Annotated in this window: 56 protein-coding genes, 3 tRNA genes and 1 pseudogene (2 of these 60 running past the window's edge); 42 read left to right on the forward strand and 18 right to left on the reverse strand. The window is 70.0% G+C overall.

The features are described 5' to 3' along the window. On the forward strand, positions 1-258 hold the end of the coding sequence (locus O2L52_RS13640) for an ABC transporter ATP-binding protein (protein ID WP_270116322.1). Its footprint begins 777 nt before the window's first position; the window shows 258 of its 1,035 coding nt (coding positions 778-1,035); the start codon falls outside the window, past its left edge; it ends in the stop codon at positions 256-258. A 103-nt stretch (positions 259-361) separates the two neighbouring features. Beyond that, a complete protein-coding gene (locus O2L52_RS13645; protein WP_270116120.1) occupies positions 362-874 on the forward strand; it encodes a hypothetical protein in 513 nt (170 codons plus the stop codon). Between the two features lie 304 nt (positions 875-1,178). On the opposite strand, the gene O2L52_RS13650 is transcribed toward O2L52_RS13645, so the two are convergent. Then, on the reverse strand, positions 1,179-1,592 hold the full coding sequence (locus tag O2L52_RS13650; RefSeq protein WP_270116121.1) for a hypothetical protein: 414 nt from the start codon (positions 1,590-1,592) through the stop codon (positions 1,179-1,181). Positions 1,593-2,094: 502 nt separating this feature from the next. Continuing rightward, entirely contained in the window at positions 2,095-3,756 is a 1,662-nt protein-coding gene (locus tag O2L52_RS13655) for an HNH endonuclease signature motif containing protein (RefSeq protein ID WP_270116123.1), read from the reverse strand. Between the two features lie 393 nt (positions 3,757-4,149). On the opposite strand from O2L52_RS13655, the gene O2L52_RS13660 reads away from it, so the two are divergent. From O2L52_RS13660 to O2L52_RS13700, 9 genes are all read left to right on the forward strand, one after another. Next, positions 4,150-4,232 (forward strand) — tRNA-Leu (locus O2L52_RS13660). 237 nt (positions 4,233-4,469) lie between these two features. Further along, positions 4,470-6,125: a sensor histidine kinase gene (locus O2L52_RS13665; RefSeq protein ID WP_270116124.1), complete on the forward strand. Its 1,656-nt coding sequence runs from the start codon at positions 4,470-4,472 to the stop codon at positions 6,123-6,125. After that, positions 6,125-6,556 (forward strand): roadblock/LC7 domain-containing protein, encoded by a 432-nt coding sequence (locus O2L52_RS13670; RefSeq protein WP_270116126.1) that lies wholly within the window; start codon positions 6,125-6,127, stop codon positions 6,554-6,556. The genes O2L52_RS13665 and O2L52_RS13670 overlap by 1 nt, the downstream gene beginning before the upstream one ends. Next, positions 6,556-6,927 carry a DUF742 domain-containing protein gene (locus O2L52_RS13675; RefSeq protein WP_270116127.1) on the forward strand — a complete coding sequence of 124 codons (372 nt, stop codon included), beginning with the start codon at positions 6,556-6,558 and terminating at the stop codon, positions 6,925-6,927. Before O2L52_RS13670 ends, O2L52_RS13675 begins: the two co-directional genes overlap by 1 nt. Continuing rightward, entirely contained in the window at positions 6,905-7,498 is a 594-nt protein-coding gene (locus O2L52_RS13680; RefSeq protein WP_270116128.1) for a GTP-binding protein, read from the forward strand. Before O2L52_RS13675 ends, O2L52_RS13680 begins: the two co-directional genes overlap by 23 nt. 10 nt (positions 7,499-7,508) lie before the next feature. After that, a complete protein-coding gene (locus tag O2L52_RS13685) occupies positions 7,509-8,060 on the forward strand; it encodes a GAF domain-containing protein (RefSeq protein ID WP_270116130.1) in 552 nt (183 codons plus the stop codon). Between the two features lie 129 nt (positions 8,061-8,189). Then, positions 8,190-9,929: a bifunctional metallophosphatase/5'-nucleotidase gene (locus O2L52_RS13690; RefSeq protein WP_270116132.1), complete on the forward strand. Its 1,740-nt coding sequence runs from the start codon at positions 8,190-8,192 to the stop codon at positions 9,927-9,929. Between the two features lie 155 nt (positions 9,930-10,084). Next, positions 10,085-10,870, forward strand: a complete 786-nt coding sequence (locus tag O2L52_RS13695) for a Bax inhibitor-1/YccA family protein (protein WP_270116134.1) — start codon at positions 10,085-10,087, stop codon at positions 10,868-10,870. 95 nt (positions 10,871-10,965) lie between these two features. Next, the gene (locus O2L52_RS13700) at positions 10,966-11,178 is read left to right on the forward strand and encodes a hypothetical protein (RefSeq protein WP_270116135.1); all 213 of its coding nucleotides are present in this window, start codon (positions 10,966-10,968) and stop codon (positions 11,176-11,178) included. A gap of 159 nt (positions 11,179-11,337) precedes the next feature. On the opposite strand, the gene O2L52_RS13705 is transcribed toward O2L52_RS13700, so the two are convergent. Continuing rightward, on the reverse strand, positions 11,338-13,491 hold the full coding sequence (locus O2L52_RS13705) for an FUSC family protein (protein ID WP_270116138.1): 2,154 nt from the start codon (positions 13,489-13,491) through the stop codon (positions 11,338-11,340). A gap of 57 nt (positions 13,492-13,548) precedes the next feature. Here O2L52_RS13705 and guaA point away from each other — a divergent pair, with 57 nt between their 5' ends. Together guaA and O2L52_RS13715 are read left to right on the forward strand one after the other, a co-directional pair. Further along, on the forward strand, positions 13,549-15,093 hold the full coding sequence (gene guaA / locus O2L52_RS13710) for a glutamine-hydrolyzing GMP synthase (RefSeq protein WP_270116139.1): 1,545 nt from the start codon (positions 13,549-13,551) through the stop codon (positions 15,091-15,093). Between the two features lie 192 nt (positions 15,094-15,285). Beyond that, on the forward strand, positions 15,286-16,203 hold the full coding sequence (locus O2L52_RS13715) for an NUDIX hydrolase (RefSeq protein ID WP_270116141.1): 918 nt from the start codon (positions 15,286-15,288) through the stop codon (positions 16,201-16,203). Positions 16,204-16,391: 188 nt separating this feature from the next. Here O2L52_RS13715 and O2L52_RS13720 read toward each other — a convergent pair whose 3' ends face one another. Then, positions 16,392-17,642, reverse strand: coding sequence for a phosphatidylserine decarboxylase (locus tag O2L52_RS13720; protein ID WP_270116142.1), 1,251 nt, complete (start codon positions 17,640-17,642; stop codon positions 16,392-16,394). A gap of 237 nt (positions 17,643-17,879) precedes the next feature. Here O2L52_RS13720 and O2L52_RS13725 point away from each other — a divergent pair, with 237 nt between their 5' ends. The 4 genes from O2L52_RS13725 to pcrA all read left to right on the forward strand — a co-directional run bounded on the left by O2L52_RS13725 (position 17,880) and on the right by pcrA (position 23,383). Next, the gene (locus O2L52_RS13725) at positions 17,880-19,007 is read left to right on the forward strand and encodes a Cys-Gln thioester bond-forming surface protein (protein ID WP_270116143.1); all 1,128 of its coding nucleotides are present in this window, start codon (positions 17,880-17,882) and stop codon (positions 19,005-19,007) included. A 428-nt stretch (positions 19,008-19,435) separates the two neighbouring features. Next, a complete protein-coding gene (locus tag O2L52_RS13730) occupies positions 19,436-20,557 on the forward strand; it encodes a Cys-Gln thioester bond-forming surface protein (protein ID WP_270116144.1) in 1,122 nt (373 codons plus the stop codon). 279 nt (positions 20,558-20,836) lie between these two features. Then, complete coding sequence (locus tag O2L52_RS13735) at positions 20,837-21,100, forward strand: chorismate mutase (protein ID WP_270116146.1); 264 nt, start codon at positions 20,837-20,839, stop codon at positions 21,098-21,100. Positions 21,101-21,154: 54 nt separating this feature from the next. Continuing rightward, positions 21,155-23,383: a DNA helicase PcrA gene (gene pcrA / locus O2L52_RS13740; protein WP_270116147.1), complete on the forward strand. Its 2,229-nt coding sequence runs from the start codon at positions 21,155-21,157 to the stop codon at positions 23,381-23,383. Between the two features lie 125 nt (positions 23,384-23,508). Here the strand turns inward: pcrA and O2L52_RS13745 are convergent, their stop codons facing one another. Together O2L52_RS13745 and O2L52_RS13750 are read right to left on the reverse strand one after the other, a co-directional pair. After that, positions 23,509-24,288 carry a M23 family metallopeptidase gene (locus O2L52_RS13745; protein WP_270116148.1) on the reverse strand — a complete coding sequence of 260 codons (780 nt, stop codon included), beginning with the start codon at positions 24,286-24,288 and terminating at the stop codon, positions 23,509-23,511. A 175-nt stretch (positions 24,289-24,463) separates the two neighbouring features. Further along, on the reverse strand, positions 24,464-25,453 hold the full coding sequence (locus tag O2L52_RS13750; protein ID WP_270116149.1) for a biliverdin-producing heme oxygenase: 990 nt from the start codon (positions 25,451-25,453) through the stop codon (positions 24,464-24,466). 273 nt (positions 25,454-25,726) lie between these two features. Between O2L52_RS13750 and O2L52_RS13755 the strand changes: the two genes are divergently transcribed. The 7 genes from O2L52_RS13755 to O2L52_RS13785 all read left to right on the forward strand — a co-directional run bounded on the left by O2L52_RS13755 (position 25,727) and on the right by O2L52_RS13785 (position 29,942). Continuing rightward, entirely contained in the window at positions 25,727-25,960 is a 234-nt protein-coding gene (locus tag O2L52_RS13755) for a hypothetical protein (RefSeq protein ID WP_270116150.1), read from the forward strand. A 35-nt stretch (positions 25,961-25,995) separates the two neighbouring features. Beyond that, a complete protein-coding gene (locus tag O2L52_RS13760) occupies positions 25,996-28,521 on the forward strand; it encodes an EAL domain-containing protein (RefSeq protein ID WP_270116152.1) in 2,526 nt (841 codons plus the stop codon). A 98-nt stretch (positions 28,522-28,619) separates the two neighbouring features. Continuing rightward, a tRNA-Thr gene (locus tag O2L52_RS13765) sits at positions 28,620-28,692 on the forward strand. Positions 28,693-28,767: 75 nt separating this feature from the next. Beyond that, positions 28,768-28,839 (forward strand) — tRNA-Met (locus O2L52_RS13770). Positions 28,840-28,941: 102 nt separating this feature from the next. Next, the gene (gene rpmG, locus O2L52_RS13775) at positions 28,942-29,109 is read left to right on the forward strand and encodes a 50S ribosomal protein L33 (protein WP_270116154.1); all 168 of its coding nucleotides are present in this window, start codon (positions 28,942-28,944) and stop codon (positions 29,107-29,109) included. 87 nt (positions 29,110-29,196) lie between these two features. Beyond that, positions 29,197-29,526 carry an FAS1-like dehydratase domain-containing protein gene (locus O2L52_RS13780; protein ID WP_270116155.1) on the forward strand — a complete coding sequence of 110 codons (330 nt, stop codon included), beginning with the start codon at positions 29,197-29,199 and terminating at the stop codon, positions 29,524-29,526. After that, the gene (locus O2L52_RS13785) at positions 29,523-29,942 is read left to right on the forward strand and encodes a MaoC/PaaZ C-terminal domain-containing protein (protein ID WP_270116157.1); all 420 of its coding nucleotides are present in this window, start codon (positions 29,523-29,525) and stop codon (positions 29,940-29,942) included. The genes O2L52_RS13780 and O2L52_RS13785 overlap by 4 nt, the downstream gene beginning before the upstream one ends. An 83-nt stretch (positions 29,943-30,025) precedes the next feature. Here the strand turns inward: O2L52_RS13785 and O2L52_RS13790 are convergent, their stop codons facing one another. Next, positions 30,026-30,877, reverse strand: coding sequence for a 3-hydroxyacyl-CoA dehydrogenase family protein (locus O2L52_RS13790; RefSeq protein ID WP_270116158.1), 852 nt, complete (start codon positions 30,875-30,877; stop codon positions 30,026-30,028). A 24-nt stretch (positions 30,878-30,901) separates the two neighbouring features. Here O2L52_RS13790 and O2L52_RS13795 point away from each other — a divergent pair, with 24 nt between their 5' ends. The 10 genes from O2L52_RS13795 (at position 30,902) to O2L52_RS13840 (ending at position 39,177) form a co-directional block, all read left to right on the forward strand. Continuing rightward, entirely contained in the window at positions 30,902-31,543 is a 642-nt protein-coding gene (locus O2L52_RS13795) for a cob(I)yrinic acid a,c-diamide adenosyltransferase (RefSeq protein WP_270116159.1), read from the forward strand. Between the two features lie 132 nt (positions 31,544-31,675). Further along, positions 31,676-32,665: an ABC transporter substrate-binding protein gene (locus tag O2L52_RS13800; RefSeq protein ID WP_270116160.1), complete on the forward strand. Its 990-nt coding sequence runs from the start codon at positions 31,676-31,678 to the stop codon at positions 32,663-32,665. Positions 32,666-32,773: 108 nt separating this feature from the next. After that, positions 32,774-34,294, forward strand: coding sequence for a sugar ABC transporter ATP-binding protein (locus O2L52_RS13805; RefSeq protein WP_270116161.1), 1,521 nt, complete (start codon positions 32,774-32,776; stop codon positions 34,292-34,294). After that, entirely contained in the window at positions 34,291-35,340 is a 1,050-nt protein-coding gene (locus O2L52_RS13810) for an ABC transporter permease (protein ID WP_270116163.1), read from the forward strand. Before O2L52_RS13805 ends, O2L52_RS13810 begins: the two co-directional genes overlap by 4 nt. Then, on the forward strand, positions 35,337-36,365 hold the full coding sequence (locus O2L52_RS13815; protein WP_270116164.1) for an ABC transporter permease subunit: 1,029 nt from the start codon (positions 35,337-35,339) through the stop codon (positions 36,363-36,365). Before O2L52_RS13810 ends, O2L52_RS13815 begins: the two co-directional genes overlap by 4 nt. A 134-nt stretch (positions 36,366-36,499) precedes the next feature. Beyond that, complete coding sequence (locus O2L52_RS13820; protein ID WP_270116165.1) at positions 36,500-37,429, forward strand: ABC transporter ATP-binding protein; 930 nt, start codon at positions 36,500-36,502, stop codon at positions 37,427-37,429. Beyond that, positions 37,426-38,277 carry an ABC transporter permease gene (locus O2L52_RS13825; RefSeq protein ID WP_270116166.1) on the forward strand — a complete coding sequence of 284 codons (852 nt, stop codon included), beginning with the start codon at positions 37,426-37,428 and terminating at the stop codon, positions 38,275-38,277. The genes O2L52_RS13820 and O2L52_RS13825 overlap by 4 nt, the downstream gene beginning before the upstream one ends. Positions 38,278-38,317: 40 nt before the next feature. Further along, a complete protein-coding gene (locus O2L52_RS13830) occupies positions 38,318-38,512 on the forward strand; it encodes a helix-turn-helix transcriptional regulator (protein ID WP_344473608.1) in 195 nt (64 codons plus the stop codon). A 120-nt stretch (positions 38,513-38,632) separates the two neighbouring features. After that, positions 38,633-38,857: a ribbon-helix-helix domain-containing protein gene (locus O2L52_RS13835; protein ID WP_270116168.1), complete on the forward strand. Its 225-nt coding sequence runs from the start codon at positions 38,633-38,635 to the stop codon at positions 38,855-38,857. Next, positions 38,854-39,177, forward strand: a complete 324-nt coding sequence (locus O2L52_RS13840; protein WP_270116169.1) for a type II toxin-antitoxin system VapC family toxin — start codon at positions 38,854-38,856, stop codon at positions 39,175-39,177. Before O2L52_RS13835 ends, O2L52_RS13840 begins: the two co-directional genes overlap by 4 nt. Here the strand turns inward: O2L52_RS13840 and O2L52_RS13845 are convergent. From O2L52_RS13845 to O2L52_RS13880, 8 genes are all read right to left on the reverse strand, one after another. Next, positions 39,159-39,596 (reverse strand): DUF2550 domain-containing protein, encoded by a 438-nt coding sequence (locus O2L52_RS13845; RefSeq protein ID WP_270116170.1) that lies wholly within the window; start codon positions 39,594-39,596, stop codon positions 39,159-39,161. The two genes, O2L52_RS13840 and O2L52_RS13845, sit on opposite strands and share 19 nt — an antisense overlap. A 2-nt stretch (positions 39,597-39,598) precedes the next feature. Then, positions 39,599-39,880: a F0F1 ATP synthase subunit epsilon gene (locus tag O2L52_RS13850; protein WP_270116171.1), complete on the reverse strand. Its 282-nt coding sequence runs from the start codon at positions 39,878-39,880 to the stop codon at positions 39,599-39,601. Positions 39,881-40,044: 164 nt separating this feature from the next. After that, positions 40,045-40,722: a Crp/Fnr family transcriptional regulator gene (locus O2L52_RS13855; RefSeq protein WP_030144656.1), complete on the reverse strand. Its 678-nt coding sequence runs from the start codon at positions 40,720-40,722 to the stop codon at positions 40,045-40,047. A 304-nt stretch (positions 40,723-41,026) separates the two neighbouring features. Then, the gene (locus O2L52_RS13860; protein ID WP_270116172.1) at positions 41,027-42,223 is read right to left on the reverse strand and encodes a MarP family serine protease; all 1,197 of its coding nucleotides are present in this window, start codon (positions 42,221-42,223) and stop codon (positions 41,027-41,029) included. A gap of 11 nt (positions 42,224-42,234) precedes the next feature. Next, positions 42,235-42,888: an NUDIX hydrolase gene (locus O2L52_RS13865; RefSeq protein WP_270116173.1), complete on the reverse strand. Its 654-nt coding sequence runs from the start codon at positions 42,886-42,888 to the stop codon at positions 42,235-42,237. Beyond that, positions 42,885-43,445: a TlpA family protein disulfide reductase gene (locus O2L52_RS13870; protein ID WP_270116174.1), complete on the reverse strand. Its 561-nt coding sequence runs from the start codon at positions 43,443-43,445 to the stop codon at positions 42,885-42,887. Before O2L52_RS13870 ends, O2L52_RS13865 begins: the two co-directional genes overlap by 4 nt. After that, positions 43,442-44,206, reverse strand: coding sequence for an endonuclease III (nth, locus tag O2L52_RS13875; protein WP_270116175.1), 765 nt, complete (start codon positions 44,204-44,206; stop codon positions 43,442-43,444). Before nth ends, O2L52_RS13870 begins: the two co-directional genes overlap by 4 nt. Then, positions 44,203-45,300, reverse strand: a complete 1,098-nt coding sequence (locus tag O2L52_RS13880) for a S8 family serine peptidase (RefSeq protein ID WP_270116176.1) — start codon at positions 45,298-45,300, stop codon at positions 44,203-44,205. The genes nth and O2L52_RS13880 overlap by 4 nt, the downstream gene beginning before the upstream one ends. A gap of 282 nt (positions 45,301-45,582) precedes the next feature. Between O2L52_RS13880 and O2L52_RS13885 the strand changes: the two genes are divergently transcribed. Beyond that, positions 45,583-48,057, forward strand: coding sequence for an SseB family protein (locus O2L52_RS13885; protein ID WP_270116178.1), 2,475 nt, complete (start codon positions 45,583-45,585; stop codon positions 48,055-48,057). Next, complete coding sequence (locus O2L52_RS13890) at positions 48,054-48,419, forward strand: hypothetical protein (RefSeq protein WP_344473611.1); 366 nt, start codon at positions 48,054-48,056, stop codon at positions 48,417-48,419. Before O2L52_RS13885 ends, O2L52_RS13890 begins: the two co-directional genes overlap by 4 nt. 95 nt (positions 48,420-48,514) lie before the next feature. Here the strand turns inward: O2L52_RS13890 and O2L52_RS13895 are convergent, their stop codons facing one another. Continuing rightward, on the reverse strand, positions 48,515-48,691 hold the full coding sequence (locus O2L52_RS13895; RefSeq protein ID WP_270116181.1) for a hypothetical protein: 177 nt from the start codon (positions 48,689-48,691) through the stop codon (positions 48,515-48,517). Between the two features lie 13 nt (positions 48,692-48,704). Here O2L52_RS13895 and O2L52_RS13900 point away from each other — a divergent pair, with 13 nt between their 5' ends. The 3 genes from O2L52_RS13900 to O2L52_RS13910 are packed head-to-tail and all read left to right on the forward strand — an operon-like array spanning position 48,705 to position 51,756. Continuing rightward, positions 48,705-49,859 (forward strand): Gfo/Idh/MocA family protein, encoded by a 1,155-nt coding sequence (locus O2L52_RS13900; protein ID WP_270116182.1) that lies wholly within the window; start codon positions 48,705-48,707, stop codon positions 49,857-49,859. Further along, a complete protein-coding gene (locus O2L52_RS13905; protein ID WP_270116183.1) occupies positions 49,856-50,947 on the forward strand; it encodes a dihydrodipicolinate synthase family protein in 1,092 nt (363 codons plus the stop codon). Before O2L52_RS13900 ends, O2L52_RS13905 begins: the two co-directional genes overlap by 4 nt. Further along, positions 50,944-51,756, forward strand: a complete 813-nt coding sequence (locus O2L52_RS13910; RefSeq protein ID WP_270116184.1) for a sugar phosphate isomerase/epimerase family protein — start codon at positions 50,944-50,946, stop codon at positions 51,754-51,756. Before O2L52_RS13905 ends, O2L52_RS13910 begins: the two co-directional genes overlap by 4 nt. A gap of 146 nt (positions 51,757-51,902) precedes the next feature. Here O2L52_RS13910 and O2L52_RS13915 read toward each other — a convergent pair whose 3' ends face one another. Then, a complete protein-coding gene (locus O2L52_RS13915) occupies positions 51,903-52,577 on the reverse strand; it encodes a class F sortase (protein ID WP_270116185.1) in 675 nt (224 codons plus the stop codon). A gap of 64 nt (positions 52,578-52,641) precedes the next feature. Beyond that, the gene (locus O2L52_RS13920; RefSeq protein WP_270116186.1) at positions 52,642-53,118 is read right to left on the reverse strand and encodes a hypothetical protein; all 477 of its coding nucleotides are present in this window, start codon (positions 53,116-53,118) and stop codon (positions 52,642-52,644) included. Positions 53,119-53,375: 257 nt separating this feature from the next. Between O2L52_RS13920 and O2L52_RS13925 the strand changes: the two are divergent. The 3 genes and pseudogenes from O2L52_RS13925 to O2L52_RS13935 form a co-directional block, all read left to right on the forward strand. Beyond that, positions 53,376-53,807 (forward strand): annotated as a pseudogene (locus O2L52_RS13925) (4Fe-4S binding protein); the annotation flags it as partial. Positions 53,808-53,833: 26 nt separating this feature from the next. After that, positions 53,834-54,367, forward strand: a complete 534-nt coding sequence (locus O2L52_RS13930; RefSeq protein ID WP_270116188.1) for an NADH-quinone oxidoreductase subunit J family protein — start codon at positions 53,834-53,836, stop codon at positions 54,365-54,367. 21 nt (positions 54,368-54,388) lie between these two features. After that, positions 54,389-55,993, forward strand: the 5' portion of a protein-coding gene (locus O2L52_RS13935; protein WP_270116189.1) for a DUF885 domain-containing protein. It continues 39 nt past the right edge of the window; the window shows 1,605 of its 1,644 coding nt (coding positions 1-1,605); its start codon is at positions 54,389-54,391; its stop codon lies beyond the right edge, outside the window.

The raw sequence follows: 55,993 nt of genomic DNA on the forward strand, positions 1-55,993 counted from the left end.
CAGGCCCTCATGTCGGCGATCCCGCTGCCGGACCCGCGCAAGGAGCGGACCCGGGAGCGCATCGTCCTCCAGGGCGACGTGCCGAGCCCGTCCAACCCGCCCTCGGGCTGCCGCTTCCGCACCCGCTGCCCGCTGTTCAAGGAGCTCGATGAGTCGCAGCAGGCCAAGTGCATCGACGTCGAGCCGCTCCTGCGGTCCGACCACGCGGGCCTGACCCGCGCGGCCTGCCACTACGCGGAGCCGAAGCAGCTCGTCTAGCGGACGCTGCACGGGGCCGTCCCACCTTCGCGGTGGGGCGGCCCCGTCTCTTTCTCCGTCATCGGTTCACACGCCGCCGCGCGCCAGTGCGAGACTTCTGGCCATGACCGCCGCCAAAGCCACCGTCACCGCCCTGCTCGCCGAACTCGGCGACCGGTGGGAGACCCGCGAGAAGATCACCGCCGCCCGGGAGCGCCTCACCGCGGACCTCCCCGGCTGGAAGGTCCCGGCCGCCTACGGGCTCGGGATCTACGACGTCTCGGGCGAGCTCGTCTTCGGCCACAAGAACGCCGGCGACCACGCGCTCCCGGCGGCCGTCATGGCCACGGTGCTCGGGCATTCGGGGGGTTCGGAGTCGTACGACATCGACGCCGCGACCCTGCAGCAGGCGATCCGCCTCCTCGAACCGGCCGGGGCCTGCCGGGACTACGACCACCCGAACCTGGCGGACTGGAAGCGGGTCCTCAAGATGCTCAGGAGCGACCGGCAGATCGACGTGAAGATGGTGTTCGTCGCCGACTTCGACGACTGGCGCGACAACGACGACGTCGACGACCTCTGCGAGGCCGTCTACTACGCCAAGGCCGCCGGGAACGCGAAACCGGACCGCGGCTGAGACACCCGCGGTCCGGCGTCCGCATTCAGGGTCTGGTCGCCGGCTCCTCGGACCCGACCGGCCCCGCCGCGGCGGGAGCAGCCCAGACCGCCCCGATCGCCGGAGCTGCGGCCGCATCGGCCAGAACTCGTCGCATTCGACCACCTCGTTGCAGGACGACAATGCCGCTTCATCCTTGCCCCCGAACGAGGTCCGCATCGGCCGATCGCCCGCCCTGCCGGAAGCCCGATACCCACGCGAAAGCGGCCCCGCACCCGGCGGGGCCGCCCTTCCTCAACCGCCTGGAGGCGGCCCTTGCTCCGGGTCAGACCCGGGTCGTCCACCAGTCGGAGTAGTCCCAGCCGGAGGCGGAGTCCCACCCGAGGGACCACTTGATGTCGTGACCTTCAGGGAGGTCCTTGTTGCAGACGGCCCACGCCTTGGCCTGGCCGAGCGTGTTGATGCACTCTCCCGAGCGGTCGCCGTCGAGGTCGTACCAGCGGAGTTTGACACCGTAGCCGTTGGCCGCGTTGTCCTTGATCCAGAAGATGTCCCCATCGGGCTCCACGCAGCCGTCGACCTGAGGGAGGTAGCGGCGGTCGGTACAGTCGCCGTTCCAGTCGGCGTCGACGGCGTAGTTCTTCTCGGTCGCGGCCGCGGCAGGGGAGGCGGTCCCCAGCACGGCGAGGAGTGAAACGGCGAGCGCTGCCAGGACAGCGGCGATCCGCTTTCGCATCATTGCGTTTCCTTTCTGACTAAGGCTCCCACTCCACGCTTCTACGGAGCGGGTTGTCGTAGTCACGCTGCGCTGCAGAGGGATCCGTGCCAAACGACGATGCCGCACTGTGGACGTGCCGAGGCGTGGGTGTGGTTGCGTTCGTCACTGAGATTTTTGGGAACGATCCCAAGGGGATGAGGAGGGCGGCGCGTGGGGTCCGGATGCGCCTGCCTGGTTTGACCGGGATCCGGGTTCAAGCGGGCAGCGACGGAGTGGTGGGGGACCCGCTCTGACTGCGGCCCTCGGCCTCCGATGGCCCGGCCTCAAAGCGGCGGCGACAAAGGGTGGGGGAGGGGTGGGACGCGCTTCGGGCCTTCGGCTCGGACCCGGGTCCGAGCGGCGAGGGGGTGGGGGAGGGGCGGGCTGCACTCCTCCGGCCCGGCCGGGCGCGGGCTCAGGCCGGCAGCGACGAACGGGTGGGGAAGGGGCGGGCTGCGCTCCTCCGGTCCGACCGGGCGCGGGTTCAAGCGGGCAACGACGAAGGGGTGAGTGGAGGGGCGGGGGCGGACCGTGGCGGCCGGGTCCGATCGGGCTCGCGTTGCCGAAGCGAGGCGGTGCGGTCCCTCCCGGGCGACCTAGACGAACCCCGGACATGCTGAGGGGCCCGGTCCCCCTTGGGAATCGGGCTGCGCTGGCTTCGACCTGCGCTCCCCTCAGCAGTCGCCCGCTGAGGGCAGGTTAAGAACGGGGAATCGCCCGGGTCTTCCCGCATCACCACGGGTGCCACGTGGGCCATCTCCTTGGCGGGCACCGTCTCCCGGAGACGCTCCCTGGTCTTGACGATCGTGGCTTCCATGCTCTTCTGGGCATACCAGGCGGCATAGTCGGTCAGCTCACGTCGATACGTAGGCGACCATTCCGAGGAGTCATGTCCGTTCGGCAAATCCTTGAAGAGGTCCGCTTCCCATTCCTCATCAGTGCAGCCAGTGCGCTTGTGCCGGATGGAGACTTGACCAGGACCGGTTTTCGCTATGTCCCATTTATTCGTATGAATCCGACCGTGATGGAACCTGCAGAGGAGCACGAGGTTCTCGGCGGTCGTCGAACCTCCGTCTGCCCAGTGCTCCAGGTGATGTGCCTCGGTCCAGGAGATGGGGGCGCGGCAACCGGACCAGGCGCACCCTCCGGGCTGCTCGAGTTCGAGCTTGTGGCGGAGGGCCGTGTTGGGGAGGCGCTTGGCTCGGCCCAGTTCGATCGCTTCGCCGGTGCTGTAGTCGAAGACCGAGGGGATGATCCCGGCTTCGCAGGCGAGGAGGCGGGCCTTGGCGACGGAGATGGGCTTGCCGTCGAGCATGGGGAGCCGACCGGTCTTCTCACCGCGCAGGGTTGCGAGGTCGCAGGTGAGGTTCAGGGTGGCGGTGTGGCCGTGGCGCTTGGGGGCCGAGGGGTCGGTGCCGTAGGCCGCTGCCATCTGGTGCAGTGCTTCGGCATTGCGGCCCGAGACTCGGGGGAGCAGGCCATCGGAGTCCCTGTCCTCTTGGCGAGGCGGAGGAACGGCGGTCTTCAGCACGTTGCTGATGAGCTTCCCGGTGTCATCGGTGAGCAGGCCTTCGATGTCCCACATGCCATCAGGGCGCTGGTTGACCTCCAGCCAGGCGAGGGACTGCTGGCTCAGCTCGTCGAGGAGCGACTGCTGGTCGAAGAGTTCGGCGCAGATGCGGTCGAGGTGCTCGGCGAGCTCGGCCCGGGTGGAGTGGATGCAGTACTCCCGGATCAGCTCCTCAGGAGTCCGGCAGAGCGTTGCGCCGTAGGGGGACTCGACCGGGGCGGGGTAGGGGACCCGGGAAAACACGGTCAGGCCTTCTCGTTCGATGCGCCGCATGGCGTAGGCGATCGCGTCGATGCGGGCAGTCCCCGCGAGGGCGGCCTCGGTGAGGTGCTTGAACTTCGGAGAGAGGCGGGCAATGGAGGCGATCTGGCCCGCGCAGGCCTCGTTGAGACTGAAGGATTCCTTGATCCAGTCGCGAATGCCGGAGAAGCCGTCGCATTCCTTGTGGAGCCCCTGAGAGGTGTAGGCGATCACTGCTCGCAGGAGATTGGCCTCGACTGCGCAGAGCTGGGTGGTGAGGGAATCGATCTGGGGGCGCAGGGCTGCTGCCTGTGAGTTTCGATCGGTGCCATTCATCCTGCTCACCCCCTTAGGAGTTATCCGATTGTCGTTGTGGCGGTTATAGATCAATGATGACAGGTATTGGTGGTGATGTCATCACTCGGACGGGTGAATTATAAGTCCATAATGGATCGAAAGGTCCCACAATCATTGTTGGGGGCCGAAGTTGGACCCGCCCCGCATACTGCCTCTTTGTCGCCGCCGCTTGAACCTTGTGTACAACGAACCGAATGTCGAAGTGGGACAATGGAAGCACTCCCACTTGTCGCTGCCGCCTGAACCGCAAGGGAAGTGGACCGGGAACTGTCGGGATCACGACACTTCAGTGTTCCCTCAGGTGAACGCATGGGGCGGGCAAGTTGGGGGGTCCATCACGGTCCGATTCCCGCTAGCGTGTCAGGCATACGGGCCCGAGTGGTGGAATCTGGTAGACACAGTCGGCTTAAAACCGGCCGTCGTGAGACTTGCGGGTTCAAATCCCGTCTCGGGCACGGGCGACGCGGGGTCGGGCGGATGGTGGGGCGCCCGGACCGTACGGCCGGTGCCGGGAGGCCCGTTCGGGTTGAGGCTGTTGACTGTTCTTGGGAAGCCGTGCTATCCAATACCTGAGCATTGGTACCCTTCTGTTCGAACCAGTCGGCATGGTTCCACAGATTCCCCTTGTGCTGCAATAGTTCTGAATCTTTCCGATTGCACGGTGTCGTCAGGCCTGTGTCGTAAGGATGGCGATGCCCGAAACATCTCGGACCACAACCCAGACTTATCAGCCCGAAGCGCCGCACGCTCCGGACTCCGGCGGGCCCGATCTCAAGGCCCGTCTGCTGCGCCTGGGTCTCCTGCCCTTCTGCGCCGCCGTGGTCGCCAGCGCGGGCGTCGCCGTCTTTCTCTCCCAAGGAGAGTCCAGCCTCGCCCCGCTGGTCTACGCCTCGGCCGCGGTCCTGCTCCTCGTCGTCGGGTACTTGACCCTCATGTCGGCCACCAAGATCGACGCCGACCTCGGACGCCGCATCGGATCCGTGCGCAGGTCCACTGTGGAGACGCATTACAAGGTCTGGCAGGCCCTCGACGACCTGCAGCGCCTCCGCCCGGTCGAGCAGCGCTGGTCCGTGCCGCTGCCTTCTGGGGGCGAGATCGCCGCGACCACCGATGAGGCGATCAGCCAGCTCGCGGAAGAGACCCGCCACCTGCGTGCCGCTGCGGAAGCGATCGTGGCGCGGGGCATTCCTGCTGCGCCGCCGCGCGTGATCGCGCCGCCGCCGCAGCGGCCGGCGGTCGCCCCGCCGCCTCCTCCGGCGCCCGCCGCCATCGCCGCGCACGCCCGGATCGGGATCTTCGTCAGCCTCGCCCGGCGCATCCAGCCGCTGGTGCACAAGGAGATCATCGAACTCGACCACCTGGAGAAGCAGGTCGAGGACCCCGATCTTTTGAAGGGGCTCTTCCTGGTCGACCACCTGGCCACCCGCATCCGCCGCCACGCCGAGAACCTCGCCGTCCTCGGCGGCGCGACCCCGCACCGGCAGTGGAGCCGCCCGATCAACGTCTACGAGATCCTGCGCTCCGCAGTGTCCGAAGTGGACCAGTATGCCCGCGTCAAGCTGGTGCTCCCCATCAAGGGCACCGTGCAGGGCCATGCGGTGGCCGACCTCATCCACCTTGTGGCCGAGCTGGTCGAGAACGCCACGGTCTTCTCCGACCCCAACACCACCGTGCTCATGCGCGTCTCGCGGGTCCGCACCGGCCTCGCGGTCGAGGTCGAGGACCGCGGCCTGGGCGTCGAGCAGTCCCAGCGCGACAAGTACAACCGGATGCTCGCCGACCCCGAGGGCACCGACCTCGCGGCGCTCCTGGACGACGGCCGCATCGGCCTCTATGTGGTCGCCTCCCTCGCGCACCAGCACCGCCTCACGGTCCAGTTGCAGGGCAACATCTACGGCGGCACCCAGGCGGTCCTCATCATCCCCGAGGAGCTCCTCGGCGACGTCCCGAAGCTCGAGCCCGCGGCGATCGCCGCGCCGCCCGAGCCGAAGCCCCCGGTCGTCCAGATGCGCGCCCTCCCCACCGCGGGCACCGGCCACCACTCCGGCGCGATCCCGGTCCCCCGCATGGTCCCGGTCAAGCACGACACCGACGCCCTGCCGGTCACCGCGGAGATGCCCGCCGTCGACGGTCCCCGCAACGGCGACCGACCCGACCTCCCCAAGCGCCGCAAGCAGTCCCACCTCGCACCTGAGCTCCGCGACACCCCCCGCACGGGCCACCGCCTCGAGGCCGGCCACGACCCGGGCCTGATGAAGGCCTTCCAGCAGGGCCAATTGCGGGCGGGCGGATACGACGAAGCCCCGATCCCCACATCGGATCACCAAGCGACGAATGAGGAGTCCTAATGGCAGGCGACGAGGTTGCGGCGACATCGGATCTGAGCTGGCTGCTGGCGAGCCTGGTCAAGAAGGTCCCGCACGCCCGCAGCGCCCTCCTGCTGTCCTCGGACGGCATGAAGAAGGCCCACCACGGCCTCAGCGTGGACCAGGCGGACCAGCTCTCGGCGATCGCCTCGGGGATGTTCTCGCTGGCGCGCAGCGCGGGGTCGCAGCTCGGCTCGAACGGCATGGTGCGCCAGGTGATCGCGGAACTCGACGACACGCTGCTGTTCGTCTCCACCGCCGGCTTCGGCGCGGTGCTGGCGGTGACGGCGGGCCGGGAGGCCGACGCGGGCACTGTCGGCTACGAGATGTCGGTGCTGGTGAAGAGCGTTCGGCCGCACCTGGAGACGCCGATGCGCCGGGCCTACTCGGCCAACGGTGAAATGGTGGGCTGATGCCCCGTTTCGAAGAGGAGCGCCTGCTGGACGAGGACGCCGGGCCGCTGGTCCGCCCTTACACGGTGAGCGGCGGCCGCACCACTCCGACCGCGGCGTTCGACCTCCTGTCGCTGGTCCGCTCGACGGGCCGGATGCGCCCCTCGCAGCTGGAGGCCGAGCAGGCCGCCGTGCTCCTGCTCTGCCACGAGCCGGTGTCGGTCGCGGAGATCGCGGCGCACCTGCGCCTCCCGGCGATGGTCGTCAAAGTGCTGCTCTCCGACCTCGTGGAGGACGGCGCGGTCACCGCGCACGCGCCCGAGGCCGCCCTCGACCCTACGGACCTGAACCTTTTGGAGGCACTCCTCAATGGCCTACAGCGGCGACTCTGAGTCGCCCGCACGACCCGTCCCCACCGCGATCAAACTCCTCGTCGCCGGCGGGTTCGGGGTCGGGAAGACCACCTTCGTCGGCGCGGTCTCGGAGATCGAGCCGCTGAGCACCGAGGAGACGATCACCACCGCCTCGATCGGCGTCGACGACCTCACCGGGGTGGGCGCCAAGACCACCACGACGGTGGCGCTCGACTTCGGCCGCGTCACCCTCGACGCCGGCCACACCCTGTACCTGTTCGGCACCCCCGGCCAGGACCGGTTCTGGTTCATGTGGGACGAGCTCTCCGACGGGGCGTTCGGCGCGGTCGTCATGGCGGACACCCGCCGCCTCGCGGACTGCTTCAACGCGCTCGACTTCTTCGAGCGGCGAAAGACCCCGTTCATCGTGGCGGTCAACGTGTTCGACGACGCGTTCCACTACGACCCCGAGGAGGTGCGCGTGGCCCTGGACCTGGGCCCGCACGTCCCGATCGTCTCCTGCGACGCCCGCGACCCCCGTTCCGCCACCCTGGTGCTGGTCACCCTGACCAAGCACCTGATCTCGACCGCCACCACGGTCGCCCGATAAGGAGAACACCATGACCGACCTCGAGCACGAGTTCCGCCTCACCATCACCCCGAGCGACCCCGACGGCTCGAAGCGGGCCGCGAAGCTGCAATACTGGGGCGCGCTTCCCGAGGCCGACCCCGAGTACGACGACGTGGCGAAGGAGCTGCTGGAGCTGACCGGCGCGACCTGGTCCGGGGTCAACTTCGTCGGCGAGGGCCAGAACCAGTTCTTCCCCGGCATCGCCGGCCCGGGCACCGAGTCGGTGGACGGCAAGGAGCCCGAGATCGGGCGCGAGATGCCGGCCGAGGCCGGGTACTGCGTGCACGTGGTCGCGCGCGAGAAGGCCATGGCGCTCAACAACGTCCTGGACTACTCGCGGTTCGCGACGAACCCGGTCGTCGACGCCCTCGGGATCCGCGCGTACATGGGCGCGCCGCTGGTCGACAGCGACGGGCACACCATCGGCACCGTGTGGGTCATCGACAACAAGACCCACGAGTGGACGCAGGACGACGTCGACGCGATGAAGGCCGTCGCGGCGCGGGTCATGAAGCGCATCGAAGAGCGCAGGCCCCACTAGGGTCTCGGGGCCTTGACCTCGGCTTTGTGAAGCCGTTATGTTCAGTTGACCCGGGCGCAATCGTCCCATGATTGGATCACGATCGGGTGATTGCGCCCGCCGTCCCCCGAGCCCAGTCCCTGGAGAGCAATGAAGCCCAAACACAAGCGCCTCGCGGCGGCGGGTGCCGCCGCGGCGCTCGCCGCGACCACGCTCGTTGTCGGCGCCTGGTCCGCGAACGCCGGCCAGGCGAACCACGGCCGCGAGATCGACATGCAGCTGCTGGCGATCAACGACTTCCACGGCCACGTCGAGGCCTCCTCCGGCGACACGTACCCGGTGGACGGCGTGAACGTCCCCGCAGGCGGCGCCGAGTACCTCGCGGCCCACCTCGAGCAGGCCCGCGAGGGCGAGCGCTACTCGACCACTGTGGCCGCCGGCGACCTCATCGGCGCGAGCCCGTTCATGTCGGCGATCTTCGACGACGAGCCGACGATCGAGTCCCTGAACGCCATGGGCGTCGAGGTCTCCTCGGTCGGCAACCACGAGTTCGACGCCGGATTCGACGAGCTGAATCGCATCATCGAGGGCGACGAGGACTTCGAGGGCGCGGACTTCCCGTACCTCGGCGCGAACGTCGTCGACGAGGCCACCGGCAAGACGGTCCTCGACCCGTACTGGGTCAAGGACTTCGGCCGCGGCGTCAAGGTCGGCTTCATCGGCATGACCCTCGAAGGCACCGGCGACATCGTCTCCAAGTCCGGCATCGAGGGCCTGGAGTTCCGCGACGAGGTCGAGACCGCGAACAAGTACGCGAAGGAGCTCAAGCGCAAGGGCGTCAACTCGATCGTGGTCCTGCTCCACGAGGGCGGCGTCCCGGTCGCCGAGGACACCGGCCACGACTGCGAGTCCCTGGACGGCTCCGGCGTCGGCATGTCCGGCCCCATCGTGGACATCGCCGAGACCATGACCCCGCTCGTGGACATCCTCGTCACCGGCCACACGCACCAGGAGTACGTGTGCTCGGTGCCCGACCCGGCCGGGAACCCGCGCATGGTCACCTCCGCGTCGTCCTACGGCCGCGTGTTCACCCAGATCGACGCCACGTACGACCGCCGCACCAAGGACATCGTGCGCTCCTCGGTCACCGGCTCGAACACCGTCGTCACCCGCGACGTCGACCTCGACGCCTTCGAGTCCGACGACGCCCAGTCCGACATCATCGCCGAATACGGCCCCGCCGCCGAAGAAGCCGGCGGCCGCCTGGTCGGCTACATCGCCGAGGACATCACGCGCGGCAAGACCCGCGCCGAGGAGTTCCCGCTCGGCAGCCTCATCGCCGACGCGCAGCTGTGGAACACCGCCGGTGCCGACACCGGCGGCGCCGAGATCGCCCTCCTGAACCCCGGCGGCGTCCGCGACGACCTCCTCGTCGACGAGGGCGTCAAGGGCGAGGTCTCCTACCGCGAGGTCTTCGACGTGCAGCCGTTCAACAACTACGTGGTCACCCTCGACATGACCGGCGCGCAGCTCCTCAAGGCGCTCCAGCAGCAGCTCCCGATCCCGGGCGGCCGCTCCACGACGCTGCAGCTCCAGGTCTCCGAGGGCTTCACGTACACATGGGACAAGACGAAGACCGGCCCCGACCAGATCGTGGCCGGCTCGCTGACCCTCAACGGCGAGCCGATCGTCGCCGACCAGACCTACCGGGTCACGACGAACTCGTTCCTCGCCGAAGGCGGCGACTCGTTCACCGCGTTCACCGAAGGCGCGAACACGCTCTTCGGCGAGCTCGATGTGGACGCCTTCGAGGACTACATCGCCGAGTTCGGCACCGCCGGGGCGCCGCTGCAGGCGCCCGAGCTCGGACGGGTCACAGTGATCTCCTAGCAACCTGAGCGGATTCACAGCGGCGGAGCAGCGGAATGCTCCGCCGCTGTGTCGTGTTTGAGGCGGTGACCGGATAAGCTCGGAATCACCCTTGAAATTCCAACGGAGGACCGCAGGTCATGGCAATGCAGAGCAGGAACTCATCCCTTCGAAATATGGTGAAGACCCAGTACAACGAGCAGCACATGGGTGCCGCGTACGGGCCTTACGGGCAGATGACCCAGGCTCCGCAGGCTGAGACCATGCGGATCGACGACGTCATCGTCCGCACTGTGGCCCTCGTTGCCGCGACCTTCGTCGCGGCGATCTTCACGTACTCGATGGTCGCCGACGGCATCGCGAACAACGACTCGGACGCCATCGGCACCGCCATGATGCTCGGGACGATCGGCATGGTCGTGGGCCTCGGCATCATGATCTTCTCGATGTTCAAGCCGGTCACGAACCCGTTCGTGGCCTTCGCCTACGCGATCGGCCAGGGCCTCCTCCTCGGCGGCGTCTCCGCCGTGTTCGAGCAGCAGTGGCCCGGCATCGTCGTGAACGCCCTCCTCGCGACCATCCTCGTGTTCGGCGCGATGCTGGCCCTGTTCAAGTTCCGCATCCTCAAGAACTCGCCGATGTTCACCAAGGTGATCGTCGGCGCGGGCATCGGCATCTTCGCCCTCTCGATGGTCAACCTCATCGCCAGCGCGCTCGGCGTGGACCTCGGCCTGTTCGCCGCTCCCGGCGAGTCGGTCTCGGCGCTCCAGTGGATCATCGCGATCGGCATCACCCTGTGGGCCGCGTTCTCGTTTATTCTCGACTTCGACATGATCGAGTACTCCGCCGCGCACGGCGCCCCGAAGAAATACGCCTGGGCGGGGGCCTTCGGCCTCACCGCGGGCCTCATCTTCCTGTACTGGAACCTGCTTCGCCTCATGTCTTACTTCCAGGGCGACTAATCACATTGAGCACTGCACTCGAGCGGGCGATCGGGCGTGTCGTAGAAGGCACGCGCCACTGGTCGCCCGCTCGTTGGTCTGCTAAGGCCGTACCGATGCACCGCCTGGTCCAGACCCTCGCGGACCTCGCGGCCGACGCCGAGGGGCAGCCGCGGCGCACAGTGCCGCGCCTGTCCAACGACACGCACCTGCCCGACCAGCTCCAGGTGGTCGGGCTCGACCTCCTCGAGTACGAGTCGAAGCTCACCGAGGAGCAGCGTGCAGCCGCTGAAGCGGCGATCCAGCGGGCCCGGTCCGCGCTGTTCTAGGGCCTGTCCTGTGCATCAGACCGGTCGTTATCCGGCCCGTTTGCCCGCTCGCTGCGTTGTCGGCCCTCCAGATACAACACCGGTATCTGGAGGGCCTTCCGCCTTGCGGGCGAACAAACGGACTCGGATACCGCCGCTCCCTGATACACAGGACAGGCCCTAGCCCGCCCCGTTCCACCCGGCCATGAGCAGGGCCGCGTCGTCGAGGGCTTCCACCACGTTGTCGGACTCCCAGCGCAGCACGCTGCGCCGCGTCCGCGTGTCGCGGTCCTCGATGGCCGCGAGGCGGTAGTCGAGGCGCTGCACGGCCTCGCTGAGGTCGATGCCGCGCGGCGGCGCGTCGCCGCGGGCCAGCGCGGCGAGCCGCAGGTAGGCCGTGTCGAGGGAGTCCGCGAACGCGTCGACCCCCGCGAGGCCGTTCGCCTGCTCGTCCCGGCCCAGTGTCGCGTTCACGGCGACCAGTGCCCTTGCGGCCCTTGACAATGCCGCTTCAGCACCGAGTGCGTCCGCCGAGAGCGGGCCCGGTCCGGCGACGGGTTCGGCCTTGGCCTGGTCGGCCGCGCTGGTGAGGGCGGACCGGCGGGCCCTGATCCGGTCGATGGCGGCGTGCATGACCTTGCGGTCGTAGTCCGCCGGGTGGGCCTGGCGGTCGAGGGAGAGCCGGGCGTAGTCGCGGTAGGCGTCGACGAGGTCGCCGAGGAGGTCGCCGAGGCGGCGGGTCTGCCAGGTGGGGGCGAGCGCGTAGAAGCCGATCGCGAGCCCTGCGCCGACGAGGGTGCAGGCGCCCCGGTCGAAGGCGGCGGCGATGGGGCTTTCGCCGGAGAGGTCGATCTGGAACACGGTGAATCCGGAGACGGCGGCGGCGAACACGAGCATCGAGACGGGCCGCGTCAGGTAGGCGATGAGGGCGTAGGCGAGCACGATGAGGCTCAGCCACAGCTGGTCCTGGGGGAGCAGGAGTCCGAGGAGCGAGGCGAGGACGACGCCGCCGGTGGTGCCGACGGCGCGGGTGACGCCGCGGGTGAGGGTCCCGGCGAAGTCGGCTTGCAGGACGAGCCAGGCGGTGAGCGGGATCCAGTAGCCGTGGTCGGTGGGCCAGGCGAGGCCGATGGTCATGGCGAGTGCGATGACGCCGGCGCGGCGCAGGGCGTGGTGGATCACGGGGTCGCGGCGGTGGAGGCGGGCCCGGAGCTGGCCGAGGGCCTGGCGGGCGGTGCTGGTGGCGTGCGCGAGGGCGGGGTCGGGGGGGGCGGGGGCGGCCGCGGCGGGGGGGGGGGGGGGGGCGGCGCCGGGGGGGGGGGGGGGGGGGGGGGCCCCGCCGCCCCCGCCGCCGGCGGTGATGCGTTCGGCGAATCCGCCGGTCTCGTGGAGGGTGCGCAGGAGCCCGCCGATCTCGGTGGGCATGGTGCCGGTGGCGGTGGCCATGGGGTTTTGGGAGAGGCCGTCGAGGAGCGCGTCCCAGTCGAGTTCGGTCGGTTTGCGGGCGGTGATCTGCTCGCCGAAGTGGCCGAGGAGCCGCGCGGCGAGTTCCAAAGCCTCCGAGTAGAACTCGACGGTGTCGCGGTCCTGCGCGTCGGCGCGGGCGCGTGCGGAGGCGACCCGGCCGATCGCGGTGGAGACGGCGTAGATCTGGCGGCGGGCCTCCAGTATCGCCGCGGGCAGGGCCCGGCGGCGGTCGAGTTCCCGGGCGGCCTCGAAGAGCGGTTCGGTGCGGAACGGCGCGTCGGGGTCGGCGGCGAGGCCGTCCGCTTCGGCGGCGAGGGCGAGCCAGGCGTCGGCGAGGGTGCGCCGGTCCTCGGCCCACCGGTAGTACGGGGGCAGGAGCGCCGTCAGCGCCTGCACCGCGCCGCCCGCCGCGCAGGCGACGGCCGCGAGGAGCACTCCGGCGTGGGCGGTGAGGTGGTCGGCGAGGAAGAACATGATGCCGGAGACGGTGAAGGTGACGCCCGCGACGTGTGTGACCGAGCCGATGAACGTGAGCGTGAACGCATAGGCGGCGGCCGCGGCGATGAGGATGAGCGGGTCGCCGATGGAGCCGAGGACGACCCCGAGGGATCCGGCCGCGCCGACCAGCAGCGGCAGGGAGGGCCCGGTGCGGGTGCCGGGGGTGAGCATCGCGACGCCGCCGAGCCACGCGCCCATGACCGCGGCCTGCCCCCACGACGGGTGGCCTGCGAAGGCGACGGCGCTCATGGCGGCCGCGATGCCGAACGCGGCGCGCACCGCGAGGACCGGCACGGCCTCGCCCGGGGTCCATGACCGCAGGTCCCGGCCGACCCGGCGGAACGATTCGCGGACCCCAGGGTTGAGCACGTCATCAGGGTAGCCGCGCCTTCCGGTGTGAGGCCCCTTACCGGTTACCCTGGTGGCATGCGACAAACGGTGCTGGTGGTCGACTTCGGTGCGCAGTACGCGCAGCTCATTGCGCGGCGCGTCCGCGAAGCGAACGTCTACTCGGAGATCGTGCCCTCCTCGATGCCCGCGAGCGAGATGCTCGCCAAGGAGCCGGCCGCGATCATCCTCTCGGGCGGTCCTTCGAGCGTGTACGCCGAAGGAGCTCCGCAGGTCGACCGCGCCCTCTTCGAGGCGGGCGTGCCCGTCCTCGGGATCTGCTACGGCTTCCAGGCCATGGCGGCCTCCCTCGGCGGGACCGTCGCCAAGACCGGGCTCTCCGAGTACGGCGGCACCGAACTCGACGTCGTCTGCGCCTCGAAGCTCCTTGCAGGCCTTCCCGAGCACCAGTCGGTGTGGATGAGCCACGGCGACTCCGTGACCGAGGCCCCCGCCGGGTTCGAGGTGGTGGCCCGCACCAACGGCGCCCCCGTCGCGGCGTTCGAGAACCTCGACAAGCGCCTCGCGGGCGTCCAGTACCACCCCGAGGTCGCCCACACCCCGCACGGCCAGGCCGTCATCCGCCACTTCCTGCACGACATCGCCGGCATCAAGCCGAACTGGACGAACTCGGCGATCATCGACGAGCAGGTCGCCGCGATCCGCGAGCAGGTCGGCGACAAGCGCGTCCTGTGCGCCCTCTCCGGCGGCGTCGACTCCTCCGTGGCCGCGGCGCTCGTGCACCGCGCCGTCGGCGACCAGCTCACCTGCGTCTTCGTCGACCACGGGCTCCTGCGCGCCGGCGAGGCCGAGCAGGTCGAGAAGGACTACGCGCAGCTCACCGGCATCGACGTGCGCGCCGTGGACGTCTCCGAACAGTTCCTCACCGCCCTCAAGGGCGTCACGGACCCGGAGGAGAAGCGCAAGATCATCGGCCGCGAGTTCATCCGCACCTTCGAGGCCGCCGCCCGCGAGATCGCCGAAGAGCAGGGCATCGACTTCCTCGTCCAGGGCACCCTGTACCCGGACGTGGTCGAGTCCGGCGGGGGCACCGGCACCGCGAACATCAAGAGCCACCACAACGTGGGGGGCCTGCCCGACGACCTCCAGTTCGCGCTCATCGAGCCGCTCCGCACCCTCTTCAAGGACGAGGTCCGCGCGATCGGCCTCGAACTGGGCCTGCCCGAGGCGATGGTCTGGCGCCACCCGTTCCCCGGCCCCGGCCTGGGCATCCGCATCGTCGGCGAGATCACCCGCGAACGCCTCGACCTGCTCAAAGCGGCCGACGCGATCGCCCGCGCCGAGCTCACCGCCGCCGGCCTCGACCGGTCCGTGTGGCAGTTCCCGGTCGTGCTCCTCGCCGACGTCCGCTCCGTCGGCGTCCAGGGCGACGGCCGCACCTACGGCCACCCGATCGTGCTCCGCCCGGTCTCCTCCGAGGACGCGATGACCGCGGACTGGTCCCGCCTGCCCTACGAGCTGCTCGCGAAGATCTCCACGCGCATCACCAACGAGGTCGCCGACGTCAACCGCGTCGTGCTCGACGTCACCTCCAAGCCCCCGGGCACCATCGAGTGGGAATAGCCTCAGCTCACGCACGGCTCGCAAGTTCCGCCGCTCAGCTCACGCACGGCTCGCAAGTTCCGCCGCTCAGCTCACGCACGGCTCGCAAGTTCCGCCGCTCAGCTCACGCACGGCTCGCAAGCTTCGCCGCTCAGCTCACGCACGGCTCGCAAGCTTCGCCGTGGTGCCGTGATCACGCCGTACAGTTGAGGGATGCAATTCCGGATAGCTGCGTACGGGGAGGTCCGTGACGAGAACGGCCGGGTCCTGCTGACGAGGCGGACCCGCGGACGCGAAGCGGGCCCCTGGCACCTGCCGGGCGGCGTGCTCGACCACGGCGAGCCCCCGAAGCGGGCCGCCGGGCGCCTGGTGCTTGAGCACACGGGCTACGAGGTCGCTGTCGGCGCACCGCTCGAAGCGGTCGCCGTCGCCAGGCGCGGCGTCCACACCAACGCGATCATCTACACCGCGAAGGTCACCGGCGACCCCGGCGACGACTTCGAAGGCGACACCGCCGAATGGGTCGAACCGGCCCGCGCGGCCGCCGAGTCCCATTCGCCGTTCGTTTCCGCCTGCCTGCACCTCGCCGACGACCGCCTCGCCGGCCGCGTCGACAAGGCCCCCCAGGAGACCCGGCCCGTCCCGCCTTCAAAGGCCAAGAAGGGCCGCCGCAGGCGCGGCCAGCGCTTCGGCGCGTACGGGGTCGTCGCCGACGGCGACGGCCGCATCCTCCTCGCCCGCATCGCCGAGGGCTACCCCGGCGGCGGCACCTGGCACCTGCCCGGCGGCGGCGTCGACTTCGGCGAGTCCCCGCGCGCGGCCGTCTCCCGCGAGATCTACGAGGAGACCGGCCAGGAGGCCCAGGTGGGCGAACTGCTCAACGTCACGTCGTTCCGGCACCGCCGCGCGATCGGCCCCGAGGGGTACCCGCTCGACTGGCACGGGGTCCGCGCGATCTATTCGGCCACCGTCGAGGACCCGTCCGCCGCGCAGGTGGTCGAGGCCGCCGGCGGCTCCACCAGCGAGTCGCGCTGGTGGGACGCGGACGCGCTCGACGACCTGCCGCTCTCGGCGGCCGTCGAGGACGCCCTGCAAGTGGTGGACCTGAAGAACCTGGCCGCTCAGGCTTAGAGGGTCCCCGCGTCCCGGGCGGCCGTTGTCCGGCCCGTTTGCCCGCACGCTTCGTTGTCGACCCCCCGATACAACACCGGTATCGGGTGGGTCCTCCGCAGTCTCGGCGACGCTTGCGAGCCGTCAATCGGTTAGCGAGCGAACAAACGGACTCGGATACCGACTCACCGGGGATGCGCGGGGATCCCCTAACGCCACCTGGCGATCACCGTCTCGCCCGCGCGGACGGCCTCGCCGGGGAGGACCGCGGCTTCGGCGGCGCCTGCGGGCAGGTACACGTCGGTGCGGGAGCCGAACCGGATGAGGCCGTACCGTTCGCCCTTCGCCAGGGCCGCACCGGGTTTGGTGCGGTTGACGATGCGGCGCAGGAGTGCGCCGGTGCGCTGGGCGACGACGACGCGGCCCCGCGGCGTGGACACCACGGTGTAGCAGGCGGCGTTGTGCTCGGCTTCGGGCGCGCTCACCTTGGCGTAGCCGCCGCGCTCGGTGAACACGTCCACGACCTCGCCGGCGACGGGCGCGCGGTTGATGTGCACGTCGGTGACCTTGAGGTACGCGCTGACGCGGAGCCATTCGGCGCCGGCGGTGCCGGTGGCGGCGCCGAAGCGCTCGTCGACGACCGTCTCGACGGCGATGATGCGGCCGTCGGAGGCGGCGAGCACCGCTTCCGGTTCGTCGTCCTCGCCGCGCAGGTCCGCTTCGCGCTGCGGGTCGCGGAAGAACGCGGCGACCGGGACGGCGGCGAGGGCGGGCAGGATCCACGCCTTCGAGGAGGGCCGGATCTGCTTTGCGGCCCAGGCGGTCCCGAAGAGCAGCCCGGCGGCGATGACGCCGTTGGAGTCGAGGTGCATCGAGGGCGTGACGGCGACCGAGGAGGCGCGCCAGGCGGGGGCGAGGTCTTCGGCGGGGGCGATCGCGTGCGGTTCGCCTTCGCGTTTTGCGGCGGAGCCGATGCGGAGCTTGTGGATGCGCACGGGTGGGAGCGACCGGACGATGAGGTCGGTGCCGATGCCGTACTCGGCGACGAGCTCGGCGATCTCCTCGCGGGCGGGCGCGGTGAGCGTGGCGGCGAAGGAGAGCACGCCGCCGGGCTCCACTTTCGCGCGCAGCAGTTCGATGTCGGCGATGAACGCCTCGGCCTCGACGGTGACTGGGGAGGCGAGCATGACCTCTTCGGCCGGGTCGGCGTCGGCGAGCGCGGCGACGGCGGTGACGTTCCCGGCGGTCCAGGAGCCCTCGGCCGCGAGCGAGGCCTTCAGGTCCTCAATGGAGACCGGGTCGGCGACGACGGTGAGCCGGTCGGCGGGCATGAGCGCCTCGAGCGCGGCGGTCAGGACCGGGTTCCCCCAGGCCGCGCCCACGACCAGGCCGGTCTTGGGGCCCCTCCGGCGAGCGAATTCGTCGGTGATGCCGCGAGCGGCGGCTTTCGAGATCGGCATGACTCCGACTATAGAGCGCCAGTCTGACGGAGCCGGGCCGCGCTCGCGTGTTGCGCAAGAGCAGGACGCGAGCATTGTCCCGCTTTGGCATCGTACTTTCGGCGGGTTCTGCACATCGTTCGGCCGAGTGGCCGCGCCGTCACTCAGTGTCCCGTCGTTTCCCCTCTTGTCAGGTCGACCCGGCGCTCCACTCACGACCCGCCGCCTCAAGTCCGCTCCCAGGAGGACCGAACCACGATGAGACTCAAGACGATCCGCACTCCGCTCGCGGGAACCGCCGCGCTCCTCGCCGCCGCTCTCATGAGCACGGCCGCGGGCGCCCCCGCCCGGGCCGAGGAGCCCGAGCCGGTCTCCGGCGACATCGTCACCGCCCCCGGCCTGGAGCTGCGCGGGCGGTTCGCGGAGGAACGCTACGACGTGTGGGCGAACGTCCTCGGCCTCAAGCCGCACGGCGGCGAGGAGACGCTCGTCGTCTACTGCATCGACATCCACACCCCGCTCGACACCGAGAGCCCGTACACCGAGGGCGACTGGGAGGAGTCGGAGGTCGCGAACCTCGAAGAGGTCCGCTGGGTCCTGTTCAACGGCTTCCCGAACGTGGGCGCCGAGGAGCTCATCGAGTCCTCCGGCGCCGAGGTGAACCCCGACTGGTCCGATGAGGAGGTCGCCGAGGTCGCTTACGCCGGCACGCAGGCCGCCGTCTGGCACTTCACCGACGCCTGGGACCTCTTGGAGGACAACCCGGTCAAGGGCGGCAACAGCGGCGAGGACGAAGCGGTCCTCGCGGTCTACCAGCACCTGACCGAGGACACCGGGCGCGTCCCGGACCCGTCCGAGTTCACCGTGGACCTGGAAGGCGAGGAGTCGGCGACGTACGCCGACGGGCGCTTCGGGCCCTACACGATCCGCTCCAACGCCGGCCCGGTCGAGCTCACCGCCGAAGGCGGGCGCCTCGAGACCGAGGGCGGCGACGCGGTCGAGTCCCGCAACGACGGCGAGAAGTTCTGGATCGTCCTCGACGAGGACACGAACGAGATCACCGTCAACGGCACCGCCGCCTACGACCTCCCGGTGGGCCGGGTCTTCCTGGCCACCACCGAAGAAGCGCTCTCGGACGACGCGGTCAACCCGATGACCGTGCGCGACTCGCAGAAGCTCATCCTCGCGCAGCCGCGCGAAGGCGAGGTCCCCGCCGAATGGCGCTTCGCCCTCGACGCGCCCCCGGAGGCCAGCGCGCCGCCGAAGCCGCAGCTGCCCGTCACCGGTTCGACCTTGAGCGTCGCGTTCGCGGCGGGCCTGGCGCTCCTGGTCGGCGGCCTGACGGTCATCACGATCGGCAAGCGCCGCAGGGCCTCCGACCACTAGGACCTGAAGGACGCGGGCGTCCGCTTGCCGATGGCGAGCGCCCGCTGCCGCAGGAGCGTTCCGGACCACGTCGAACGGTCCGGACCCGGGCGCGCTCCGCGGTTCCAGGAATGCCCGGTGCATGGTGCGGCCGGGGCTGGGGGAAGCGATCCCCCCTGGCCCCGGCCACTTCCGTCCCACCGGTATCCACTCGTCACCGTCCTTCGCCGACGGCGCGGCCGATACCAAATCGTTATAGTGGCGCGGCTCTCCGGAGCCGCGCCATTTCCGTTGCCGCGCAGTCGAAGTGCAGTTCCGGGATTTCCGGCCGCGAAATGCAACCGGCAGCGGGCCGCTAACGTGTCGCATGAAGAGTCTGTACCGATTTACGACTCGCAAGCACCCCCAGACCGCGTCAATCCCTCGGAAAAGCAAAGGGAATTCAACCAATGATGACCAAAGCCCTGAAGGGGACGATGGCCGCTGCTGCGGGCGTCGCGCTCGGCCTCACCGGCGTCACCGCCGCCCAAGCCCAGGACGAGGAAGCGGGCATCCTCGCCGCCGGCGACGTCGTGATCGAGGACCCGGGCATCCGGCTGAACGGCAAACTGGACGGCCTCGACAAGAAGCCGCACGCCAACATGATCGCCCTCGACCCCGGCGACGGCGAGTACCGCACCGTCTACTGCATCCAGCTCGGTGTCCCCCTCAAGAAGGACAATGCCCACGAAGAGCGCCCGTGGGAGGAGATCCCTGTCGAGGACCTCCCGATGGTCCTCGGCGTCCTCACCCTCGGCTACGACGGCACCAACGCCGGCGAGCTCCTCGAAGAGGCGGGCCTGGCCAGCGACGACTACGGCGACGTCACCCAGGAGCAGCTGGCCTACGCGGCCACCCAGTCCGCCATCTGGTCGCTGACCGACGGCTGGGACCTCAGCACGAGCGACCCGACCGAGGACGACGTCGCCGACGAGATCGTCCCGGCGCTCCAGGAGTGGCTGCTCGCCAACGCCGTGCCCGTCGAGGAGCCTGAAGAGCCCTTCTTCGACTACGACGACACCGACGCCAAGGTCGAAGGCTCCACCGTCGGTCCGTTCACCGTCGACACCAACATCGACTCGCTCAGCTTCGAGCAGCCTGAGGGTGCCACCGTCATCGACGAGAACGGCGAGGAGCTCACCGCCCTCGCCGACGGCCAGGTCTTCTCCGTGAAGTTCGACAAGGCCGAGACCGCCTCGGTCACGATCGTCACCGACACCGTCGAATGGACCACCCAGGCCGGCCGCACTTTCGTCCCGGTCGACGCCGAGGGCGCGAACGTCGAAGGCCAGCGACTCATCCTCGCCGAGGAGTTCACCGAGGAGTTCTACTACGAGATCCCCTTCGAGATCGTCGTCGAAGAGGTCCCGAGCCAGTCCCCGAGTGAGTCCCCGAAGCCGCAGCTGCCCGTCACCGGTTCCAGCCTGACCACCGTCGCCACCGTCGGCGGCGCGGTCCTGCTCGCCGGCGTCGCCGCGATGGTGCTCATGCGCCGCCGCGCCGCCCGCGCGGACTGGGGCTCGGACGCTTAACAGCGACTGAACACTGCGACAAACGCCACACGCCCGCTGGTCACACCGGCGGGCGTGTGGCATACTTGCCGCGTGACTCAGAGCGCGCGATTTTACTTTTACTACGGCCGGACCCGTCCGAGCCGTAGGTCGTCGCGCTGACACAACGACCTACAGGCCCCGGGCGAACAGCCCGGGGCTTTTTTCACGCCTGGGCAGATGTACGGCTCGCAAGCGTCGCCGAGAGGCGGCTCACCCGCCCGGAGTTCGATACCGAATCGCTCTTTAGGAGAAGCCCTGATGACCGCATCCGCTGAAATCGCACCCGACGAACTCCAGGACCTGCGCGTCGAGATCGACGCCCTGGACGCCGAGATCATCCGCCTCTGGCAGCGCCGCGCCGAAGTCTCCAAGCGCATCGGCGAGATCCGCATGGCCAACGGCGGCACCCGCCTGGTCCTGGACCGCGAGCGCGCCATCCTCGAGAAGTACCGCGCCGCCCTCGGCGACGACGGCATCCAGATCGCGATGCTCGTCCTCCGCTCGGGCCGCGGACCGCTCTAAAGAGTGATGCCGCGCCGTGAAAGTGTCATACCCGGCGCGGCATAATTGGTGGCGATGAACGACCTTCTGACCGGCCTCAACGAACCGCAACGCCAAGCCGTCGAGCACGCCGGATCCCCGCTGCTCATCGTCGCGGGCGCGGGCTCGGGCAAGACCCGCGTCCTCACGCACCGCATCGGCCACCTCCTGGCCGAGCGCGGCGCCCACCCCGGCGAGATCCTCGCCATCACCTTCACCAACAAGGCCGCCGCCGAGATGCGCGAACGCGTCGACGCCCTGGTCGGCCCGCGCTCGCGCGCGATGTGGGTGCTCACCTTCCACTCCGCGTGCCTGCGCATCCTCCGTCGCGAGGCGCACCGGCTCGGCTGGAAGTCCAGCTTCACGATCTACGACACCGACGACGCCCGCCGGCTGCTCACCCAGATCGTCAAAGACCTCGGGCTCGACTCGAAGAAGCAGTCGCCGCGCTGGTTCGCCGCCGAGATCTCCCGGCTGAAGAACGAGCTCATCGGCCCCGAAGAGGCCGCCGCGAAGTCGGACGACGCCCGCGGGAAGCTCGTCGCCGACGTCTACTCGCAGTACACCGAGCGCCTGCGCCTGGCACAGGCCGTCGACTTCGACGACATCATCGGGTCCACGGTGCACCTGTTCCAGGCGTTCCCGGAGGTCGCGAAGTCGTACCGGATGCGGTTCCGGCACGTCATGGTCGACGAGTACCAGGACACCAACCACGCCCAGTACACGCTGGTGCGCGAACTCGTCGGCACCGGCGACGACAAGGCCGAGCTGTGCGTCGTCGGCGATGCGGACCAGTCGATCTACGCCTTCCGCGGCGCCACCATCCGCAACATCATCGAGTTCGAGCGGGACTTCCCGGACGCGAAGACGATCCTGCTGGAGCAGAACTACCGCTCCACCCAGACGATCCTCGACGCCGCCAACGGGGTCATCCGCAACAACACCGAACGCGGCCGCGAGAAGCGGCTGTGGAGCGACGAGGGCCCCGGCGGGCGCATCCTCGGGCACACCGGCGACAACGAGCACGACGAGGCCGCGTGGGTCGCCAACCGGATCGACGAGCTCGTCGACGCCGGCGAGACCAGCTTCGGCGACTCGGCGATCTTCTACCGCACCAACGCCCAGTCGCGCGCGTTCGAAGAGGTGTTCGTGCGCCGCGGCATCCCGTACAAGGTCGTCGGCGGCGTGCGCTTCTACGAGCGCAAAGAGGTCCGCGACATGCTCGCCTACCTCAAGCTCACCGCGAACCCCGACGACACGGTCTCCGCGATGCGCGTCGTCAACACGCCCAAGCGCGGCGTCGGCGACCGCGCCGTCGCCGAGATCGAAGCGCTCGCCGCGCGCCTGCGGCTCTCCTTCCCGGCCGCGCTGCACCGCGTCGACGAGGCGCCCGGGGTCTCCGGCCGCGCCCGCACCGGCATCAAGCGTTTCTGCGAGATCATGGACGCCGCAACGGAACTCGCGCGGACCGCGCCGCCCGAAGAGGTGCTCGACAAGCTCATCGGCGACACCGGCTACCTCGAGGGCCTGGAGCAGTCCAAGGACCCGCAGGACGAGGGCCGCATCGAGAACCTGCAGGAGCTCGTGGCCGTCGCGCACGAGTTCACCGAGTCGGTCATGCGCGGCACCACCGAGGACGACGAAGCCGACCTCAACGCCGACGTGCCGTCCTTCCTGGAGCACGTCGCGCTCGTCTCCGACGCCGACTCGATCCCCGACCCCGAGGCGGAGGAGGGCGGGGTCATCACGCTGATGACCCTCCACACCGCGAAGGGCCTGGAGTTCGACACGGTGTTCCTCACCGGTCTCGACGACGGCTTGTTCCCGCACGAGCGGTCCATGAACAAGCCCGGCGACATGGAGGAGGAGCGGCGCCTCGCCTACGTGGGCCTCACCCGCGCGAGGAAGCACCTCCACCTGACGCGCGCCGGGACCCGCAACATCTTCGGGCAGCCGCAGTACTACGCCGCCAGCCGCTTCCTCGCCGAGATCCCCGGGGACCTCATCGAATGGTCGGAGTCCGCGCCGCCGCCGCGCGTGGTGAAGTCGAAGACGACCGCAAACTTCGGTTCGCCGATCGTCATGCGCAACGCCGCGGACATTCCCTCGCTCGACGTGGGGGACCGGGTCACCCACGACAAGTGGGGCCTCGGCCGCGTCGTCGAACTCAAGGGTTCCGGCCCCAGGGCCCAGGCCCGCATCGACTTCGGCGACGGCGAACCGAAATGGGTCATCCTCAGGCTCGCACCGGTCAGCAAATTGTGAGCACGACTCACTGTCGTACCCGTGTGGGATGGTGTCCTTTTCACTGGTAGTGGAGAAGGTGGGATAGGGAGGGTACCCGGGGCCGCCCGTACGGCCGCGGATCGGCCAGCGTCGATCGGCCCGCGTCAGCGCAGGTCGAGCCCGACCTCCGACAGGTAGCTCAGCGGCTCCACCGGCTCGCCGTTCACATGCACTTCGAAGTGGACGTGCGAGCCGAAGGACCGGCCCGTGTTCCCCGCGTTCGCGATCTGCCCGCCCCCGTCCACCCAGTCGCCCTCGCCCACGAGCACCTCCGAGTTGTGGGCGTAGTACGTCTCCACACCCTCGCCGTGGTCGATGATCACGAGGTTCCCGAACCCCGTCTCCCACCCGGCGTGCTTCACCGTGCCCGGATACGCGGCGTACACCGGGTCCCCGGTCTCCGCGTCGAAGTCCACCCCGTTGTGGTTGCGGCCCCAGCGCTGCCCGAACAGGGACGTGATCGTGATGTCGTCCAGCATCGGCTCCCACTTGATCTGCGCGTCCTGCCCCGTCACCGGCGACGTCCGCTCAGACAGCACGACCTCCTCGGCCGTCGCCGCACCCAGCGGCGCACCGGACGGCGACCCGCCGTCCGCGACCGTCTGCGGCACGCTCGCCTCCGCGGCCAGCGCCGCGATGTCCGCGACCGCCTGCGACGAACCGGACTCCTCCTCACCGGAGGAGAACCCGGCGCCCGTCGCCATGGCGACGATCGACGCCCCGGCCACGGCCGAGCCGACGACGGCGGTGTAGCGGCGTTGCGTCCCCGCCAGCAGCGGGGAGAGTTCAGCGGCCCACGAGGCGCGGTGCTGGCCCCTCGTGCGATGCGGCCGGGCGGCGTGACGCCTGATGAGATCGGCGGATACCGGTCCGGTGTCGGACATGTGTGCTCCGAGATTGTGGCGGTGCCCATCGGCGGCGGCGGAGGACTGGGTCAGTCCCGGGGGGCCGGCCGTGGGCCTGGCAACCGCCACACGGTAGCGCCGCGAACGGCGCACCCGCGAGATTCGTCACCGCCCGGCGTGTCGCGACAATCAGGACAATTCCGGGCGGTAGTGATCACGCGTTCTCGAGTGCGGCTTTCGACTCGGTGAACAGCCGCACGATCTCCGGCCGCACCTCGGCCCGCTCCGACAGCGGACCGGCCCACTGCACCCGGACCGCCACCTCGGCCCCGTCCACCAGGACCGCGAAGTCCGCGCCTTCGCCGTCGAACCCGGTCATCCGGGCCGCCTCGGCGCCGCGTTGGCCGCCCGCGCCCTGGCAGATCACGAGCGTGTCGGCCACGTGGTCGATGTTCATGTGGTGGCAGATCGCGGCGATCACCTTCGGTTCGAACGGGTTGCGGCCCAGGCCTTCGCCGAGTGCCGCGAGCACCGCGCCGTTGTGGTCATAGGCGAGGAGGACCTCCTCGATGACGCGCGCCTTGTCGGCCTCGGGCAGGTCGACCGCGTCCAGGCGCGAGCGGTACTCCTCCTTGAACGCCTTGGGGCTCTTGATGTCCGCGAACTCGTAGAACGAGGCGCCCTCGGCCTCGAAGCCGAAGTTGCGGCGCGCGGCCTTGCCGAAGGCCTGCCCGCCCGAGAGGTCGCCGAGGTAGCGGGTGTACGCGTGGGCGATGTAGCCGCCGGGCCAGTCGGCCGAGACCGCGTCGATCCGGTCCACGTAGGCGCGCGTCGCCGGGAGCGGTTCGATGCCGGAGCGCCACTTCGGTCCCATCAGGAATCGCAGGTCCGCTTCGAGCGCGGGAACGCGCGCCAGCTCGGGGAACACGAACGGGCCCGCCACCGCGTCGTCGGCGAACCGCGCGGCCGCGGCCTCGATCGCCTCGTACACGAAGTACTGCTGGGCGTGCCAGCGCGTGTAGTCGTCCACGCTCAGCGAGCCGTCGAAGAGCCGGTCGAACACGCCCGGGTCCTTGACCGCGTCCGCGTCGGCCGACGGGTCGAGGCCTTGGTGGCGCGACCAGGAGGCCTCGCGGATCCGGGCCGAGAAGAGGGGCGCCCCGGCGTCGGCCGGGCCGTTCGCAGCGGCGGTGTCAGCAGGCATGTGCGCATTCCTTATCGAACAACGATCATATTCTTGAGTAAGGCGAGCCTAACCTACATGAGTGCGCACGGGTAGGCGTACGAACTCCCGACCCGTCAGCAAGGCCGCCGCGGCCATCGGTGAGAATGGTATGAGCCGTGCTCACCCGCGCGGCTGAACCAGAAAGAGCACGAGAATCACGGTCGCAAGCCTTCCCCAGGGAGAGCGGACTGTGGCACCATGGGCTCTACTGGTCCCCTTGACAGCACATTCCCACACCTCACGGGAGGCCTCGTGAAACCGGTCAGACTACTCAAGCGGTTCGGCGCTGCCATTGCCGCGGGTCTCCTTGCGCTCGGCCTTATCGCTGGCACCGCCACCGCGGCAAGCGCCGGCGGCGGCTCCGGTGAGATCTCAGCCGGGGGCGGCTCCGGCGAGATCTCCGCCGAGGGCGGCGGTTCGGGCGAGATCTCCGGCGGCTCCGGCGAGATCTCCGCGGTCCCGCTCGGCTCGGGCGAAATCAGCTAACGCCGAGGTCCGAACATGGTCGACGCACGATGCCGGTGAGCAGGAACCGCGAACGCACGCTGTTCCGGGTCATGCCCCGCGTGATCACCGGCCTCATGCTTGCCATCGCCGTCAGCGGCCTGGTCTACTTCGGGCCGCCGGCGACCTACCCCGTGCTGCAGCTGGCGGTGTTCATCACCGCCTTCTTCGTCGCCCAAGGACTGCTGGTCCAGCATGAGGCCCGCGGGATGCGGATCTCGTTCAACCTCACCGACATCCCGCTGGTCATCGCGCTGTTCTACCTGCCCCCGTTCTGGGTGGTGGCGACCAAGTTCCTCGCGGCGTCGCTGTTCTATGGCAAGCGCTACGTCCGCGAGGACATCGGCCTGCTCAAGCCGCTGTTCAACAGCGGGCTGACCGCCGCCGGCACCACCATGGCGGCGTTCTACGTGAGCTACATGGGCCTCGGTCCGGCCACGTCGGCCCGCACCTGGCTGATCCTGGTGTCGGCGATCGTCATCACCGGGCTGTTCACCACGGTCTTCATCTCACTGATGCTGTTCTTCATCTCCGGATGGGACAGCGTCGTCAAGGCCTGGATCGGCTTCGCGCTCACCATGGTCGGGCCCGTCCTCGCCGCGTGCGTGGGCCTGATGTTCCTGGTCCTGCTCGACGCCTCGATGTGGACCTCCATGCTCATCGGGCTCGTCGTGATCGCCTTCACGTATCTCGCCCGCAGCTACATGGTCCTGCGGCGCCAGCGCCAGGTCCTGCGCGAACTCAACGACTTCACGCAGCTGGTGGTGGATTCGGTGCGCTCCAAGCGACTCATCGACGCCATGCTCGGGCGGCTGCGCGACATCCTGGCCGCCGAGTCGGCGACCGTGTGGGTGCCCGAGGCCGGGCGGTACCCGCAGATCCGGCTCACCTCCACACTGGACGACGCCGGGCTCACCGACCTCGACCCGATCCCCGACGCGCTCCAGCGCGAGGTCATGGATTCGGGCAGGGGCCTGCTCCTCAGTCCGACGAACGGCACCCGCGAGCAGAAGGCCGTCCTCGAGGAGGCCGGACTGCGCGGCGCCATGCTCGTCCCGCTCCGCTCCGGCGACGAGGTCTACGGATGTCTGTCCGTGGCCGACCGGATCGGCGGCGAGATCTCCCATTTCGTGCCGGTCGACCTGCAGCTGATGGAGACCATCGCCGCGAACGTCGGCATCGCCGTCCAGAACGAGCGCCTCCTCGACCAGCTCCGCTACGACGCCTACCACGACCCGCTGACCGGCCTCCCCAGTCGCCGCCGCTCGCTCGCGGCGCTCCAGGAGGCCCTCTCCATCACCGTGCCCGGCGAGGTCGTCGCCGTCTTCATGTTCGATGTGGACTCGCTCCACGAGATCAACGACGCCCTCGGCCACGAGGCCGGGGACACCGCGCTCAAGGAGTTCGCCAAGCGCCTCAAGGACCACGCCCCCGCCGCGTCGTTCCTCGGCCGCATCGACTCCGACGAGTTCATCCTCCAGACCCGCCTCGCCTCCACGGACGAAGCGCTCGACACCGCGCGGCGCCTGCGCGCCGCCGTCCAGGGGCCGTTCGAGGTCGGCGGCGTCGCCGTGAGCCTCTCTGCGGCCGTCGGCGTCGTCACGCACCCGGACTTCGCCGCCGACGCCGACGAGCTCCTCAAGCGCGCGGACGGCGCCACCAGGCAGGCCAAGAACGCCGCGGACGGCGTGCAGCTCTACCATTCCGGCCTCGAATCCGAGAGCCTGCGCCGCATCGGCCTCGCCGCCGACCTGCGCCGGGCCCTCGACCGCGGCCAGCTCGAAGTGCACTTCCAGCCGAAGGTCCGCCTCGACCGCGCCCTCGGCGACCCCGGCGCGGTCCTGGGTGCCGAAGCGCTCGTGCGCTGGCCGCACCCGACGTTCGGGCTCGTCGCCCCGGAGGAGTTCATCCCGATCGCCGGGTCGACCGGGCAGCTCGGGCAGCTCACCGAGATGGTCCTGGACGAGGCCCTGCGGCGCTCGGCCGAGTGGGCCGGCGAGGACGGGCCGCTGCCGATGGCGGTGAACCTGTCGCCGCGCACGCTCGCGGACGCGGACTTCCCGGACAAGGTCGCAATGCTCCTGGAGCGGCACGGGGTCCCGGCGGAGCGGTTGACGTTCGAGATCACCGAGGACGACGTGGTCTCGGGGGAGCCGCGGCTCACGCCGGCGCTCGACCGGCTGCACGAGATGGGCGTGCGCCTCTCGGTGGACGACTTCGGCACCGGGTACTCCTCGCTGGCGTACCTGCGGCGGCTGCCGGTGCAGGAGATCAAGATCGACCTGCGTTTCGTGCAGGGCATGGCGACCGACGCGGACGACCGCGCGATCGTGGAGGCGGTCCTGGGCCTGGCCCGGCACTTCGCGATCGACGTCGTCGCCGAGGGCATCGAGGCCCACCAGACCGTCGAGCAGCTGCGCGAGCTGCAGTGCGAGGCCGGTCAGGGCTACTACTTCTCGCGTCCGCTGCCGGCCGACCGGTTCGCCGCGTGGCTCTCCCAGCAGGACGGCGGGCGCGGTCAGAGCCGTCTTCGGGTGGTCTGACCGCACTGCTGTGGCCCGCACCGCAAGGCAGGCCCCGTGTTCGATCCGGGCGACCCGTCATGTACTCTTGTCAAGGCCGCGAGGGAAGCCTCGCGATCGCCCCTATAGCTCAGTCGGTAGAGCGTCTCCATGGTAAGGAGAAGGTCTGCGGTTCGATTCCGCATGGGGGCTCGGAAGCACTTCAGGCTAGTATTCAGCGAAGTGCAGTACTGCTCACACAGAGCCATCTGGTGGCAGTGAGCGCACGGCGGTGTAGCTCAGTGGTAGAGCAAACGACTCATAATCGTTGTGTCGGCAGTTCGATCCTGCCCATCGCTACTTTTGTAAAGCGTCGACCACCGAGGTATGCTGGTCGACGCTTTGTTTTGTTCAAGGAACGGTCCGCCAACCGGCGGGTCGAGTTAGAGGAAGGCACTCATCGTGGCCAAGGCTACTGACGTCCGCCCCAAGATCACCATGGCGTGCGTGGAGTGCAAGGAGCGCAACTACGTCACGAAGAAGAACCGGCGGAACCACCCCGACCGGCTCGAGCTCAAGAAGTACTGCCCGCGCTGCAAGACCTCGCAGGTCCACAAAGAGACCCGCTAGTCTTCCCCGCTCCGGTACATGCTCAACACTTCGTATGCAGGCCGGTCCTTGCCGCCCACCGAACCGGTGGTCATCACCCCGGATTCGGTGACCCGTTTCGCCCAGGCCCTCGGCCTCGACGACGACGGCACCGTTCCGCCCACATTCTTGATATCGCTCACGCTGCCCGCGGCGGAGCGGCTCATCGACGACCCCGACTTCGGGCTCGACTGGAGCCGCGTCCTGCACCGCGAGCAGCGTTTCGCGTACCACCGCGAGCTGCGGGCGGGCGCCGCCGTGTCGTGCACCTCGACCATCGAGTCGATCAAGTCCGTCGCGGGGAACGACCTCCTGGCGCTGCGCACCGACGTCACCGACGGCGAAGGGCTGGCCGCCGAGGTGTGGACGACCCTGTTCGTGGCCGGAGACCCCGCATGAGCCTGAGCGAACTCTCGGTCGGCGAGACCGTGTTCACCACGGCGTTCGCCGTCACGCGGGCCGACCTCGTGGCCTACGCGGACGCTTCCGGGGACCAGAATCCGATCCACCAGGACGAGGCCGCGGCGAAGGCCGCCGGGCTCCCTGACGTGATTGCCCACGGCATGTACACGATGGGCCTCGTCGCCCGCGCCGTGCGCGAGTGGGCCAATGGTGCCGGGATCGACGCGACCCTCGCGGACTTCTCCGCGCGCTTCGCGAAGCCCGTGGTAGTGCCCGCCGACGGCGGCGCCGAAGTGGTCGTGGAGGGCAAGGTCCGCAAGCTCGACGCGACCTCGGTCGAACTGGCGATGACCGTGCACAGCGCGGGCGAGAAGGTGCTCGCCCCGGCGCGTGCGACCCTCGCCGCGAAGTGACGAAGCTACTGAAACGGCGCTGACCTGCTGGTCAGCGCCGTTTTTGTTTGTTCACAGGCCTGTGGATAACTTGTTCCGCGCCGTTACGAGGAGTAGTCGAAGAAGCCCTTGCCGCTCTTGCGGCCGATCTCGCCGGCCGCGACGAGGCGGCGCAGGAGCGCGGGCGGGAAGAACTGCGGGTCCGCGGTGTCCTCGTAGATGTTCTCGGTCGCGTGCGTGATCACGTCGATGCCGGTGAGGTCGGCGGTGGCGAGCGGTCCCATCGGGTGGCCGAAGCCGAGCCGGCAGGCCGTGTCGAGGTCCTCGGCGGAGATCACGCCGTCCTCCACCAGCCGGGCCGCCTCGTTCACCAGGGCGCAGATGAGGCGCGTGGTCGCGAACCCGGCGACGTCGCGGTTGACGACGACGCAGGTCTTCCCCGCGGTCTCGGCGAACTTGCGGGCGGCCGCGAGCGTCTCGTCGCTGGTGTGGATGCCGCGCACCAGCTCGCACAGCTGCATCATGGGGACGGGCGAGAAGAAGTGGGTGCCGACGACCCGTTCGGGGTGCGTTGCGGCGGCGGCGATCTCCGTGATCGGGATGGCCGAGGTGTTCGTCGCGAAGACCGTCTCGGGCGAGCAGATCCCCGAGAGCGTGCGGAACACCTCCTGCTTGACCGCGAGGCGCTCGAAGACAGCCTCGACGCAGATCTGCGAGCCCGCGGCGGCGTCGAGGTCTGTCGCCGTCGTGATGCGGGCCAAGGCGGCCTCCGCGTCCGCCGCGGTGACCTTCTCCTTGGCGACGAAGCGGTCGAGTGAACCGCGGATCGCCGCCTGCGCGCGGTCGAGTGCGCCCGCGTCAGTGTCGATCAATGTGATGTCCAGGCCGCCCAGGCTCGTGACCTGCGCGATCCCGGAGCCCATGAGTCCCGAACCGATTACCGTGACTTTTGCCATGGGGCGAGGCTATATGGTCGGTGCATGGCGGTCAATCTCACCAGGATTTATACGAAGACCGGCGACGACGGCACGACCGGTCTCGCCGACTTCTCGCGCGTCCCGAAGACGCACGTCCGGCTCGCGGCCTACGGGGACGTGGACGAGGCGAACGCGGTGATCGGCGCGGCGCTCGCCCTGCACCGGGGCGAGATCGGGGAACGGGAGCGGGAGATCCTGCTCGCGGTCCAGAACGACATGTTCGACGTCGGCGCGGACCTCGCGACGCCGGTGACGCCGGATCCGAAGTACCCGCCGCTGCGCATCGACGAGTCCTATGTGACGCGGCTCGAGGGCTGGATCGACGAGTGCAACGCCGACCTGGAGGCGCTGCGGTCCTTCATCCTCCGCGGCGGCACGCCGGGCGCCGCGTTGCTGCACCAGGCGTGCACGGTGGTGCGGCGGGCCGAGCGTTCGGTGTGGGCGCTGCTCGACGCCGAACCGGACACGACCCACCCGGTGCCCGTGACCTATCTCAATCGGCTTTCGGACCTGCTGTTCGTACTCGCCCGGAAGGCCAACCCGGGCGGCGACGTGCTCTGGAAGCCCGGCGCGGGAAGCGGCGAGTTACCGCTTGCCGGGCTGTTCGAGGGGGAAATGAGCAGGTTTCTTTCCTGCGTGTTGTGAAATCGTTACTGCTCTGCGCAGGCGATCCAGCTTGACGAGAGCGATAACACAGGTGAGGATATGAGCGGTAACATGCGTTCACGCAAATATCGAAAACCCTCATATTCACACGCTTGAAAGGCGACCCCCAACGTGTTCAAGAAAGCTCTCGCCGGCATTGGCGCCGGTGCACTCCTCCTCGGTATGGCCGCTTGCGGCGGCGGCGACGGCGGCTCTGAAGGCGGCGGCGACGACGGCAGCCTCGTCATCGGCTTCGCCCAGGTCGGCGCCGAATCCGCTTGGCGCACCGCCAACTCCACTTCGATCCAGGAAGCCGCCAAGGCCGCCGGCCACGACCTGAAGTTCGTCGATGGGCAGCAGGACCAGGAGAAGCAGATCGCCGCGGTCCGCGACTTCATCAACCAGCAGGTTGACGTCATCGTCCTGGCACCGGTGGTCGAGACCGGCTGGACCGACGTCCTCCAGGAGGCCGAGGACGCGGGCATCCCCGTCGTCCTCGCCGACCGCGGCGTCGAAGCCGCCGACGAGGCCCTCTACGTGACGCGCCTCGGGTCCGACTTCGCCGAGGAGGGCCGCAAGGCCGGCACCTGGGCGGCCGAGACCTTCGCCGCCGACGCCGACGGCACCCGGATCCTCGAGCTCCAGGGCACCACCGGCTCCGCTCCCGCGAACGACCGCAAGGCCGGGTTCTTCGAGGTCCTCGACGCCGAAGGCCTGAACTACGAGATCGTCGACTCCCAGTCGGGCAACTTCACCGCCGAAGAGGGCAAGGCGGTCATGGAAACCTTCATCACCACCCACGGCCTCGACGGCATCGACCTGCTCTACGCCCACAACGACGAGATGGGCCTCGGCGCGATCCAGGCCATCGAAGAGGCCGGCAAGGTCCCCGGCACCGACATCCAGATCATCATCGTGGACGGCTCGACCGCCGGCTTCCAGGCGGGCGTCGACGGCAAGCTCAACTACATCGTCGAGTGCAACCCGGCCTTCGGCCCGCAGCTGATGGACGTCCTCGAGTCGGTCGTCGCCGGCGACGAGGTCGAGAAGTTCACCCCGGTCGAGGAGGGCGTCTTCGACGCCACCCAGTTCGAGGCCGAGCTCCCGAACCGCCAGTTCTAACGGCATCACCGCAGCGTCCGGGCGGGCCCCTCGGGTCCGCCCGGACGCTGCCGGTCCCCGCCGCTTCAAGCTTCTGCATCTTCCAACCCCAAGCGAAGGTCTACTCCCATGTCTGACGACCCGATCGTCCAGATGACCGGGATCAGGAAGGACTTCACCGGTGTCCGCGCCCTCGACGGCGTGGACTTCACCCTCAGGCCAGGAGAGATCCATGCCGTCATGGGGGAGAACGGCGCCGGCAAGTCCACACTGATCAAGGTCCTGACAGGCGTCCACACGCCGGACGCCGGCGACATCCTGCTCGACGGGAAGCCGGTCAGGTTCCACAGCCCGGGCGCGGCCCAGGCCGCCGGCATCTCCACGGTCTACCAGGAGGTCAACCTCACCGACAACCTGTCGGTGGCCGAGAACCTCTTCGCCGGGCGCGAACCGCGCCTCGGACCGTTCATCAACTTCCGCGCCATGCGCCGCAAGGCGAAGGCGCTCCTGGACGACATCGGGATCGACCTCAACGTCGCCGCGCCCCTGTCCTCCTACTCGATCGCCATGCAGCAGCTCGTCGCCATCAGTCGGGCCGTCGACATCGAGGCGAAGGTCCTCATCCTCGACGAGCCCACCTCCTCGCTCGACCGCGACGAGGTCGAGGTCCTCCTCGGCGTCATGCGCCGCCTCGCCGAGAAGGGCACCGCCATGGTGTTCATCTCGCACTTCCTCGACCAGGTCTACGAGATCTGCGACCGGATGACGGTGCTGCGCAACGGGACCCTCGTCGGCGAATGGGCCACCGCGGACCTGCCGCAGAACGAGCTCATCGGGCACATGCTCGGCCGCGAGGCCGCCGCCCTCGAGCAGATCGAGCGGGCCGCCGCCGCGCACCACGTCGCCGACGAGGAACCGCTGGTCAAGGCTCAGGGCCTGGGCCGCAAGGGCTCCATCGCCCCGTACGACCTCGACGTGCGCCGCGGCGAGGTCGTCGGCCTCGCGGGCCTGCTCGGCTCCGGCCGCACCGAGACCGTCCGGCTCATCGCCGGCGCCGACCGCGCCGACTCCGGATCGCTCACCTTCGACGGGCAGTCCGCACGTGGCCACAACCCGCGCACGGCCGCCGCCCGCGGCATCGCCTTCTGCCCGGAGAACCGCAAGACCGAAGGGCTCGTAGGCGACCTCACGGTCGCGGAGAACATGATCCTGGCGCTGCAGGCGTCCCGCGGCTGGGCCCGGTCCATCCCGGTGGCCCGGCGCGACAAGCTCGTCGCCTCGTTCATCGAGAAGCTCGACATCCGCCCGGCCAACCCGGACATGCCCGTCAAGAACCTCTCCGGCGGCAACCAGCAGAAGGTGCTCCTGGCCCGCTGGATGCTCATCCAGCCCAAGCTCCTCATCCTCGACGAGCCCACGCGCGGCATCGACGTCGGCGCCAAGGCCGACATCCAGCGCCTCGTCGCCGAACTCTCGGCCGAGGGCATGGCCGTGCTGTTCGTCTCCGCCGAACTCGACGAGGTCACCCGCCTGTCCGACCGGATCGCGGTCCTGCGCGACCGCGAACTCGTCGCCGTGCTCGAATCCGAGGCCGACATGACCACCGAACGCATCGTCGACACCATCGTGTCGGGAGGGCGGGCATCGTGAACGCCTACGCGAAGCGCCTGATGTGGCCGGTGCTGATCCTGGTGGCGCTCATCGCCGTCAACATCATCACCACCGGCATCGACTTCATCGTCCCGAGCGTCAACGACGACCGCCTCGGCGGCGCGTTCGTCAACATCCTCCGCCGCTCGGCGCCGCTCCTGCTCATCGCGCTCGGCATGACGCTCGTCATCGCCACCAAGGGCATCGACCTCTCCGTCGGCGCCGTCTACGCCATCGGCGCGGCCATCGCCTGCCAGATGATCATCGACTCGTCCGACCAGACCGCCGCGGGACTCGTGTTCTCCGCCATCGCGATCGCCCTGGTCGTCACCGCCGTCATCGGCGCGTGGAACGGCGTCATGGTCGCCTACTTCGGCATCCAGCCGATCGTCGCGACCCTCATCCTCATGATCGCCGGGCGCGGCATCGCGCAGCTCATCACCGGCGGCCAGATCCCGAAGGTGCAGGACGCGAGCCCGTTCACCGAGCTCGGCCGCGGCGCTTTCCTGACCGTGCCGATCCCGATCTGGATCGCGGCCCTCGTCCTGGTCGCCCTCGCGCTCCTGACCCGCCGCACCGCGCTGGGCATGCTGCTCGAATCGGTCGGCGGGAACCCCGAGGCCAGCCGCCTCGCGGGCATCCGCTCCAAGGGCATCACAGTCCTCGTCTACCTCGTGTGCGGGCTCTGCGCGGGCCTGGCCGGGCTCATCGGCGCCGCCAACCTCGGCAGCGCGGACGCCAACAACGGCGGCCAGTGGATCGAGCTCGACGCGATCCTCGCCGTGGTCATCGGCGGCACCGCGCTGCTCGGCGGCCGGTTCTTCCTGCTGGGCACCACCATCGGCGTGGTCATCATCGGGACGCTCGAGGACACCATCATCAACGTCGGCCTCTCCAGCCAGTGGCAGTTCACCGCCAAGGCCATCGTGGTCTTCGTCGTCGCACTGCTCCAGAGCCCGGAGTTCCGGGGCTGGTTCCTGAAGCCGTTCAAGCGGAAGCCGGCGGCCCCGGCGACCGCTCCCGCCGAGGAGGCCGTGGCGAAATGACGACGCAGACACTGACCGAGCGCCCCTCGCGCTCGACGCTGTTCGACGGCCTCACCCGGTACATCCCGATCGGCGCCACCGTGGCGCTCCTCATCGCGCTCTACGTCGGCGGTGTCGCGAACTACGACAACTTCGACAGCCCCCAGGTCGTCGCCAAGCTGTTCATCGACAACGCCCCGCTGCTGGTCATCGCCATCGGCATGACCTTCGTGATCCTCTCGGGCGGCATCGACCTCTCCGTGGGCTCGGTGATGGCGTTCTCGACGATGGCCTGCGCGTGGCTCACGGTCGACGCCGGGATCGCCGCGCCGCTCGCACTGGTCATCGTGCTCGCCTTCGGCACCGGCTGGGGCCTGCTCATCGGCGCGGTCATCCACTACTTCAACGTGCAGCCGTTCATCGCGACCCTGGTGGGGCTCTTCCTCTTCCGGGGCCTGACGCTGCAGGTCTCCGACACGGACGTGTCCATGCGCGAGGTCGAGTTCTGGCAGTGGGGCATGACGCACGTCGACTTCTTCGGGAAGGTCAAGGACGGCGGCTTCTGGCTGCCGTACCTGTCGTTCGTGGCGTTCGCGGTCGTGATCATCGCGTTCGTGGTGCTGCACTACACGCGGTTCGGCCGCAGCACGTACGCCGTCGGCGGCTCGGAGCAGTCCGCGCTGCTCATGGGCCTCCCTGTGGCGCGCACCAAGATCGGCGTCTACGCGATCAGCGGGTTCTGCGCGGCCCTCGCGGGGATCCTGGCCGCGTTCGCGACCAAGAGCGCCAACCCGCTCGCGAACGTCGGCGCCGAGCTCGACGCGATCGCCGCCGTGGTCATCGGCGGGACGCTGCTGACCGGCGGGGCCGGGTTCGTCCTCGGCACGCTCGCGGGCGTCATGGTCTGGGGCATGCTCAACACGCTCATCGCCTTCCAGGGGAACCTGTCCTCGTGGTGGGCGCGGATCGTGATGGGGATCCTGCTGCTGGCGTTCATCCTCCTGCAGCGCGTGCTCGCCCGCTCGGGCGAGAAGCGGCGCACTTAGGCTTCACTCTCCGCACCGCGAGGGCCGTCCATCACCTGATGGGCGGCCCTCGTCGTTGCACGGCTCGACAGAGTTCTACGGCGAGATGTAGTATGTGTGCTATCAATGAATGAACGTATGCAACGGAGATGAAGATGGGACACCCCCCGCCAGCGAGTAGCGACGGGCCCGCGATCGTCGTGACCGATCTGCGCATGAGCTACGGCGCCAAGGCGGTGCTCACCGGACTCGACCTCGAGATCGAATCCGGCGGGGTCACCGCCCTGCTCGGCCCCAACGGCGCCGGCAAGACCACCACCATCGAGATCCTCGAGGGCTTCCGCGGCCGCTCCGACGGCGACGTGAAGGTGCTCGGCGTCGACCCGGCCCGCGGCGACGAGGCCTGGCGCGCCCGGCTCGGCGTCGTGCTCCAGGAGTGGCGCGACAACGGCAAGTGGAAGGTGCGCGACATCGTGGCGCACTTCGCCGACTACTACCGGCCCTACACCGAGCCGTGGGGCGCCGAGGAGCTGCTCGACATGGTCGGCCTCACCGCGCAGGCCGGGCAGCGGGTCCAGACCCTCTCGGGCGGGCAGCGCCGCCGCCTCGACGTGGCCCTCGGCATCATCGGCCGCCCGGCCCTGCTGTTCCTGGACGAGCCGACCACCGGGTTCGACCCGCACGCGCGCCGGGAGTTCCACGAGCTCATCCACCGGCTCACCGACCTCGACGGCACCACGATCCTGCTCACCACCCACGACCTCGACGAGGCCGAGAAGCTGGCCGAGCGGATCCTCATCCTCGCGGGCGGGCGCATCATCGCCGACGGCTCGCCCGACCAGCTCGCCCGCGCCGCCGCGACCACCGCCGAGGTGAAGTGGATCCAGGACGGGCAGCTCCAGATCCACGCCACCGAGGATGCCACCGACTTCGTGCGCAAGCTCCTCGCCACCGACGACGGCAAGGTCACCGAACTCGAGATCCACCGCGCCAGCCTCGAGGACGCGTACCTGGAACTGGTCGCCCAGTTCGAGGCCGGCGAGGCCGCCGCGGCCGTGGACACCTTTAAGGAGGTCACCCGATGAGCGTCAACACCCTCCACGAGTACCGGACCGGCTGGAAGCGCGCGCTGATCCAGACCAAGATCTCGCTCACGTCCCCCGGGGACCTGATGGGCTTCCTCATGCCGACCGGGATCGCGATCATCGTGCTCCTGTTCATGCAGAAGGCCGACTTCGAAGGCGCACCGGTCTCCTTGGGCTCCATGAACATGCCGAGCCTCATCGGCATGAACGTCGTCTTCGGCGGCATCACCGCGATGGTCGGCTCGCTCGCGATGGACCGCACCAACGGCACGCTCCTGCGCGCCAAGTCGATGCCCGGCGGCATGACCGGCTACCTCGTCGGGAACCTCGTCTCCACGGCGATGTTCATCTGCGTCACGGTCGTCATGCTCCTCGCCGTGGGCCTGCCGCTGTTCGACGGCCTCGAGTTCGGGACCCCCGACCGGTGGCTGCTGTTCGTCGCTGTGCTGCTGATGGGGCTCATCGCGGCGCTGCCGATCGGCGCGGTCATCGGGGCGCTGCTCGACAATCCGCGGAACATGGGGCTCGTCATGCTTCCCATCATGGGCCTGATCGCGATCTCCGGGATCTTCTACCCGATCACGGCCCTGCCGGGCTGGTTGCAAGGCGTCGGGCAGGTCTTCCCGATCTACTGGATGGGCCTGGGGATGCGGCACGCGCTGCTCCCGGAGTCCATGGCGGCGGTGGAGATCGGCGGCGAATGGCGCACCGTTACCATGTTCGCCGTGCTCGCGCTGTGGGCCGTGGTCTCGATGGCGTTGGCGCCCAGGCTGCTGCGGCGGATGTCGCGGCGCGAGTCGGGTTCGACGGTGGCGGCGCGCCGCGCCGACATGCAGAGGGACTGGTGATCGAGGCGTGGCCGGGGACGAGGTCTTCAACCGCATCGCGATGCTGCGCGCCGAGCGGGGCGTCTCGCGGCGGCAGCTGGCCGACGCCCTCGGCGTCCACTACCAGACCGTCGGCTACCTCGAACGCGGCGAATACAGCCCGAGCCTCTACCTCGCGTTGAAGCTCGCCGAGTACTTCGAGGTGCCGGTGGAAGTCGTCTTCTCCACCAAGCCGTTCCCGCGCATCGGCGCCTGACACAGACTGCATTCCGGCAATACGGGCCCCGCGCTCCGGCAACACCACGGCCTCAGGCCGGCCGCAGCGCGGGGCCTTTTTGTCGAAGCCGAAGTGCCATACGCATGGCAGAGTGGGACCATGCTGAAGACGACGGTGTATCTGACCTCGGAGGAGAAGGACGGGATTCGGCGCGCTGCCGCGGAGCGCGGCATCTCCGAAGCCGAGCTCATCCGGGAGTTCATCGATGCCGGCCTGGAGCCGGCAACGCCGCAATGGGACCAGCTGCCGGTGATCAACAGCCCGGAACTCGCCGCGATCGGCGACGAAGAGGAGTTCCTCCGCTCGAATGACTTCGATCGGTGATCATCTGCGACACGAACTGCCTCATCAGCCTCGTCAACGCCGACGATCAGCACCACGAGGAGGTCCGTCGCCTCGCCGCCGCGCAGACCCGGCCGCTCATCGTCAGCCCACTGGTGCTGGCGGAATTCGACTACCTCGTGCACAAGGTCGTGAGCAACCACGCGGCGCGGCGCATCCTGTCCGGCTTGCTGCAAGGCGGTGCTTTCCGTTTGCTGCCCAAGGACGGAGGCACTCGAATCGGCCGCTCAGGCAATGAAGAAGGCCCGCGGGAGTCGCCTCCTGCGGGCCTTTCGGGTCCGGGTCAGTCGCGGCCCGAGTAGAACTCGGCCCCGGGCGGGGCGGCTTCGAGCCAGGAGAGGAAGCCGGTGACCGCGGAGGTGGTCATCGCGAGTTCGACTTCGCCTGTGGCGCTCTTGCAGCGCAGGATCGCGACTTCGGGGGGGAAGATCTGGGCTTCGGGGCCGACCGGCTTGCGGCGTTCGGAGACCTGGACGTCGTGGCGCAGCAGCGAGTAGCGGGGACCGAACGCGAGGGAGAACATCCGGTACCAGCGGAGCGTGCCGCTCTCGTAGACGGCGAAGCCGGGGGCCCAGCCGCGCCCCTCCATGTGCCGGGAGAGCCTGGCCGCCATGGCGACCGAGCCCGAGCGGGACAGGAAGGAGCGGCGGACGTAGGTCAGCACCAAGAACACCGCGACGGCCGCCGCCAGTGCGGCGACGACGAGCAGTGCCTTCAGCATGGTTATGCCGAAGCGGGGGCGACCGCCTCGGCGGTCTCGGCGAGGATGGTGACCCCGTCGGTGGTCACCGACAGGAAGCCGCCCTCGATCTGCCAGGCCAGTTCGCCGCCGTCGACCGGCTGCACCCTCACGGTGCTGTCGATCTGCAGCTCGCCCAGCAGGGGTTGGTGGTTCGGGAGGATTCCCAGTTCGCCTTCGGTGGTGCGCGCGTACACGGCCTTGGCCGTTCCGGACCACACTTTCGAGTCGACTGCTACGACTTCGACGTTCAGTTGCCCTGCCACAACGCTCCTTCGCAGACTCCGGGATGGTTACCGGAAGTCTAGACGGACGCGGGTGCGAACGTCGAATCGCCCAAGGGCGGGGGACGGGGTGATCACCCGCACTGACCGGGGGAAGGAAGAAGGCCCCCGGCGATGCCGGGGGCCTGCAAGTTCACACTTGGGCGTTACACGCGGGCGCGCCGAGCCAACCGCTCGGGGTCCATGATGATGACGCTCTTGCCGTCCAGGCGCAGCCAGCCGCGGCCGGCGAAGTCGGCGAGGGCCTTGTTCACGGTCTCGCGGGAGGCGCCGACCAGCTGGGCGAGCTCTTCCTGCGTGAGGTCGTGGGTGACGCGGAGGACGCCGCCGTCGCGGGTGCCGAAGCGGCTCGCCATGTGCAGGAGGGCCTTCGCGACCCGACCGGGGACGTCGGTGAAGATGAGGTCCGCCATCGAGTCGTTCGTGCGACGCAGCCGGCGTGCTATCACCCGGAGCAGCTGCTCGGCGATCTCGGGCCGGTTGGCCAGCCAGGGGCGCAACGCGGTCTTCGACAGGCGGGCCAGGCGGGTGTCGGTCAAGGCGGTGGCGGTGGCGGTGCGGGGACCGGGGTCGAACAGCGCGAGCTCGCCGACCATGTCGGACGGGCCCATGACCGCGATCAGGTTCTGGCGGCCGTCGGCTGAGCGGCGGCCCAGCTTCACCTTCCCGGACATGACGATGTACAGACTGTCACCCGGCTCGTTCTCGGTGAAGACGGTCTGGCCCTTGTTGACGTCGATGTACTCCATCTCTTTGATGAGCGACTCGACAGCTTCGGGGTCTACGCCCTTGAACAGGGCGGCCCTGGCCAATACATCTTCCATGTCCGTTCGCACCTTTCTTCAACGCACCGCTAGTGCAAGTACTGAGTCTATGCCTCTTGTCCGCATTGCGGGAGCGAGACCCCCGTAAATCCACATGCGCACGTTCGCGCCGGAATCGACATTCGTATCCGAATGAATGCGCTCCGTCGGTTCCGAGCGTCACCCCGAGAGGCTCACCACGCCGTCTCAGCAGGGTGTACGTTCCGGAAAACGGAAAGCGTCGACAGCGACCGGTACAGCCTACCTGCAATGTGACGCCACGCCCAGTATCAGGCAATGGCGTAATTCCACAGGAACCCACAGATCAGGTGCAGGATCCGGTGCCGACGGGGCCCGAAGCGGTGCGCCCCGCGTCCAGGACAGGCGCGGACTCGTCCATGGTGAGCGCGTAACCGGTCTCGGGGTCGTCGATCGCGGCGGCGAAGATGACTCCGATCACCTCGCCCTGCGGGTTGAGCAGGGGGCCGCCGGAATTACCGCCGATGATCTGCGCGTAGAGCTGGTAGACCTCGCGGGTCACGGTCCCCGAGTCGTAGATGTCGGGGCCGGTGACGATGCGCGCCTCGCGGATGCGGGCGGCGGTCGCCGTGTACGGGCCGCCGCCGGGGTAGCCGAGGACGATCGCGTCGTCGCCGGAGGCGGCGGTGTCGGACTCGAGGGGGAGCGGTTCGGCGTCGAGTTCGGGGACCGAGAGGATCGCGAGGTCCTTCTCGGGCTCGAACACGACGACCTCGGCGTCGTACAGGTCGCCGTCGGACTCGACCTGGACCTGCTCGGTGCCGGCGACGACGTGCGCGTTCGTGGCGACGAGGCCGTCGGCGTAGACGAAGCTGGAGCCCTCGATCTGGCGGTCGCACGAGGGGGCGGTGCCGTGGACCTTGAGGACCGAGTCCTCGGAGCCGGTGACCACGCCGGAGGCGGCGAGCTCGGGGTCGGGCGGGTCGACCTCGCGGGCCTCGGTCGGGTCGAGCCCGGAGAACACGTCCGGCATCCCGGAGGTGTTGAGCGCTTCGCGCATCGACTCGTAGACGCCTTTGACGGCCTCGGGCATGTGCTCGTCGATGCCGCTGAGGAGGCTCGAGTTGCGGACGGCGGAGGCGACGGCGGGCATCGAGGAGTTCGCGAGCGGCGCGGCCGCGACCCAGGTGACCAGGAGGACGGCGACGACGGAGACGAGCGGGCCGGCGAGGTGGTCGAGCCGCTTCGAGCCGTCCGTGCGCAGCCGCCTGCGGAGCTTGTAGCCGATGGAGGTGGCGATGGCCATGCCGCCCAAGGCGAGTGCGAAGACGACGAGGAGCGAGGCGACGAGCTTCGCGAGGGCCTCGGTGTAGAAGTCGGCCGCGAACGGCGCGAGCTGGGTGCCGAGGATGGCGCCGCCGAGGAAGCCGAAGAAGGTGGTCGCGGAGGCGATGAACCCCTCGCGGTAGCCGTTGACGGCGAACAGGAGCGCCAGCAGCACGATGACGACGTCGACGAGGAGTCCGGCAGTGGTCGGCTCCATGCGCCCTCCGTTCAGTGCCGTTCGAGCTCCATCAGCCGTTCGGCGTCCCAGGGGCGGGCCCAGCCGCCCAGGTCCAGCAGCCACGACAGTACCCCGGCGGTGAAGCCCCAAATCAAGGGCACGCCAGCGATCTGGAAGCCCGGGCCGCTGCGGCCGGAGGGGAACGGGACGGTGCCGCGCGAGGCCGGGTCGGCCAGGAGCGGCAGCGGGACCTGATGCGCGGCGGCCACTTCGGAGGCCGCCTGCGGTGCGACCAGGTGTGGGCGCGTCCACAGGGCGAGCACGGGCGTGACCGCGAAGCCGGACACCGGGATCCAGAGTTTCGGGAGCGAGGGGCCGACGGCCACCGACGCCGGGTCGACCGCGAGCTCCTCGGCAGCCTCGCGCAGTGCGGTCGCCGCCGCGTCGGCGTCGCCGGGCTCGGTGCCGCCGCCCGGGAACGCGACCTCGCCCGGGTGGTGGCGCAGGGTCGCGGCCCGCTGCTGCAGCAGCACCGACGGGCCCTCTTCGCTGTCCTTGAGCAGCACCAGGACTGAGGCGGTGCGGGCGTCCGCCTCCTGGTACGGCTGCAGGTGGTCGGCGATCACGCGCATCACGGTGGGCGGCTCGGCCTCGGCCGCGGCCTTGAGCAGCGGCGGCCACCAGTCGGGTCGGGGACCGCTCATGCGAGCTCCAGACCGAACGCGGCCTCGGCGGTCTCGACCATCGCCTCGGTGGTGACGCCCGGTTCGGCCACGACCTCGGCCACCGTGCCGTCCGGGTTCACGTACGCCATGCCCGGCAGCCCCGGCACGCCGAGCCCGATGCGAACGGCCTCATCGGGATCGAACACGGAGGGGAACGTCATCCCGAACGACTCGGCGAACGAGCGCCCCACGTCCCGGGTGTCGGCGGTGTCCACGCCGAGCACGTCGACCTGGTCGCCGTACGCCTGGTAGAACGCCTCGACCTCCGGAGCCTCCGCCTGGCAGGGCCCGCACCAGCTCGCCCACAGGACCACGACCATCGGCTTCGCGCCGGGTCCGACCGCGGTCGCCGCCTCGTCGCCGAGGCAGTCGAGGTCGAGTTCGCCGACCCCGTCGATCGGCGTCGCACCGGAAGGGCACGTGACGGACCAGGTCGGATCGCCCTCGACGGGGACCGACGCGGCGGGGTCCGGCGCCTCGCTCGTGCAGGCCGCCAAGAAGAACAGTGCGGCAGCAGCCGTCAGGAGCCGCTTCACGAGCTCACCGCATGCTCGATGCCCGCAAGCCGAATGAGCTCGTCCACGTTGTCGCCCTTGAGGAGCTTCACCGCTTCGGCCGGGTCCGTGGGGCCCTCGCCGTACGACGGGCAGTGCTTCGCGAGCGTGCACGCGCCGCACGCGGGCTTGCGGGCGATGCAGACCCGGCGGCCGTGAAAGATGATCCGGTGCGAGAACATCGTCCACTCGCGGTGCTCCACGAGCTTCTGCAACTGGTACTCCAGCTTCACGGGGTCTTTGCCGTCGACCAGGCCGAGCCGGTTCGTGATGCGGATCATGTGCGTGTCGACGGTGATGCCCGGGACGCCGAACGCGTTGCCGCGGATGACGTTCGCCGTCTTGCGGCCGATCCCCGGAAGCTTCACCAGGGACTCCATGTCCTCCGGGAGCTTCCCGCCGTGCTGCTCGACCAGCGCCTTCCCCAGGCCCATGATCGACTTCGCCTTGTTCCGGTAGAACCCCGTCGGCCGGATGATCGCCTCGACCTCCTCGGGGTTCGCCTCCGCGTAGTCCTCCGCGGAGCGGTACTTCGCGAACAGCGCCGGCGTCGTCAGGTTCACCCGCACATCCGTGCACTGCGCCGACAGGATCGTCGCCACCGCCAGCTCGAGCGGATTCGTGTAGTCGAGCTCGCAATGCGCGTCCGGGTGGGCCGCAGCGAGGAGGCGGTCGATGACGCGGGCCCGGCGCTTCTTGGCCAGCTCGCTTTCGGTGCCCTTCCGGGCGTCGGCGGCGGTCACCCCGCCATCGTACGCGGGCGCCCCGGCAGCCGGCCGCCTCGCCGCGCGCCCCGCCCGCCTCGCAGGAGCAGCGCGGACACCCCGATCAAGCCCCCGCCGGCGGCCGTCGCCGCCGCACTCAGCACCGGTGAGATCCCCGCCTCGGCGGGCTCCGCCACACGCGGCAGGACCTCCGCCTCGACCGCCGCGGCCGCGTCCACGATCCCTTCGCCCAGCCCCGGCGCGCCCGCCACCGCAGTCTCGGTGAGCGCCCGCCGCACCTGATCGGCGCTCCACTCCGGATGCGCCGAACGCACCAGCGCCGCCGCACCCGACACCACCGCCGACGCGAACGACGTGCCCGTCACCGACTTGTACCCGCCGCCCGGCTTCGGCGCGTACAGGTTCGCGCCCGGCGCCGCCAGGTCCGTCTCCTCGCCCGTCACCGCCGTCCGCCACCGGTCGCCGTGCTCGTCCGCGCCCGTCACCGCCAGCACCTCCGACACCCGCGCCGGGAACCACACGTCCTCGGCCGGCGCCTCCTCGCGCTGGTTCCCCGTGCACGCCACGATCAGCACGTCGTGCTGCTCCGCGTACGCGATCGCCTCCGCGAACGCCGGCGAGTCGTAGTGGCCGCCCAGCGAGAGGTTCACGATGTCCGCGCCGTTGTCCACCGCCCACTCCACGGCCGCGCCCACCATCGCCGAATCGTGGTACCGGTTCTCGTCGTCCAGCACCCGCACCGGCAGGATCTCCGCGTCCGGGGCGACCCCCGGGTACCGCGACTCCGCGCTCCCCGCGATCAGCCCCGCCACCGCCGTGCCGTGCCCCACCGGATCGGCCTGGCCGAACGCCCGCTCGTAGACCGGCCCCGGGTCCGACCCGAACGCCAGCAGCCGCGGCTCCGCGCCCGGATCCACATCGACGTAGCTCCGGCCCGGCAGCACCGAGCCGTCCAGCGCCGGATGGTCCGCATCCACACCCGAGTCGATCACCGCCACCGTGACCCCCGCACCGGTCGCCACCGGCCACGCGTCCGGCGCCCGGACCGCCGAGAGATGCCAGGCGACGGGCGTGGAGGCCCAGCCCGTGTGCGCGGAGAGCAAGAGCGCCAACAGCGTCGAGCACAGGCAGGTGAGAACGAAGCGTGCAGAGCGGTCCCCCATGAGAACCGGATCGTTACACAGCGACAGGCCCACAGCGTGGGAATGACACACGTTCTCCTTTATGAATTCGTTATTCTCGCCCTACTGACGGAAACTTGACAGCGCCCTCGCGTTACGGTGACGATCGCGAGGGGACGCCGCGTTCGCTCGACACGCACGGCGAAGCTTGCGAGCCGTAACTGTGCACCGCCCCGTCCAAGACCGGTAGGGGGGAAGGGCTGAGTGGGATCGATGTGGGAACCCAGTAACGAGATCGAGCACCGCCTCCGCGAGGCGCTGCGAGCCGAGGACCAGGACGGATACTTCCGCATCCTGGCGCAGATCGAACTCGTCCTCCCATTGTCCTATGAGGACTCGAACGGGTCGGGCGCCGACACCTGGGCCACCTGGACCACCGACGACCGCACCCACATCCTCGCCTTCACCTCCGAGACCGCCCTCCAGACCTGCCTGCGCGACAACGCCGGCGCCTCCCGCCGCGTCTCCTTCGCCGCGCTGGCCGAGGCCTGGCCGGACGAGGAGTGGTGGCTCGCCGTCAACCCCGGCCTGCCGATCGAGGGCTACCTCCCGGCCTGGTTCGTGACCCAGGTCGCCCAGGGCATGACCACCGTCCCGGCCGACCCCTCCGAACAGGCGCCTCCCGCCGACCCGTACGGCGACACCTATTCCTCTGGCGCGCAAGCGTCCCCGTTCGCCGCCGCGCAGTCCGACCCGTTCGCGAACCCGATGGCGCCCGCCCCCGAACCGCGCCGCGAGAGCTTCATGCCCCCGGCCCCGCCGGTGCCCGACGTGCCGCCTGCGCCGCGGCGCTCCGCGGACCTGAACGGCACCGCGCAGCAGCAGTCCACCGTCGGCGGCACCACCCCCGCGGGCCTCCCGCTGCGCCAGCCGCCGCGCGACGAGACCCCCGAACCCGACGGATTCAACGGGCACGCCTTCGCGTCCCAGCCGCCGCCCGAGCCCGAGCAGTCCCAGCCCCGCTCGCAGGGATTCGGCTCCCAGCCGCGCGGGACCGGATCGCAGCCGCGCGAGTTCGGCTCGCAGCCGCAGGGCTTCGGCTCCCAGCCGCAGCAGTACTCGCAGCCGCCGGCCGTGCCGACCCCGCAGGCGTTCCCGGCCGACCCGCAGTGGCCGAGCCAGCAGGGCCAGCCGAACCCGCAGGACCAGTGGCCCGACGCGCCGGACTGGCTGCGCGAGCAGCAGCCCGACCCGTCGACGCTGCCGACCCGCGCACCCGCCCCGCCGCACGCCGCGCCCACCCCGTACCCGGCGGGCGAGTCCTTCGGCGGCGCCCCCGCATACGGCGCGCCGACCCCGGCCGCGCCGCAGCGCCAGGCGTTCCAGAGCGGCGGCGACGCGTTCGGCAACGACCCGTTCGGCTCCGCCGCCTTTGACGCCGACGCCGAGGCGCAGCGCTCCGCCGAGTCGTTCGCCTCCATGTCGAGCGCGTTCGGCCGGCGCCCCGCCGACGAACCGCAGCCCAGCGCCCAGCCGCAGGACCAGACCCGGCCCGAGGAGCTCACCGGCGAGGAGGCCGAGCCGCTGCTCGCCGCGGCCGCGTCCTCCGGCGACACCGCCGCGTTCCTCCAGACCCTCCTGTGCGCCAGCGTGATCCTCCCCATCGGGGACCCCGAGGCCGCGCACCTGCGGGTCGGCGACCCGGCGTTCCGGTGGGCCAGCGACATCGTCGACGGCATCATCGGCATCACCGTCTACACCACCATCGAGCGCATGGCCGAGCGCGCGGGCGAGGACACCCCGCACACGATCGTGCCGTTCGGCTGGCTCATCCAGCACTGGCCGGCGCAGGACTACGCGCTGTACGTCAACCCCGGAACCTCCGTGGGCGCCAACATGAGCGGCCCCGAGATCGAGCCGCTCATCAAGTGGGCCGAGGCGAAGGACCTGCTCACCTTCGCCACCGAGATGGAGAAGCGCCAGGCCGCGGCCGCGCGCGCCAACTCGCCGTCGCACAAGGTGCAGCCGGTCCTGTGGCAGAAGACCATCCCGCACCAGCAGGTGCCGTTCTACCTCGAACGCGGCTACGACCGGGTCGGCGGCTTCATCCACCCGGCCGAGGCCGTGGAGCACCTGCGCACCCCCGCGCAGCTGTACCTCGCGCTGGGGCTCATCCGCCTCAACGAGGAGTTCAGCCCCGCCGACGACTCGGTGCACGTCCTCCGCTGGATCGGCTACCGCACCGACCTCTACCCGGTCGCCATGGGCGGCAACGACTACGCGACGGCCGAAGCGCGCGGCGGCACCGTCGTCGAGCCCGGCCCGTTCCGCGGCGACGGGTTCGCGCCCTCCGAGGGCGACGAGCGGATCCCCGAGCACAAGGTCGACTCGGTGCGCCTCCCGCACGGCGCGAAGATCCTCCGGATCGACTCGCGCGGCGAGGTCGCCGAACTCGCGCTCTACGACGCCGACACCCGCGAGTGGACGCCCGTCGACGGCGCGTACTCCCTCGGCCCCGCCGCGATCGAGGCACCGCCGACGCCGGCGCTGCCCGCCGCGCCTTCGGTGCCCGCGCCGAACGGCCCGATGGGCGAGGCGTACGGCTACGACGGCGCCCCTGGATACGACAGCGCACTGGGCGAAGCCTGGGGCGACGCGGACGGCCACTACGACCTCGTGCGCCCCAAGCCCGAGGAGCGGGCCGCGCACGTGCTCGACACCCGCGACCGCGAATGGAAGGACGCCTGATGCGCGACGGCTACATCGCCCGCTGGAAGGGCGCCGAATACGACTCGAGCCCCGACGGCGCCCACGTGCGGCTGTACTCGCCCACGGGCGGCGACGGGTTCGTCGAGGTCGCCGACGGCCGGTTCCGGCGCGGCGTGCCGATCGGCGAGCTCGAGGACTTCTTCTACGTGCGCACCGTCGCCACCTGGCGCGGCGAACCGTTCCTGGTGCTCGGCGCCTCGGGGGAGTGGCTGCGGCTCGAGTACCGCGGCGGACGCAGCGACGTCGCCCGCTCGCTCGGGCTCGAACCGTACGACAACGGCGTGTACCAGATCTGGGCGCCGGCCGAGGAAGTCACCGACATCAGCGAGCAGTACCTCTAAGACCTAGACCACGCAGCGAGCCCCCGGCCGGCCGGGGGCTTTCCGCATGCCCGGGCCAGGGCGAACGCACAGGGCCTGAACATGAAACAAAACTGTCAGGAGACCGCTTTCACATAGGTGTCGTTTGATGTATAGTTCAGGAAAATAAGAAAGCGTTTGCCTTCGTCTTCGGCGGAGTCTGCGAGCCGCACCCCTTCGCGCAGTCCGCGGCGAAGCGCGCGGCCGTACCTCCGCGCATCGCCGGCAAGCGCTTCCGCAGCCATGTTCGGCAAGGAGCACATCCCTATGGCAGAGAGAATCACCGTCGGCATCGCCCTCAACGGGGTGACCGGTCGCATGGGCTACCGGCAGCACCTCGTGCGCTCACTCCTCGCCATCCGCGAGCAGGGCGGCGTCGAGCGCGCCGACGGCAGCGTGATCTGGCCCGAGCTCACCCTGGTCGGCCGCAGCGCCGACAAGCTCGCCGAGATCGCCGGCCGCCACGGCCTCGACAAGTACACGACCAGCCTGGACGAGGCCCTCGGCGACGACAAGATCGACGTCTACTTCGACGCCCTCACCACCCAGCACCGCCTCGCCGCCGTCAACTCGGCCATCAAGGCCGGCAAGCACGTCTACACCGAGAAGCCCATCGCGACCAACCTCGACGACGCCCTCTCCCTGGCCCGCGCCGCCCGCGACGCCGGCGTCAAGAACGGCGCGGTCGCCGACAAGCTGTACCTCCCCGGCCTTCGCAAGCTCAAGCGCCTGGTCGACTCCGGCTTCTTCGGGCGGGTCCTCTCCGTGCGCGGCGAGTTCGGCTACTGGGTCTTCGAAGGCGACTGGCAGGAAGCGCAGCGGCCCTCCTGGAACTACCGCGCCGAAGACGGCGGCGGCATGGTCCTCGACATGTTCCCCCACTGGTCCTACGTCTTCGAGGAGACGTTCGACAAGGTCAAGTCCGTCTCCGCCCACGTCACCACCCACATCCCCGAGCGCTTCGACGAGCAGGGCAAGGCCTACGCCGCCACCGCCGACGACGCCGCGTACGCGATCTTCGAACTCCAGGACGGCACCGTCGTCCAGATGAACTCCTCCTGGGCCACCCGCGTCGACCGCGAGGAGCTCGTCGAGTTCCACGTGGACGGCACCGAGGGCTCCGCCATCGCCGGCCTGCGCAAGGCCCGCGCCCAGCACCGCGCGCACACCCCCAAGCCCGTCTGGAACCCCGACATCGACCAGCCGATCCCCTTCCGGCAGCAGTGGCACGAGGTCCCCGACAACGAGGTCTTCGACAACGGCTTCAAGATCCAGTGGGAGGAGTTCCTGCGCCACGTCGTCGACGACGAGCCGTGGCACCACGACTTCCTCGCCGCCGCCCGCGGCGTCCAGCTGGCCGAGGCCGGCTACCGGTCCGCCCGCGAAGGCCGCCGCATCGAGCTGGAGGACCTGGTCCTGTGACCCGCAAGTTCACCTCACGCGTCATCTACTCCGCGGCCCACGTGGTCGCGGACCCCTTGGCGGACAACGGCCCCGGCCGCCCCGCCCAGGTCGACTGGGACGCCACTCTTCGCTACCGCCGGCACCTGTGGGACCTCGGCCTCGGCATCGCCGACGCCATGGACACCGCCCAGCGCGGGATGGGCCTCGACTGGGAGGCCACGAAGCAGCTCATCCGCCGCTCCGCCGAGGCCGCCGGCCCGGACGACCTCCTCGCCTGCGGCGTCGGCACCGACCAGCTCGCCGCCGCACCGACCACTATGGACGAGATCCGCGCGACCTACCTCGAGCAGCTCGCCGTGGTCGAGGACGCCGGAGCGGGCACGATCCTCATGTGCTCCAGGGCCCTCGCCGCGAGCGCGAAGAGCGCCGACGACTACAAGGCTCTCTACGCCGAGCTCCTCGGCGAGGTCAGCGGCAAGGCGATCCTGCACTGGCTCGGCCCGATGTTCGACCCGTCCCTCGAAGGCTACTGGGGCTCTTCGGACCTCGACGCCGCCGCGGACACGTTCATCGAGATCATCACAGAGAACGCGGCGAAGATCGACGGCATCAAGATGAGCCTCCTCGACGCCGAAGCGGAGATCGCGGTGCGCCGCAGGCTCCCCGCAGGGGTCCGCTGCTACACCGGCGACGACTTCAACTACCCGCGCCTCATCGCCGGCGACGAGTTCGGTCACTCCGACGCGCTCCTCGGCATCTTCGACCCGCTCGCGCCGCTCGCCTCCAAGGCCGTGCAGCGCTTGGACGAGGGCGACATCGCCGGCTTCCACGCGATCCTCGACCCCACGGTGCCGTTGGCGCGCAAGGTCTTCGAGGCCCCCACATTCAACTACAAGACCGGCGTCGTGTTCCTCGCGTGGCTCTCGGGCCACCAGGACCACTTCAAGATGGTCGGCGGCCTCGAATCGGCCCGGTCCATCAAGCACTTCGGCGAGATCGTGGACCTCGCCCTCGAAGTGGACCTCTTCCCGGACGAGGCGCTCGCCATCGACCGCTTCAACGCCCTGCTCAAGGTCGCGGGCCAGCCGAAGCGGACCCTCGCATGAGCATCATGGAGCGATTCTCCTTCAACCACGCCACCGCGAAGTTCTGGGACCAGCGGGAGGCCGTCGAAGCCTGCGCCCGCACCGGTTCCGGGATCGGCCTGTGGCGCGAACCGGTGCAGGAGGCCGGCCTCGAGGCGAGCGCGAAGCTCGTCGAGGACTTCGGCGTCCAGGTCACCAGCCTGTGCCGGGCCGGGTTCTTCACCGACCCGACCGAGGCCGCCCTCGCGGACAACCGCAAGGCGATCGACGAGGCCGCCGCGATCGGCTCCCCGACGCTCGTGCTCGTCTCGGGCCCGATCCAGCCGGGCGGCACCATCGACAGCGCCCGCGAAGGCGTGAAGACGGCCCTGGCCGAACTCGCGCCGTACGCGCTCGAGCAGGGCGTGACGCTCGCGATCGAGCCGCTGCACCCGATGTTCGCCTCGGACCGGTGCGTGGTGGCCACGCTGAAGGAGTCGCTCGACCTGGCCGCGCCGTTCGACCCGGCCGCCGTCGGCGTCGTGGTCGACACGTACCACATCTGGTGGGACCCGGAGGTGTGGAACGGGATCGAGCGCGCCGGCGCCGAAGGGCGCATCGCCTCGTTCCAGCTCGCCGACTGGGTCACCCCGCTCCCGGCGGGGGTCCTCACCGGACGCGGGCAGCTCGGCGACGGCTGCATCGAGATGCGCCGCTACCTGGACGCGGTGGACGCCACCGGGTTCGACGGCCCGATCGAGGTCGAACTCTTCAACGACGCGCTCTGGGCCCGCCCGGGCGCGGAGGTCTTCGAGGAGACCAGGGCCGCTTTCGAGCGGGTCCTGCGATAGGCGCCGCGGGCGCGGACCGGCAGGTTGGACAGGCCGGACCCCGCGCCCGCGGACGAGCCCCCCGGAATGCCGCGGGGGCGGGGACGGTTGGGGTCAAGTACTCCGTCCCCGCCTCCGCGGTCGGCTTTCCGGGGGCGGGCGGACGCTCAGTCCTTGAAGTGGTCGCGGCCGTTCAGCGGCCGGGCGCGGTCCTTCGCAGTGGCGTCGCGGTGGCCGGTGTAGGTCGCGAAGACCACGAGGTTCTCGGTGTAGTCGCCGGACTCCCGGTCGAACGCGCCGCCGCAGGTGATCAGGCGCAGGGCCGGTTGGGGCTCGATGCCGAAGACCTCTTCGTACGGCAGGCGCCGCTTCGCGTAGGACTCGATCGCGGTCACCTCGAACGCGACCACGATGCCGTCCCCACGGGTGACCTCGATGCGGTCGCCCTCCTCGATTTCCTTGAGCGGGAAGAACACCGCGGGCCCGGAGCGCTCGGTGTCCACATGCCCCATGAGGACCGCGGGGCCGAACTCGCCGGGCGTGGGGCCGGTCTCGAACCAGCCGGCCTCATGGGGCCGCCACATCCGGGGGACCTCGAAGTTCCCCTCGTAGTCGAGGCCGAGCGCGGTGAGCGGAGCGTGGACGCCGACCGCGCCGATGTCGACGCGCGTCGGCTCGGAGCGGTCGAGCCAGGTGCCGCCCGCGGGGTCGGCGACGGCGAACGGGTCGTCGTGGAACGGGCTCCCGAAGTGCGGCATCCGGAACGCCGGCACGGGGACGACGCTGCCGAGCATGAGCCCGAGGCCCCCGGCGAGCACGAACGAGAGGACGACAGCGGCCACCGGCCGGAACGCGGGTTCCGGCCGGTGGACGGGCCGTTCTCGGGTCGGTGCCCCGCCCGCCGGTTCAGACGGCGGGGACATTGCTGCGGCGCCTGAGCAGCCAGAGCCCGGCCGCGGCGATCAGCACCGCGGCGGCGCCCGTCCACAGGACCGCCGTGGCCGCCTCCGAGGCCGTCGAGCCGCCGCCGGTGGCCGCGCCGGTTCCCGAGGTCACCGTGAACTTCGTCGATGACGTGTCGGAACCGCAGGTCACCGTCACCGTGTACACCCCGGGCTTCATCTTCTCCGTGACGGTGAAGCTGCCCTGCGCGTTGTTGTTGTTCTTCGGCAGCTTGAAGCTCGTGTCGGTGTTCTCGACATCGCCGGTCGCGTCCAGGTCGCAGTTCGCAGCGAGGACGTCCACACGGGTGCCCGTGGCGCCCGCCGTCGGCGAGAGTGTGACCGTGATGGCCGCGTTCGCCGGAGCGGCGCTGGTCAGCACGAGCGCGGCGCTGAGACTCAGCGCGGCGAGCATCCCTCGGATGGGCTGCGTCATTCGCATGGGCACGGTTCCTCCCCGAACGGCGCCGGGTCGCACCCGGCACGTGACGTGTCAATGGCTCACGGTAACGGCTCTTGTGGACGCGGAAGGCGGTTTCAAGGGAAAACCGGCACGCCCGGCCACGCCTGGCGAGTCGGGAATCGGACAGCCTGCTCCGGGAAGCGGACGAGGCTCAGCTGCGAAGCGGGCGGACAATTCAGCCGCGAAGCGCGGCTCGAGGTCTGGAATACTTCGGCCGCATCTGCCACGATGAGGGGATGAGGCTTCCCGGGAGCGGTCTGGTCAGCGGTCTCGCCGCGACCGCGCGCACCGCCGCGCGCCGCACGGTCACCAGCCAGTACCCGGAGCACGAGCCGGAACTGCCCGAGCGCACCCGGGGCGTGATCGCCCTGCACGAACCGAACTGCACCTCCTGCATGCTGTGCGCCCGCGAATGCCCCGACTGGTGCATCTACATCGACTCCCACAAGGAGACCGTCGAGGTCGAAGGCGCCGCCCGGCCGCGCCAGGTGAACGTCCTCGACCGCTTCGACATCGACTTCTCGCTGTGCATGTACTGCGGGATCTGCGTCGACGTGTGCCCCTTCGACGCCCTGTTCTGGGCCCCCGACTTCGCGTACGCCGAAGGCGACATCCGGAACCTCCTCCACGACAAGGAGCACCTGGGGGAGTGGATGGGCACCGTCCCGGACGCCGCGAAGCCGGAGGGCGTCGAGTGACGCTGGCCGACGTCCTGCTCCTGGCCTTCGGGCTCCTCTCGCTCGGCGCCGCGCTCGCCGTCGTGACCACGAAGCGGATCGTGCGGGCCGGACTGTGGCTCGCGGTCGCGTTCGCCGGGATCGCCGGGGCCGCGCTCGTGCTCACCGCCGAGTTCCTCGCCTGGGTGCTCGTCCTCGTCTACGTCGGCGCGATCGTCGTGCTGCTGCTCTTCGCGACCATGCTCACCAGGGCCCCGACCGACCCCGCCGACGACCTCGACCGGGCGCGGCTGCCCGGCGCGCTCATCGCCGGCGGCGTGGGGCTCGGCCTCGCGGCCGTCGTCATCGGCGCCTTCGGCTGGACGAAGGCCGGGACCGCCGACCGCGAGAGCGGCGGGGCCGCCGTCATGGGCGAAGCGGTCTTCGCCGACTGGGTGCTGCCGTTCGAAGTCCTGTCGCTCCTGCTGCTCGCGGCCCTGGTCGGAGCGGTCGTCGTCTCCACTCGGACCAGTGGCGCCACTGAACACAATCACGTAACGAAGGATTACTAGCCGCGCGGTAAGCTGGCGCCCATGACCTCACCGATATTCGCACTGGCCGACGAGTACATCACCGCGTACGCCCGGCTGCACCCCATGTTCGCCGGATCCGTCGGCATCAAGGGCGACTTCGGCGTCGCCACCGATTTCGGCCCCGAGGCCGTCGAGGAGCGGGCCGAGCTCGACCGCGACACGCTCGCGAAGCTCAACGCCCTCGCGTCGACCGGCCCCGCCGACGACCTGGCGCGCCTCCACATGGCCGAGCGCCTCAGCGTGAGCGTCGCCCAGCACGAGGCCGGCGAGTGGCGCCGCGCCCTGCGCGTCCCCTACGGCATGCTGCAGAGCCTGGTCGGCTACGTGGACCTCGCGCCGCGCCGCACCGAGAACGACTGGCGGCTCACCGTCTCCCGCATGCGCGCCATCCCCGAGATGCTCGCGACCTGGCGCCAGACGCTCAACGCCGGGATCGAAGCGGGCCAGACGGTCGCCCGCCTCCAGGTGTCCGAAGGCGTCAAGCAGGCCCGCCGCAACGCCGGGACGCGCGTCTTCGACAAGCACGTCCAGGCCTACGGCGACGGCCCCCAGGCCCGCGACCTGCGCGAAGCCGCCGAAGCCGCCTACGGGGCCTTCAACGGCATCGCCGACTACCTCGAGGGCACCTACGCCCCGCACGCCGCCGAGCGCGACGGCGTGGGCGAGGAGCGGTACCTCCTCGCGGCCCGCTCCACCCTCGGCGCGGTCCTCGACCCCCGCGACGCCTACGACTGGGCCTGGGACGAACTGCACCGCATCGAGGACGAGATGGCCGCTGAGGCGGACAAGATCGTCCCCGGCGCCGGGCTCGACGAGGTCATCGCCCACCTGGACGCGACCCAGGCCGTCGGCACCCACGAGGAGTACCTGGCCTGGCTCACCGAGAAGCACCAGGGCGCCCTCGAAGCGCTGAACGGCGTGCACTTCGACATCGACCCGCGCCTGATGAACCTCGACGTGGAGGTCGTGCACGGCTCCTCCGCCGGCTCGGCCTACTACACCGGCCCGAGCGAGGACCTCTCCCGGCCCGGCCGCACCTGGTGGCCGGTCGCCGAGCGCGAGACCTTCCGCATCTGGGGCGAGCTGACCACCGTCTTCCACGAAGGCGTGCCCGGCCACCACCTCCAGATCGGCCAGACCAAGGTCACCGGCGACGGCCTCTCCCGCTTCGCGAAGGTCTTCGGCTCGGTCTCGGGCCACGCCGAGGGCTGGGCGCTCTACGCCGAGCGCCTCTCCGACGAGCTCGGCTGGTTCGCCGACACCGGCAGCCGCCTCGGGATGCTCAAGGGCTCGGCCCTGCGCGCCGCCCGCGTCGTGATCGACATCGGCTGGCACCTCGACCTGCCGCTGCCCGCCGCCGAGGCCAAGCTCCACGGCGAGCGCTGGAACTTCGACACCGCGCTCGAGGTGCTCAAGACCCGCGGCCGCATCGCCGAGCACCGCGCCTACCCGGAGATCGTCCGCTACGCGGGCTGGCCCGGCCAGGCCATCTGCTACAAGCTGGGCGAACGCGCCTGGGTCGACGCCCGCGCCGAGGCGCAGGCCGCCGCCGGCGCCGACTTCGACCTGAAGGCCTGGCACACCCGGGCCCTCAACCTCGGCCCG

Source organism: Glycomyces algeriensis (genome assembly GCF_027622855.1).
Classification (GTDB): Bacteria; Actinomycetota; Actinomycetes; order Mycobacteriales; family Micromonosporaceae; genus Glycomyces; species Glycomyces algeriensis.

Coding starts and splice junctions, on each gene's coding strand:
- O2L52_RS13645 (WP_270116120.1), top strand. CDS start 362: ATGACCGCCGCCAAAGCCACCGTCACCGCCCTGCTCGCCGAACTCGGC.
- O2L52_RS13650 (WP_270116121.1), bottom strand. CDS start 1,592: ATGATGCGAAAGCGGATCGCCGCTGTCCTGGCAGCGCTCGCCGTTTCA.
- O2L52_RS13655 (WP_270116123.1), bottom strand. CDS start 3,756: ATGAATGGCACCGATCGAAACTCACAGGCAGCAGCCCTGCGCCCCCAG.
- O2L52_RS13665 (WP_270116124.1), top strand. CDS start 4,470: ATGCCCGAAACATCTCGGACCACAACCCAGACTTATCAGCCCGAAGCG.
- O2L52_RS13670 (WP_270116126.1), top strand. CDS start 6,125: ATGGCAGGCGACGAGGTTGCGGCGACATCGGATCTGAGCTGGCTGCTG.
- O2L52_RS13675 (WP_270116127.1), top strand. CDS start 6,556: ATGCCCCGTTTCGAAGAGGAGCGCCTGCTGGACGAGGACGCCGGGCCG.
- O2L52_RS13680 (WP_270116128.1), top strand. CDS start 6,905: ATGGCCTACAGCGGCGACTCTGAGTCGCCCGCACGACCCGTCCCCACC.
- O2L52_RS13685 (WP_270116130.1), top strand. CDS start 7,509: ATGACCGACCTCGAGCACGAGTTCCGCCTCACCATCACCCCGAGCGAC.
- O2L52_RS13690 (WP_270116132.1), top strand. CDS start 8,190: ATGAAGCCCAAACACAAGCGCCTCGCGGCGGCGGGTGCCGCCGCGGCG.
- O2L52_RS13695 (WP_270116134.1), top strand. CDS start 10,085: ATGGTGAAGACCCAGTACAACGAGCAGCACATGGGTGCCGCGTACGGG.
- O2L52_RS13700 (WP_270116135.1), top strand. CDS start 10,966: ATGCACCGCCTGGTCCAGACCCTCGCGGACCTCGCGGCCGACGCCGAG.
- guaA (WP_270116139.1), top strand. CDS start 13,549: ATGCGACAAACGGTGCTGGTGGTCGACTTCGGTGCGCAGTACGCGCAG.
- O2L52_RS13715 (WP_270116141.1), top strand. CDS start 15,286: ATGCAATTCCGGATAGCTGCGTACGGGGAGGTCCGTGACGAGAACGGC.
- O2L52_RS13720 (WP_270116142.1), bottom strand. CDS start 17,642: ATGCCGATCTCGAAAGCCGCCGCTCGCGGCATCACCGACGAATTCGCT.
- O2L52_RS13725 (WP_270116143.1), top strand. CDS start 17,880: ATGAGACTCAAGACGATCCGCACTCCGCTCGCGGGAACCGCCGCGCTC.
- O2L52_RS13730 (WP_270116144.1), top strand. CDS start 19,436: ATGATGACCAAAGCCCTGAAGGGGACGATGGCCGCTGCTGCGGGCGTC.
- O2L52_RS13735 (WP_270116146.1), top strand. CDS start 20,837: ATGACCGCATCCGCTGAAATCGCACCCGACGAACTCCAGGACCTGCGC.
- pcrA (WP_270116147.1), top strand. CDS start 21,155: ATGAACGACCTTCTGACCGGCCTCAACGAACCGCAACGCCAAGCCGTC.
- O2L52_RS13745 (WP_270116148.1), bottom strand. CDS start 24,288: ATGTCCGACACCGGACCGGTATCCGCCGATCTCATCAGGCGTCACGCC.
- O2L52_RS13750 (WP_270116149.1), bottom strand. CDS start 25,453: ATGCCTGCTGACACCGCCGCTGCGAACGGCCCGGCCGACGCCGGGGCG.
- O2L52_RS13785 (WP_270116157.1), top strand. CDS start 29,523: ATGAGCCTGAGCGAACTCTCGGTCGGCGAGACCGTGTTCACCACGGCG.
- O2L52_RS13790 (WP_270116158.1), bottom strand. CDS start 30,877: ATGGCAAAAGTCACGGTAATCGGTTCGGGACTCATGGGCTCCGGGATC.
- O2L52_RS13795 (WP_270116159.1), top strand. CDS start 30,902: ATGGCGGTCAATCTCACCAGGATTTATACGAAGACCGGCGACGACGGC.
- O2L52_RS13805 (WP_270116161.1), top strand. CDS start 32,774: ATGTCTGACGACCCGATCGTCCAGATGACCGGGATCAGGAAGGACTTC.
- O2L52_RS13815 (WP_270116164.1), top strand. CDS start 35,337: ATGACGACGCAGACACTGACCGAGCGCCCCTCGCGCTCGACGCTGTTC.
- O2L52_RS13820 (WP_270116165.1), top strand. CDS start 36,500: ATGGGACACCCCCCGCCAGCGAGTAGCGACGGGCCCGCGATCGTCGTG.
- O2L52_RS13825 (WP_270116166.1), top strand. CDS start 37,426: ATGAGCGTCAACACCCTCCACGAGTACCGGACCGGCTGGAAGCGCGCG.
- O2L52_RS13830 (WP_344473608.1), top strand. CDS start 38,318: ATGCTGCGCGCCGAGCGGGGCGTCTCGCGGCGGCAGCTGGCCGACGCC.
- O2L52_RS13835 (WP_270116168.1), top strand. CDS start 38,633: ATGCTGAAGACGACGGTGTATCTGACCTCGGAGGAGAAGGACGGGATT.
- O2L52_RS13845 (WP_270116170.1), bottom strand. CDS start 39,596: ATGCTGAAGGCACTGCTCGTCGTCGCCGCACTGGCGGCGGCCGTCGCG.
- O2L52_RS13855 (WP_030144656.1), bottom strand. CDS start 40,722: ATGGAAGATGTATTGGCCAGGGCCGCCCTGTTCAAGGGCGTAGACCCC.
- O2L52_RS13860 (WP_270116172.1), bottom strand. CDS start 42,223: ATGGAGCCGACCACTGCCGGACTCCTCGTCGACGTCGTCATCGTGCTG.
- O2L52_RS13865 (WP_270116173.1), bottom strand. CDS start 42,888: ATGAGCGGTCCCCGACCCGACTGGTGGCCGCCGCTGCTCAAGGCCGCG.
- O2L52_RS13885 (WP_270116178.1), top strand. CDS start 45,583: ATGTGGGAACCCAGTAACGAGATCGAGCACCGCCTCCGCGAGGCGCTG.
- O2L52_RS13900 (WP_270116182.1), top strand. CDS start 48,705: ATGGCAGAGAGAATCACCGTCGGCATCGCCCTCAACGGGGTGACCGGT.
- O2L52_RS13910 (WP_270116184.1), top strand. CDS start 50,944: ATGAGCATCATGGAGCGATTCTCCTTCAACCACGCCACCGCGAAGTTC.
- O2L52_RS13920 (WP_270116186.1), bottom strand. CDS start 53,118: ATGCGAATGACGCAGCCCATCCGAGGGATGCTCGCCGCGCTGAGTCTC.